This is a genomic window from Parabacteroides sp. CAG:2 (assembly GCF_000436315.1).
GTDB classification, from domain to species: domain Bacteria; phylum Bacteroidota; class Bacteroidia; order Bacteroidales; family Tannerellaceae; genus Parabacteroides; species Parabacteroides distasonis.
This window is the reverse complement of record NZ_FR885255.1, coordinates 1-57,671: the sequence shown is the minus strand read 5'-3', so window position 1 is coordinate 57,671 and position 57,671 is coordinate 1. Positions and strand designations below refer to the sequence as shown.

General features: G+C 48.2%; 45 protein-coding genes, 1 tRNA gene and 1 pseudogene. 22 read left to right on the top strand and 25 right to left on the bottom strand.

Annotation, left to right across the window (positions count from 1 at the left end; genetic code table 11):
• Positions 1-148 precede the first annotated feature (148 nt).
• A tRNA-Met gene (locus QVP94_RS01295) sits at positions 149-220 on the top strand.
• Positions 221-415: 195 nt separating this feature from the next.
• Here the strand turns inward: QVP94_RS01295 and QVP94_RS01290 are convergent.
• The 11 genes from QVP94_RS01290 to QVP94_RS01240 form a co-directional block, all read right to left on the bottom strand.
• Positions 416-2,275 carry a serine hydrolase domain-containing protein gene (locus tag QVP94_RS01290; RefSeq protein WP_022191793.1) on the bottom strand — a complete coding sequence of 620 codons (1,860 nt, stop codon included), beginning with the start codon at positions 2,273-2,275 and terminating at the stop codon, positions 416-418.
• A 27-nt stretch (positions 2,276-2,302) separates the two neighbouring features.
• Entirely contained in the window at positions 2,303-2,716 is a 414-nt protein-coding gene (locus tag QVP94_RS01285; RefSeq protein ID WP_005855973.1) for a PaaI family thioesterase, read from the bottom strand.
• Between the two features lie 10 nt (positions 2,717-2,726).
• A complete protein-coding gene (gene xpt, locus QVP94_RS01280; protein ID WP_005855972.1) occupies positions 2,727-3,293 on the bottom strand; it encodes a xanthine phosphoribosyltransferase in 567 nt (188 codons plus the stop codon).
• 6 nt (positions 3,294-3,299) lie between these two features.
• Positions 3,300-4,625: a nucleobase:cation symporter-2 family protein gene (locus QVP94_RS01275; protein ID WP_005855970.1), complete on the bottom strand. Its 1,326-nt coding sequence runs from the start codon at positions 4,623-4,625 to the stop codon at positions 3,300-3,302.
• Between the two features lie 8 nt (positions 4,626-4,633).
• A complete protein-coding gene (locus QVP94_RS01270) occupies positions 4,634-6,520 on the bottom strand; it encodes an endonuclease/exonuclease/phosphatase family protein (protein ID WP_022191792.1) in 1,887 nt (628 codons plus the stop codon).
• 14 nt (positions 6,521-6,534) lie between these two features.
• Complete coding sequence (locus QVP94_RS01265) at positions 6,535-7,557, bottom strand: threonine aldolase family protein (protein WP_005855967.1); 1,023 nt, start codon at positions 7,555-7,557, stop codon at positions 6,535-6,537.
• Positions 7,558-7,732: 175 nt separating this feature from the next.
• Positions 7,733-7,942, bottom strand: coding sequence for a DUF6722 family protein (locus tag QVP94_RS01260; protein ID WP_005855965.1), 210 nt, complete (start codon positions 7,940-7,942; stop codon positions 7,733-7,735).
• A 55-nt stretch (positions 7,943-7,997) separates the two neighbouring features.
• Positions 7,998-9,680, bottom strand: coding sequence for a hypothetical protein (locus QVP94_RS01255; RefSeq protein ID WP_022191791.1), 1,683 nt, complete (start codon positions 9,678-9,680; stop codon positions 7,998-8,000).
• Between the two features lie 10 nt (positions 9,681-9,690).
• Positions 9,691-10,851 (bottom strand): DUF4249 domain-containing protein, encoded by a 1,161-nt coding sequence (locus tag QVP94_RS01250; protein ID WP_008780321.1) that lies wholly within the window; start codon positions 10,849-10,851, stop codon positions 9,691-9,693.
• A 12-nt stretch (positions 10,852-10,863) separates the two neighbouring features.
• Positions 10,864-13,617: a TonB-dependent receptor gene (locus QVP94_RS01245; protein WP_022191790.1), complete on the bottom strand. Its 2,754-nt coding sequence runs from the start codon at positions 13,615-13,617 to the stop codon at positions 10,864-10,866.
• Positions 13,614-14,306, bottom strand: coding sequence for a hypothetical protein (locus QVP94_RS01240; RefSeq protein ID WP_022191789.1), 693 nt, complete (start codon positions 14,304-14,306; stop codon positions 13,614-13,616). The genes QVP94_RS01245 and QVP94_RS01240 overlap by 4 nt, the downstream gene beginning before the upstream one ends.
• 163 nt (positions 14,307-14,469) lie before the next feature.
• On the opposite strand from QVP94_RS01240, the gene QVP94_RS01235 reads away from it, so the two are divergent.
• Positions 14,470-14,814: a hypothetical protein gene (locus tag QVP94_RS01235; protein ID WP_005855952.1), complete on the top strand. Its 345-nt coding sequence runs from the start codon at positions 14,470-14,472 to the stop codon at positions 14,812-14,814.
• 119 nt (positions 14,815-14,933) lie between these two features.
• On the top strand, positions 14,934-17,090 hold the full coding sequence (locus QVP94_RS01230) for a virulence-associated E family protein (protein ID WP_022191788.1): 2,157 nt from the start codon (positions 14,934-14,936) through the stop codon (positions 17,088-17,090).
• A gap of 301 nt (positions 17,091-17,391) precedes the next feature.
• Here QVP94_RS01230 and QVP94_RS01225 read toward each other — a convergent pair whose 3' ends face one another.
• Entirely contained in the window at positions 17,392-17,613 is a 222-nt protein-coding gene (locus tag QVP94_RS01225; RefSeq protein ID WP_005868065.1) for a DUF4248 domain-containing protein, read from the bottom strand.
• 141 nt (positions 17,614-17,754) lie between these two features.
• Here QVP94_RS01225 and QVP94_RS01220 point away from each other — a divergent pair, with 141 nt between their 5' ends.
• The 7 genes from QVP94_RS01220 (at position 17,755) to QVP94_RS01190 (ending at position 25,389) form a co-directional block, all read left to right on the top strand.
• Complete coding sequence (locus QVP94_RS01220; RefSeq protein WP_022191787.1) at positions 17,755-18,213, top strand: HU family DNA-binding protein; 459 nt, start codon at positions 17,755-17,757, stop codon at positions 18,211-18,213.
• Between the two features lie 142 nt (positions 18,214-18,355).
• A complete protein-coding gene (locus tag QVP94_RS01215; RefSeq protein WP_008780297.1) occupies positions 18,356-18,895 on the top strand; it encodes an FHA domain-containing protein in 540 nt (179 codons plus the stop codon).
• A gap of 339 nt (positions 18,896-19,234) precedes the next feature.
• Entirely contained in the window at positions 19,235-20,434 is a 1,200-nt protein-coding gene (locus QVP94_RS01210; protein WP_008780298.1) for an MFS transporter, read from the top strand.
• Between the two features lie 61 nt (positions 20,435-20,495).
• Positions 20,496-21,938 (top strand): TolC family protein, encoded by a 1,443-nt coding sequence (locus tag QVP94_RS01205; RefSeq protein ID WP_005855881.1) that lies wholly within the window; start codon positions 20,496-20,498, stop codon positions 21,936-21,938.
• 34 nt (positions 21,939-21,972) lie between these two features.
• Positions 21,973-22,959: an HlyD family secretion protein gene (locus tag QVP94_RS01200; RefSeq protein WP_009276350.1), complete on the top strand. Its 987-nt coding sequence runs from the start codon at positions 21,973-21,975 to the stop codon at positions 22,957-22,959.
• A gap of 62 nt (positions 22,960-23,021) precedes the next feature.
• Positions 23,022-24,197 (top strand): ABC transporter permease, encoded by a 1,176-nt coding sequence (locus QVP94_RS01195; protein ID WP_022191786.1) that lies wholly within the window; start codon positions 23,022-23,024, stop codon positions 24,195-24,197.
• Positions 24,181-25,389, top strand: coding sequence for an ABC transporter permease (locus QVP94_RS01190; RefSeq protein WP_005855888.1), 1,209 nt, complete (start codon positions 24,181-24,183; stop codon positions 25,387-25,389). Before QVP94_RS01195 ends, QVP94_RS01190 begins: the two co-directional genes overlap by 17 nt.
• Here the strand turns inward: QVP94_RS01190 and QVP94_RS01185 are convergent.
• A complete protein-coding gene (locus QVP94_RS01185) occupies positions 25,381-26,106 on the bottom strand; it encodes an MBL fold metallo-hydrolase (RefSeq protein ID WP_022191785.1) in 726 nt (241 codons plus the stop codon). The genes QVP94_RS01190 and QVP94_RS01185 overlap by 9 nt on opposite strands.
• Positions 26,107-26,231: 125 nt before the next feature.
• On the opposite strand from QVP94_RS01185, the gene QVP94_RS01180 reads away from it, so the two are divergent.
• Complete coding sequence (locus QVP94_RS01180) at positions 26,232-27,959, top strand: tetratricopeptide repeat-containing S1 family peptidase (RefSeq protein WP_022191784.1); 1,728 nt, start codon at positions 26,232-26,234, stop codon at positions 27,957-27,959.
• Between the two features lie 187 nt (positions 27,960-28,146).
• Here the strand turns inward: QVP94_RS01180 and QVP94_RS01175 are convergent, their stop codons facing one another.
• From QVP94_RS01175 to QVP94_RS01165, 3 genes are all read right to left on the bottom strand, one after another.
• Positions 28,147-28,857, bottom strand: coding sequence for a phosphatase (locus tag QVP94_RS01175; protein WP_005868026.1), 711 nt, complete (start codon positions 28,855-28,857; stop codon positions 28,147-28,149).
• Positions 28,854-30,473, bottom strand: a complete 1,620-nt coding sequence (gene abc-f / locus QVP94_RS01170; protein WP_022191783.1) for a ribosomal protection-like ABC-F family protein — start codon at positions 30,471-30,473, stop codon at positions 28,854-28,856. Before abc-f ends, QVP94_RS01175 begins: the two co-directional genes overlap by 4 nt.
• Before the next feature lie 301 nt (positions 30,474-30,774).
• The gene (locus QVP94_RS01165; RefSeq protein WP_022191782.1) at positions 30,775-31,227 is read right to left on the bottom strand and encodes a copper resistance protein NlpE; all 453 of its coding nucleotides are present in this window, start codon (positions 31,225-31,227) and stop codon (positions 30,775-30,777) included.
• 163 nt (positions 31,228-31,390) lie between these two features.
• Between QVP94_RS01165 and QVP94_RS01160 the strand changes: the two genes are divergently transcribed.
• A complete protein-coding gene (locus QVP94_RS01160; protein ID WP_005855899.1) occupies positions 31,391-31,567 on the top strand; it encodes a DUF4250 domain-containing protein in 177 nt (58 codons plus the stop codon).
• A gap of 137 nt (positions 31,568-31,704) precedes the next feature.
• On the opposite strand, the gene QVP94_RS01155 is transcribed toward QVP94_RS01160, so the two are convergent.
• From QVP94_RS01155 to QVP94_RS01115, 9 genes are all read right to left on the bottom strand, one after another.
• Positions 31,705-32,565 (bottom strand): nitroreductase family protein, encoded by an 861-nt coding sequence (locus QVP94_RS01155; protein ID WP_022191780.1) that lies wholly within the window; start codon positions 32,563-32,565, stop codon positions 31,705-31,707.
• A 94-nt stretch (positions 32,566-32,659) separates the two neighbouring features.
• Positions 32,660-33,661: a GGGtGRT protein gene (locus QVP94_RS01150; RefSeq protein ID WP_005855903.1), complete on the bottom strand. Its 1,002-nt coding sequence runs from the start codon at positions 33,659-33,661 to the stop codon at positions 32,660-32,662.
• A gap of 9 nt (positions 33,662-33,670) precedes the next feature.
• Entirely contained in the window at positions 33,671-33,862 is a 192-nt protein-coding gene (locus QVP94_RS01145) for a hypothetical protein (RefSeq protein WP_005855905.1), read from the bottom strand.
• A complete protein-coding gene (locus QVP94_RS01140) occupies positions 33,855-34,547 on the bottom strand; it encodes an iron-sulfur cluster assembly scaffold protein (protein WP_005855907.1) in 693 nt (230 codons plus the stop codon). The genes QVP94_RS01145 and QVP94_RS01140 overlap by 8 nt, the downstream gene beginning before the upstream one ends.
• Before the next feature lie 123 nt (positions 34,548-34,670).
• Positions 34,671-35,117, bottom strand: a complete 447-nt coding sequence (locus QVP94_RS01135; RefSeq protein ID WP_008771780.1) for an OsmC family protein — start codon at positions 35,115-35,117, stop codon at positions 34,671-34,673.
• An 11-nt stretch (positions 35,118-35,128) separates the two neighbouring features.
• On the bottom strand, positions 35,129-36,253 hold the full coding sequence (locus QVP94_RS01130) for a TlpA disulfide reductase family protein (RefSeq protein ID WP_022191779.1): 1,125 nt from the start codon (positions 36,251-36,253) through the stop codon (positions 35,129-35,131).
• A 148-nt stretch (positions 36,254-36,401) separates the two neighbouring features.
• Positions 36,402-39,407, bottom strand: a complete 3,006-nt coding sequence (locus QVP94_RS01125) for a M26 family metallopeptidase (RefSeq protein WP_022191778.1) — start codon at positions 39,405-39,407, stop codon at positions 36,402-36,404.
• 14 nt (positions 39,408-39,421) lie between these two features.
• Positions 39,422-42,325 (bottom strand): autotransporter outer membrane beta-barrel domain-containing protein, encoded by a 2,904-nt coding sequence (locus QVP94_RS01120; RefSeq protein ID WP_022191777.1) that lies wholly within the window; start codon positions 42,323-42,325, stop codon positions 39,422-39,424.
• A 119-nt stretch (positions 42,326-42,444) separates the two neighbouring features.
• Positions 42,445-44,154, bottom strand: a complete 1,710-nt coding sequence (locus QVP94_RS01115; RefSeq protein ID WP_005855919.1) for an AraC family transcriptional regulator — start codon at positions 44,152-44,154, stop codon at positions 42,445-42,447.
• A gap of 550 nt (positions 44,155-44,704) precedes the next feature.
• Between QVP94_RS01115 and QVP94_RS01110 the strand changes: the two genes are divergently transcribed.
• The 10 genes and pseudogenes from QVP94_RS01110 to QVP94_RS01070 all read left to right on the top strand — a co-directional run bounded on the left by QVP94_RS01110 (position 44,705) and on the right by QVP94_RS01070 (position 57,497).
• On the top strand, positions 44,705-46,348 hold the full coding sequence (locus QVP94_RS01110) for a diphosphate--fructose-6-phosphate 1-phosphotransferase (RefSeq protein WP_005855923.1): 1,644 nt from the start codon (positions 44,705-44,707) through the stop codon (positions 46,346-46,348).
• Between the two features lie 129 nt (positions 46,349-46,477).
• Positions 46,478-48,355 (top strand): annotated as a pseudogene (locus QVP94_RS01105) (glycoside hydrolase family 35 protein); the annotation flags it as partial.
• 12 nt (positions 48,356-48,367) lie between these two features.
• Positions 48,368-48,775 (top strand): DUF302 domain-containing protein, encoded by a 408-nt coding sequence (locus QVP94_RS19395; protein WP_497198246.1) that lies wholly within the window; start codon positions 48,368-48,370, stop codon positions 48,773-48,775.
• Positions 48,776-49,156: 381 nt separating this feature from the next.
• Positions 49,157-52,456, top strand: coding sequence for a SusC/RagA family TonB-linked outer membrane protein (locus QVP94_RS01100; RefSeq protein WP_022191775.1), 3,300 nt, complete (start codon positions 49,157-49,159; stop codon positions 52,454-52,456).
• 35 nt (positions 52,457-52,491) lie between these two features.
• Positions 52,492-54,255 carry a RagB/SusD family nutrient uptake outer membrane protein gene (locus tag QVP94_RS01095; RefSeq protein WP_022191774.1) on the top strand — a complete coding sequence of 588 codons (1,764 nt, stop codon included), beginning with the start codon at positions 52,492-52,494 and terminating at the stop codon, positions 54,253-54,255.
• Positions 54,256-54,365: 110 nt separating this feature from the next.
• A complete protein-coding gene (locus QVP94_RS01090) occupies positions 54,366-54,755 on the top strand; it encodes a hypothetical protein (RefSeq protein WP_005868054.1) in 390 nt (129 codons plus the stop codon).
• Between the two features lie 179 nt (positions 54,756-54,934).
• A complete protein-coding gene (locus tag QVP94_RS01085) occupies positions 54,935-56,056 on the top strand; it encodes a DUF4249 domain-containing protein (RefSeq protein ID WP_005868056.1) in 1,122 nt (373 codons plus the stop codon).
• Positions 56,057-56,187: 131 nt separating this feature from the next.
• Positions 56,188-56,415: a DUF3791 domain-containing protein gene (locus QVP94_RS01080; protein WP_005868058.1), complete on the top strand. Its 228-nt coding sequence runs from the start codon at positions 56,188-56,190 to the stop codon at positions 56,413-56,415.
• A gap of 16 nt (positions 56,416-56,431) precedes the next feature.
• Positions 56,432-56,800 carry a DUF1016 N-terminal domain-containing protein gene (locus QVP94_RS01075; RefSeq protein WP_022191773.1) on the top strand — a complete coding sequence of 123 codons (369 nt, stop codon included), beginning with the start codon at positions 56,432-56,434 and terminating at the stop codon, positions 56,798-56,800.
• Positions 56,784-57,497: a PDDEXK nuclease domain-containing protein gene (locus QVP94_RS01070; RefSeq protein WP_353884499.1), complete on the top strand. Its 714-nt coding sequence runs from the start codon at positions 56,784-56,786 to the stop codon at positions 57,495-57,497. Before QVP94_RS01075 ends, QVP94_RS01070 begins: the two co-directional genes overlap by 17 nt.
• Positions 57,498-57,671 lie beyond the last annotated feature (174 nt).

Genomic DNA, 57,671 nt, shown 5'->3' with positions numbered 1-57,671 from the left:
TATTGCACATTTTGATTAAAACTGTGCGCAAAGTACTTAAAAAAGATCGTATCTACCAAGTATATTAAAAAAAACTTGCAATAAATTTGTTTTGTAAGAAAATATCCCTACCTTTGCACTCGCAATCAAGAAATGATAGCAACTATATCGCGGAGTGGAGCAGTGGTAGCTCGTTGGGCTCATAACCCAAAGGTCGTAAGTTCGAGTCTTGCCTCCGCAACTAAGAAAAGCCTTCCGGTCTGTGACCAGAAGGCTTTTCTTTTTTCGTAACCCAATGGTTTACGGGGTGGGAATCATTGAGTTTTTCCCGTAATCCATTGACTTACGTACCGTAAACCATTCGCTTAAGCCCAACAAGTCATAGGCTTACGTCCGGGGGCTCTTATTGGTTTCCCGGACGTAGGTCCTACAGTTCCTATCTCAAGGCAGGCAAGATATATTTCCATATCAAGTTGATCTCGGCCTGCATATCGCCGATATTCGCGGTCATGGCGATTACCGCATCTTGCTCGGGCAATATAATAATGTATTGTCCATTGGCTCCATCGGCACGAACGGCGTTATGGCGGCAACGCCACATCTGGTAACCGTAGCCTTGCAACCAGTCGCTATCTTTCGGCTTCATCTTCAAGTTCTCCGGTCTCATACCGGCGGGCAAAGAGGCTATCTTGGAGGTGGTGGCTTCCTCTATCCAGCTTTCGGGAAGCAATTGCTTATCGTTCCATTTTCCCTTTTGCAGGAAAAACTGACCCATTTTCGCTAGATCCTCGGTCTTGAGATACAAACCCCAACCGCCGCAATTGATGCCTTGGGGACTCTCTTCCCAAGTAGCGCCGACGATACCCAGCGGACGGAACAGGCGTGGATAGAGATAATTGATCACCTTCTCCCCCGTCACCTTCTGGATGATAGCGGAAAGCATATACGTGCCGAGGCTGTTGTATACGAAATAGGTTCCCGGTTTATGTACCAACGGCGCCGAGAGGAAGAGCTTTGCCCAATCGGCCTTCTCGTTCCCCTTCTGCCGTACTAAAGCGGTGGGATCGACATCATGGCCGGAGGACATGGTCAATAGGTGACGTATCTCCAGCTCTTTCAAGTAAGGGCTTACCTCGGCCGGTAATTGGTCGGGGAAGAAGGAGATCACCTTGTCCGTGACCTTCAATTTACCCTCCGCGACGGCAAAACCGATAGCCGTAGCCGTAAAGGTCTTGCTAACGGAGTTCAAGACGTGCGGCGTATGGCGGTCGCCCTCACCCAGCCATTGCTCCTTTACGACCTTTCCATGCTGGAGGATCATGATACTATGCAAGTCTTGATCCGCCTTTTTCACCGCCCGCAGATAATTGCCGAACGCCTTATCCAAGGCTTTCGAGGCTTCCGCACGAGGGAGTTCCTTGGTCAGGTCGTTATAACTGATCAGGTCTATGTTCTTATCCTTCAAGGCTTGCTTCACCCTCGGGCTGGTAAAAAGATCGGTCACGCCTTGACGGTCCATCGCCACGTTCTCGTAGCCGATATGCCCGACGGTTTTCATCTCCTCGTTATCCAAGGCCGGGTGATCCAAGAACATATAGCGTTTGCCGGGTTCCAACTTATCCAGCATCTGGATGAAACTGGCCTCCTTCTCGGCCGGGGTCTTGGAGGCTCCATCATACCCGGAATAGGTGAAATCGTATTCCTGCATCGCCTCTACCCGATCCACGACCGGCAGATGATATTCCTCGGACAAGCGGCGCATCAGCTTCACCACCTCCGGATCGAAACCGGTCGATCCCATATGGCCGGAGATATGGCTGATCTGGGGAATGTTCTTCAAGGCCATCTCTATCTGGGCCCGAGCCTCCTGCTCGATCTCGGCCAAGCTCCATGTATTCTCCAGAATGGCCAGACCCGGGTAGGCGGAATTCGGAGACATCATCGGCAAGAAATAGCCATTGCTATCGGTCAAGCTGGGACAATGCGTCAGCGGACGCCATTTCACGTTATCCCATTCGCTGGTAAACGTCAGGTGAAGCCCGACATCTATCCCCGGGTTCTCCCTCAACAGCCGGGCGGCCTCGGGGAACCACGAGGTGACAACCATAACCTCTATACAGGTCTCCACCCCATTCTTATACCCTTCCATACACGCTATATTGGCGGAACGGAACGACCCCATGTCATCCGCACGGATGATCAGGCGGGGATTCGTGGCAGGCTGGCTGAATGCCGGCCACGTAGCGGCGAACAACAGGCAGCCGCAAAGGATTCTTTTTACATTTGAAGTCTTCATGATATTGATAAATAAGTAACATCTTTTCTATACTTGGGGATGGACCACACAGAAGGTGCCGGAAGATTTGCTCACCAACTTATCGTCGCAATAAATCTCGCACTCACAAAAATGTATATTCCGTCCCGCCTTGATCACGGTACCCTTGGCGATCAGCTCATTGCCCCAAGCGGCCCGTAAGAAAGACATTTTCAATTCTGCCGTCAGCACGTCTTTCTCCAGCGGAGTCATCGTATAGGCGGCGAAACCGGCGATCGTATCCGCCAAAGCAGCCAAGACACCCCCATGCGTCACGCCGCTATATTGTCTCTGCTCGTCATGCAAGGGCATATGCGCCTCCACACGACCTTCCTCGATAACCGTGAAGTCGATCCCCAGAAAATTCACATAAGGATTCGTCTTCGCACGGTTAATCAACTTTTCTTTTATTCTCTCATCCATATCTTTTCCTTTAACGAACCGTTATCTTACAATCATCCAGATTATCGATAATGGCGAGGCTCTCCACACGTATGCCCTTTTCACGTAGCAGGTTCCCGCCATCTTGAAACGCCTTCTCTATAATAAAACCCATACCCTCGATCACGGCTCCCGATTGCTCCGCCAACTCGACCATTCCCATGGCGGCGTTTCCGTAAGCCAAGAAATCATCGATAAACAGGATATGATCCTCCGGAGTCAGGAAATTATTGCTGATACATACCGTATAGTCACGATCCTTCGTGAAGGAATGGACCACGGTAGAGAGCATGTTCTCCATCGTCTTCGGTTTCTTCTTCTTTACGAAGACCACCGGCAGTTGCATGATATAACCCACCATAATGGCCGGGGCGATACCGCTCGCCTCGATGGTCACGATCTTGTTAATCTTACGATCTTGAAAGCGACGGATAAATTCCTCGGCGATCTTATACATCAACATCGGGTCCATTTGATGGTTGATAAAACTATCCACTTTAAGGATACCGCCGGGATAACAGCGGCCGTCTTGCAAGATGCGTTGCTTCAATAATTCCATAATTTGTTATTCTGTTTGATCTTCTTTTACACGTATAAATAAATTTGCCAGAATGGCCGTCAAGCCACCCGTCGTTATGCCGGATGAGAAAATGCCACGGATCACTTGAGGAGCGGCCCCTAAAATATCCGGCATCAGCTCCACCCCCAACCCCAAGGACAAACTAACCGCCAACACCAACGTAGCCTTCCGGTTGATATCTTGGGCGGCGATAATACGGATACCTGCCGCCGCCACCGTACCGAACATCAGCAGGGTAGCCCCTCCCAGCACCGGATCGGGCATCAAGGAGAAAATAACGCCGACAACCGGGAATAAACCCAACAGGATCAGCATACCCGCTATATAATACCCTACGTACCGGCTGGCGACTCCCGTCAGCTGGATAATCCCGTTATTCTGGGCGAAGATAGAATTCGGGAAAGAGTTGAAAATTCCGGAGATAAATGAGTTCACCCCATCCGCCAGCACCCCGCCGGAGACTCGCTTCAGGTACCCTTCTCCCTCGATCGATTTTCCCGATATCATCGAGTTGGCGGTAATATCCCCCGTAGCCTCGATCGCCGTGATCAGATAGATCAATGCGATCGCCACGAATGAAGAGATATTAAAATCCAATCCATATTTGAAGGGAACCGGGATATTAAACCCTCTCAGGTTTTGCGAGGAGACAGCCTCCATATCCACCATCCCCATGGCGAAAGCGATCGCGTAACCGATACACAACCCCAGTACGATGGAACTCATCCGCAAGTACTTGTTCTTACAACGATTGAAGAACAAGACACTCAACAAGACGCACACAGCTACCCCAATATTACGCAAACTACCGAACGTACCGTTATCCATAGCCGTATACCCCCCGCCGCAAGCGACCACTCCTACCTTGATCAAGCTCAAGCCGATGAGCAACACCACGATACCCGATACCAAGGGAGTAATCACCGAGCGCAGATACTTAAAAGTACGGCTCACGATCATCTCTACCGGAGAGGCGGCGATACAAACGCCGAAAATAAGGGGAAGCCCTCCCGCCAGGCCAGCCGTGATAATCGGGCCGATAAACGAGAAGCTAGTTCCTTGGATACATAGCAGCCCCGCCCCGACCGGTCCTAATTTACGACATTGAACGAATGTGGATACCCCGGAGGCGAACAGAGCCATGGAAACCAAGAAACCGGTCGTCTCCAGATCCAGTTTCAGCGCCCCGGCGATAATCAAGGGAGGTGTTATGATCGCCACGAAAATAGCCAGTAGATGCTGGATGGCGGCAAAAAGCGTCTCTTTCAAAGGCGGACGGTCATCGATCCCGTAAATCAAATCCGTATCCATACTGTCTCTTATAATTTCAAGTCTAATAAGGTCTCTCCTCTTGCGTTCAACACCCGTACACTCATCTCGTTTCCTTTCTTCCGCAATACCATCACCGTAGCCGAATCGAGCTTATACCCCCCGCCTACGATCACCGGGAAGTTGTTTCCCAACGAGCCTTTCGGGTGGAAGGCGTATTGATGCGTATGGGCGGATATATTCACGTTGAAAGGGGCTTTCGCCAACAGGCTTCCCCAAAGCTCCGGACAAGGCTCATAGGCATCCCCGTTTCCGTAGATAGGGATATGGTTCAATAAAACCCGCTTCGAGGCTTGCTTAAACTCCTTGCCGCTCAATTCTTTCGAGAGGAAACTCACTTGATCTTTCCGGAGACCGGTGAAATCGTTCAGGCCATAATACACCCATGTGCTATCCGGTTTATCCTCGCCGCAATCCAGCATGACGAAACGGGTATCTCCCCAGCTGAACGCCCCATATGTCTTATCGCCCACATAGTCAAACAAGGCACGCAGGCCGATCGAATAAGCGTTTCGGATCTCGTGGTTGCCTCTTAGGAAGAAAGCGGAGACATGACTGGCGCCCACCTTCCCGCATAAATAAGCCAAATGATACAAAGCTTCTTTCTCATTGGCGGGATCGTCTATACAATCCCCGTTAAATACCACGAAATCATAAGGGATATCACGCACTTGCCCGTATAAGGCGTCTAGGGTCGGGATCTGCTTATGCAGGTCGTTAAAGATCAAGGCCGTGAAATCCTTTTGGGATGCGGAAGGGACCTTGAAAGTGTAGAACGGGGATACCGCCGTCTCGCCAAACTCTTTCTTATAGGCTTGGTAAAGCATGATTTCCTGCGAGCATACCCGGTAGTAATAGGTTTGCCCCGGTCGTAGGTCCGTCAGCCGAATCTTATTATGCAAGCCGTTGCATATCACTTGACCGTCCACGATGGTGCGAGCCTTTTTCAGGTTCAGCGTGTCCGTACCGTATTCTACCCAACTATACGTAGGGACATGGGTCTGCCACATCACCGTTATGCCGCCCTCCGTAGGATTTTGGAGATAGGGCGCCGCATAAAAGATCTCTTCCGGCTTGGCCTTCAGGCGAACCTCCGTTACGACCGGGCGATGATCCGATGCCACCGCCTCTTCGGGAACCCATGCGGACAAACGGGTAAAGGGCTGTCCATTCTTTACATAACCCGCTATATAGTCCAAACAGCTATCCGGCGTGAAAGCCGGGAATGTAGCCTGTTTAGGATTGCTCAACAGTAGAAAATCCTTGCTGATTTCCGTGATAAAGGGGGAATGCGCCGTAGCGTTCCAATCCCCGGCGATAAACAGGGGCTTATGCGCGAAAGCGGCTTCCCGCCGAAGGATCGGCAAGGAAAGCATCCGGTCTTCCGGCGTCAAGGAAAGGTGCGTGCAGCAGAAGATATATCTCTCAAACTCGACCCATAGCAAGACCCGTTCCTCCTCCCGTCCGGGAAGGGCGATATAGCGGTAGCTCACCGGCTTCTCCTTGCTCAGCATACCTACTCCGTATTTACCGCCATCAAAGTCGATGGCCGGGGCGTAGGTAGGGAACATCAGGGTGCGTTCTCCCAGTGTCCGGAGCACGTCGATCCCGCCGCTTCTTCCGGTCACGCTATCTACCTCCTGTACGGCGACTACATCGGGGGCTACCTTACGTATAGCCTCCGCTATACGCTCGAGGTCCGTCACCTCATCCATGCCCCTTCCGTTGCGGATATTATAGCTCATGATACGCAACGTATTCCGCTCGGCATCGCCGCTTTGCTGTGCCAATGCCTTATTTATGGGCAAGCATCCGATCAGGACGATCGCCCAAATAAACCATTTCCTCATAGGATTCGATCTAATGTTTATATTCATTTTATATCTATACCTTAACCGAATATCTCTTTCAATGACTGCTCGAACTCAGCGATATCCTCGCCGGAAGTATCCCAAGAGGTAACGAGACGGGCCTCGTTGATCTCCTCGTTCCACATATAGAAGAAATATTTATCTTGCAACTTCCTCAACGCCTCGGCAGGGATCGTGAAGAAAAGCTGGTTGGACTCGATCTTCTGCGTAAAATGAATTTCCGGGTATTGTCGTAGCACGTCCGCTAGCTTGGCGGCGCTGATATTCGCTTTCATAGCGTTCTCCAACCAGAGGTTATTTTCCAGATAAGGGATGAACTGGGCGGAGAGATAACGTAGCTTCGAGGCTAGCTGGGCGGATTGCTTCCGGTAAAATCGCAGGTTCTCCGTGATCTCCGGGCGGAACGAGACCACGGCCTCTCCCATCATCATACCGTTTTTCGTGCCTCCGAAGCTCAAGATATCCACGCCTGCGTCTATGGTCACTTGGCGCATCGTGCAATTCAGGTAAGCGCAGGCGTTCGCCAAGCGGGCTCCGTCCATATGCAGATACATATCGTACGAATGTAAGAGATCGGCGATCGCTCTCACTTCCTCTATCGTATAGATCGTACCTAATTCCGATACTTGGGAGATATAAACGGCCTTGGGTTGCGAATGGTGGCAAACCCCGAAGTTCTTCAGATGGGGACGGATCAATTCCGGTGTCAGCTTACCGTCCGTCGTAGGAATCGTGACGATGGCGCAACCGGTCATCCGTGCGGGAGCACCACATTCGTCTACGTTGATATGGGCGGTCTCGGCGCACAGGATGCTATTAAACGGACGGGTTACGGCTTGCAGGGCCACGGAGTTCGCCCCCGTCCCGTTAAACACGAAAAAAGGAGAAGCATCCTTGCCGAACACTTCTTGTATCTTACTCGTAGCGGCCTCTGTCCAAGGATCATCACCATATCCAACCGCATGATTATCATTTGCCTTGATGATCGCATCCATTACCCGGGGATGCACGCCGGAATTGTTGTCACTAGCGAAACTTCTCATCTTTAAATCTGATTTTTCGCCAAAAGTACGGATTTAAGATGAGAATGAGGATATCCAAGTAACTATTTATCGCTATCCATTATGTTATTCTTATTTGTATGCGTATATGAATATATCAGATAAACGACACAAGGAATAACCACTATACTACAAAAGAATAAATAAGGTCCCATAACTATTTCCTCCTTTTTTTACTGTTTTCAGCCCTTTCTCCTTCCTTAAAATAGCGGGTACCCGCCCAAAAAGTAATTATAGCAACAATTGCCGCATTTATATAAATAATCCAACTCTGCTGTTGATAATTACTGATGAATGTGCTAATGATTCCGCCAGTCACTACATACTTAGCGATATCCATCAACCATTTTCCGATTTCTTTTTTCATAGTAAGATATTTTGTTTGTCAAGGCAAAGATAAATAGAATAATCCATATCGCACGCTATTTTACCTGAAATTGTTCCGTCGCGTAGAGGGCCTCGCCGGTTTGGGTCAGGCCCTCGATGGTGATGGTGAAATCACCGGTCAGGTCGGAGGTGGTAAAGGGGATGGATATAGAGGACTCGCCGTTTGTCCGGATATCGGGTCGCCAAAGTAAGGTATGGCGGAAATCCGGAACGGGAGATCGCTTCTCGGCCTCTGTCCGGTAAGCGGGCATATAGAAGATGCGCTGGGCTTGCGTGCCCTCATAATCAAAGAACTGGGTGGAGTTATCGACTACCAGACCCGGGTAATTATGCTCATAAGAGGAGAAGGAGGCGATACCGTCGAATATCTGCCCTCCGAATACGTACTTACCTTTATACACATCGATCTTCCGGATTTTTAGGGGATCGTACTTAAAAATGATCTCGTGATCGGTGATAGGGATACCATCCAATAAAACCAATGAGTTACCGATCGTATACCCGATCCGCTCCTCGGTCAGGACCGCCAACCGGCGAACCCCATCCATCTTACGGAAGCGGAGGCCGGGGATAAACTCGATCACGACTTCCTCCATCGTCGTGAAACGGGTGTACTCATCCAAAAGATAACTCCAATCCGGTTGCCACTGGAACCAAGGCTTCTCCGCTTTTTCCCGAACCAAGGAATCAGACCGGTAAGCATGCAACACCTGTAGCCCCACGCTCCGCTTCACCAACTCATCTTGCCAAGCGGGATTCAATCTCAAGGCAGGAAGCTCCTTCTCCGGATGCGTAGCGTAAGGAGATTCGATGTCCACCCGGTAGCGAGAGGAGGAAGGGGATAAAGCCACCGTCACGATCTCGTGCGTCCCAGATATATGTTTCGTAAAGAAAGTCACCTCCCCGGCAGCGCCCAGTTGCCCCCCGAAAAGGCGGATCTCCCCCCCGGAAAAGCCCAATAAAGGCCTCACCGCCTCTTTAGACGAAGGTTCGCCCGTGGACAGATCGATCACTTTCCCCGTCAGGATCGGCCCCTCGTATTCCGCCAAGAATTTATGATCGGCAGGCGATGACCCCGTAGTAGGCATGCTTTGTTTCCAATCAACGATACCGCTCCGGGCGGAAGGTTTATACAAGTCGATCCCGGCGATAGAGACCGATAGAGTCTGTAGATCCGGGGGCAGGCCGTTTATCCGGATCTCCCCCCCTGAACGGGTATCATAGGTCATACGGTCCGGTGATACGGAAACTGGGCCCTCTCGCCTCGTAAAAGAGTAAGCGGGCAATAAAGTATCCGTCAGCAGGGTCTCGTTCGTCACGAAGGTGTTCACCACCGTCAGCGGCTTCTCAAAGAAGACCTCCTCCCCCTCGTTCCGCATATAACGGGTATAGGCCACCAGCCGATAGTTTCCGGTCGGCAAGGTAGACGGCAATTGCAGGCAACCATTCCCTACCCCCTTCTCCAGCACGAGTCGGGCTTGCACGACCGCCGAGGCGCTATCCAGAAGCTCCACATATCCCACCTTGCTCACGTCGGACAACCGTTGGTCCAAATCCGTGGCAATGAATTTCATCCATACAAGCTCGCCCGACAGATAAAATTGCTTATCCGTTTGCAGATAAACCCGCTCTCGCAATTCCCCTGCGAGAACCGTTTGCCCCGCCCATAAGAGGCAGAGGAGCGACAAGATCCATTGTTTTATCATAGACTTCTCCATAGCAACTAAATTATAAATGACTGGTAGGCCACCAAGAGGGCTTCTGTTTCGAACCAAAACGGCCGCAATCCATACAACGTTTCAGCGCATACGTATTACTCGCCGCATTCATCGGATTATAGGAAACATATCCGTAATCCGGATTATTATCATATTCCGATCCCTGTACGATCGTGCTTGCGCAGCCCGTAACCTCGGCCTCATATACCTTCTCTATCTCCGGAAAGAAACGCTTGAGGCGAGTCACTGTCGCTACTTCCACGAAACCGATCACCGGAACCTCCGGGTCCGTCACGCAGCGGATATTCCCTTTCATCTCGGAAGGAATAGGGGCAAACAAGCTACCAGACTCCTCTATGTTCTTCTGCAAATTAAAATAGTAGTCGTAAGCCTCCCGGTGCAACGCATATTGTTCCACCTCCGCATGATACAACATCGAGAAACGGCGATCGCTGGGATGATACGAGGCGATACTTTTGTTAGCGATCACGTTCTGCGTCAGCCTATCGGAACTGCCTAGGGAGATCACCTTCGAGCTGTCCTTCCCCCAGCAATAATACCAATTATTCGATGTAAGTAAATCATATATTACGACCGTATTACCCATTTTCTCGGCAGCCATGAAGATCTCCGCCTTCACCTCCCAATTCTCCTTATACATCCAGCGGAAATAAGAGGATCGATCCGGGGCATTATGCGTAGACACACAGAGACGGACCTCCTCTCCCGGCCCCTTCTTCAGCAAGGAGAGAGAGTCGATCGGAGGCGTTATCTCCGGTCCCAGATAGTCCGACTCATACTCCAGCCCATCCAGCGAGATATGTAGCCGGTACCGGCTACCCGGGTCCAGCTCTCCCATATCCACCTTATACTCTCCCTTCCCGGAAGAATTAGCGCAAGTGAAAACAGCTCCATCCTCACGCTCCACCACCACCTTGGCGTTATTCACGAACTCATCCTCCGTGAAATCGTCGGTCAGGCCCACGCTTCTCCGGAGCTTTATCGTAGTCTCGCCATTCGTGATGATACCATCCACGACCAACAAATCCCGTACCTGCTCCAAACCCTTCGGCTCGTAATCCGTGACACAGGCGGACAATAACAACAGCAAAGCCCCCAGCCACCAATGAAAGCCTTTTATAGAATCTTTTATCTTCGCTTCTTTCCTCATCTCAACTCCCCCCTAAAATTTAATATTATAAGAGACAAACGGGATAGGCACCCCGAATATCGCCATCTTATATCCCTTTAATTTCCCGTTCTCCGATATATAATACACCGAGTAGGCGTTCTTTCGCCCCGTCAGGTTATAGACTCCGAAAGAGATCGTGCTATGCGTGAGCAACGTCAGGTGGTGGCTCGGCTCGATGTTGAACGAGGCGTCCATCCGGAAAAAGTCCGGGATACGGTATTGATTACGGTCCGAATAGTAGACAAACTCCCCGCCCCCGTAATGATATTTGGAGACCGGCAAGGTGATCGGCCGTCCCGTGCTATAGTCGCAATTCAGCGAGAAGCTGAAACGATGCGTGAACTTATAGTTACCCACGAACTTCAAGTCGTGCGGCTTATCGAAATCGGCGGCGTACCAATCCCCATTGTTCACGGGATTCACGATCATCGGATCGTTCTGCCGCAGTTGCGTGCGAGAGTAGGTATAGCTTACCCAGCCGTTCAACTTCCCTTGCGTTTTCTTCACCATCAGCTCCACGCCATAGGCACGCCCCTCGGTCCTCAGCACGTCCGTCTCGATGTGGTGGTTCATCAGCAGCTCGGCGCCGTTCCGGTAATCTAGGTAATCCTTCATCGTCTTGTAATATCCCTCCAAGGAGACCTCGATCGTATTGTTCAAGAAATTCCGGTATAGCCCGGCGGCCACTTGCATACCCGTCTGCGGCTTGATGTTAGCGTCGCTCAACTTCCACGTATCCGTGGGCGACATGATCGTCGTATTGGATAGCTTATGGATATTCTGGCGCATCGTATTAAAGCCGGCCTTCACGGAGAAGTCCTCGGTAAAGGCATAACGGGCGGACACCCGGAACTCCGGCCCGTGGTAAGTCTTGAACGCCCCGGTCTTATCCACCGTACCCGTCACGGTAGCCAAGGAAGGCAGTTGGTCGTCGGCATAGAGATTATAGGTACGGGGCCCCAATACGTTAAACATGGAATAACGGACCCCCACGTTCAAGGAGAGTTGGGAGGTGATATCCCAACGATCGCCCACATAGATAGCGGACTCCACCGCTTTCTCCTTCTCCATCCGGTCCTCCTTCACCAACGACTCCCCTCCATAGGGAAGGTATTTCCCCGGCTCCAAGTCGTAAAACAGCGAGCTGGCACCGAAATCCAGCGTATGCTTATCGCTTAGGTAATGCGTGAAGTCCATCTTCCCGTACATCTGGTCGATACGGAAAGCGAGGGAATAAGCGTTCACCGGGTTATCCGTATTACGGGTATTGTAGCCATAATGGTCGTAGCCAGCGGTGAGGACTCCCGTGAAACGATCCGAGAAGATATGCCTCCATTTCACCGAGGCGTTGGCGTTCTCGTAGGCATACCGCTCATCCACGTTAAAGCGGAAACGGTCGTGGCTGTAGTAGCCATTCAGATAGAGGTTGTTCCGCTCGTCGAACTTATGGTTAATCGTGGCGTTCAGGTCGTAAAAACCGGCGTTGCCATCCTTATAGCCGCTCTTCTCGGGGAGTTTCTTCAAGATCCAGTCCGAGTAAGTGGTACGTCCGCCCACGATAAAGGAGGTCTTCTCGGAGAAGAGAGGCCCCTCCAAGGTAAGGCGGCTGGTTAGCAAGCCGATGCTCGCCGATCCCTTGAACTCCTTTTTGTTACCCTCCCGGCTGTTGATGTCGAGTACCGAGGAGATACGTCCGCCATACTTGGCGGGGATGCTGCTCTTGTACAGCTCCATGTCCTTCACCACGTCGGGGTTGAAGACGGAGAAGAAGCCGAACAGGTGGGTCGGGTTATAGACCGTGCCGTCGTTGAAGAGAATCAAGTTCTGGTCCGTCGCCCCGCCCCTCACGTTAAAGCCGCTAGAGGCCTCGCCCACCGCCTTCACGCCGGGGAGCGACATGACTACCTTCATGATATCCACCTCCCCGAACGCCATCGGGATATTCTTTATATCCTTCACCTTCAGGCGTTCCACGCCCATCGTCGTATTCCGCACGTTGGCGATCTTCTCGGAGGAGATCGTGACCTCCTTCAAGGTGTAGACCTGTTCCTCCAGCTCTATATCCAGCTTGCCGTCGGAATGGAGCATGATCTGCCGCCGGGTGTCCTTCATGCCCATGCCTTGTATGTACAGCTCGTGTCGTCCGGGAGGGAGGCGCAGCGTATAATAGCCGTAAGCGTCGGTAGTAGCCCCGATCATCGGGTCCTTCACGAATACGGCCACGCCCACCATCGGCTCACCGGTCTTGAAATCGCTGATATTACCGGTCACCGTGACCCGGTCCGCCGCCTTGCCCGAGGCGTCGCCAATCTCGTAGACCTTGTTCTCGGAGGTAGCCTTCTGCTGCTTCCGGCCCGCCATCAGGGAGATACCGGAGCCTTCCTCGTCGCCATCGCCCTCTCTCCGCTTCTCCCGCAGGAAGAAGTTCTCGGGCAGGGAGGTCATCAAGGTGTTATCTCTCAATACAAAGAAGGCACCGCCATACGAGGATACTTGGAAGGGAGTCCCCTCCAACGCACGCCGCAACGCCACCAAGGGCTCTTCCTTCTCACTGTGTACGCTAACGACCATGGAGTCCGTCTCCAAGGGTTGCCGATAGACAGGCTGGCCGGTCTGCCGCTCGATAGCGTCGAACACGACATTCAAGGTTACTTGCCGGAAATCCAGATCGACCGTCCGCTGCGCCCTCACCGTCCAGCCGGACAGCAGGCACATTACCATACCGATATATAGGCTCTTTCTCATGGGATCTCGTTTAACTGTTCATACTGTCTCACCACGGCTACGATGGCTTCCTCGGGAGCGTGCTTGAAATCCAGCTTTCGCCGCTTGATATACCGGGCCAGCTCTTTTTTCTTGGACTTGAGGACCTTCAACACGGAGCCTTTGCTCCTCACGGTATAGTAAACACCCTCCTTCCGGATATAATATTTTACGGACTGATCGAAGGATTCATCGACCTGCATATCTTTTATCGTCTTAGATAATATACAAGACCATTTCCCCAGCACGGTACACTTCCCTTCATGCAACCGTAGGTAATAGCCTTCCGGCAGGTTACCCGACCGCTCGTCCGGATACCTGTAGAAGATATCGTACCCATGAAACTCAGCGTAGTCTACCCGATCGCTCGGCAAGACGATATTATAGCGATTGTCCGGAGAGAGCAGTAATAACTCATTCTTGTACAGGTCTAAGCGCATTTTCACGCCCTTGTAGAGAATGCCTTCGAAGCTAAGATTCCCGGGTACGTATTTCTCGCTCTTCAAATAGGGGTGATTTCTTATCGAAGTGGGATATTTTAATTGCTCCTTCCCATGGTAGATCACGGATTGGCCGGCGGCGGAAGAGACATAGTCATCCACCGCATCTTGTGCCCTAGCCGTAACAATAGCCAACGCACATACGCATAAAAACCCCAGAAGCTTTCTCATAAGATCCAGATTTAAAGTTTCATGCCAAATGTAAGCATATATATCCGACAAACCAACAACTTCCGAGGAATTATCACGCGGATAATGTACCTTTGCGATGTTTTTAACTTTAACAATTAATCATATATGAAAAAAAATCAGTTTCCGGGAAGCGGAAACAAGCGTGAGAAAGCTGCTGGATAGTCTGGAAAATGCCCAAAAGGCATGGGTGGACTTGAAAAAAGACGCAAAGGGGGCGCATAAGTTGTTTAAAGACTACCAGCCGGAGGAGGATCTGGTTAAACGGGAGAAGATCATCTACACGGGCTCCGTGAAAGACTTCGTGCGGCTGACGCTGCCCATCCTCGATGACCAACGTTTCCGGGTGAACGGGCAGACGAACCGGGAAGCCATGATACGGGCGCTGGACGAGGTGTTCGAGATACACCCCAACGGCTGCCCGGAGCCAAGGAGCTTCCGGAGCATCCTCTCGACGGCGCAGGAGGAATACGGGAAAGCGCATGAATAACAAGCTTCCCGTTTTTCACAACAAAAGTTAAAACTTGGGAGGCGTCCCAAAGCGCCTCCCTACCTTAGCGGCATCAAGCCAGAGACACTGGCTCTTTTTTTATCACTTAAAAATATAGTATGATAAACACGTCATTATTCGCCCTTTTCGGACGATACAAGGGAGACGCCTCGCTAGCGGGCGTACTGGAAAACATCCAAAGAGGAACGTACAAGCAGTTCATCGACGAGACGCGGGAGGCGCTAGCGTCGGGCGATAAGGAACTGGCCGCCAAACTAAAGAAAAAACTGCCCGCTTTCACCCCACAGGCCACCTACTCCGGGAAACGCCTCGACCCTCACATCACCCGCTATAACCAATTGGTGATACTCGACATCGACCACGTAGGGGAACGGGAGCTGGAGCGTATCACCCCGCTCGCCACGGAAGCTCCCTACACCGTGGCGTATTTCCGCAGTCCCAGCGGCGACGGGGCGAAACTCATCGCCTACGCCGCCACGGACGAGACCGCCACGCCGGGTAATCACCGGAGGGTCTACGAGGCCATGAGCCGTTGGTACGCCGCCCGGCTCGGCGTGGAGCTGGATACCTCGGGCAGCGACATCGGGCGGCTTTGCTTCGTATCGGACGATCCCGCCCTATACCTCTCGCCTGCCTACCGCCCTTGGCTGGAGGGTACCGGCGAGCTACCGGAGGGCCTCGCCCCGCTACCCCTTACTTGGAAGGAGGAGGTTAGCGAGACGGCTCCCGGGGCGAAGGAAAGGAAGGTGGCCTCGCCACTGGAGAAGGCACGCCGGACCGCCGAGCGGAAAGGCCTCTACGCCGAGGGCAACCGCAATAACTTCATCTTCGTCATGGCCGCACGGGCGAACCGGCTGGGCGTGAAGCGGGCCGAGATGGAGGCTTACGCCGCTACCGCCTTCGCCGACTTGCCGGCGGAGGAACGCCTCGCCGCCATCGAGAGCGCCTACAGCCACGTGGAGGAGCACGCCGCCGAGACGAGCGCCGCCACCTCCCGGAAAAAGGGCGGGGGCCCGCTGGACGTGGTCGCCGTGGAGGCCTATATATCCGAGCGTTTCCTCACCCGCAAGAACGGCGTGAGGGGGTACGTAGAGGTGGCCACGAAGAAAAAGCGGAACGGTCAAAAGCCGGTCTTCAAGCCGGTGACCGACTACTGGGTGAACTCGCTCTGGCGGAGTCTCCTGAAGGACGGCCACTACTGCTCGCATAACGACATCCGGGCCATACTGATGTCGGACTTCAGCGAGACGTTCCACCCTTTCCGCACGTATTTCGAGGGGCTGGCCCCATGGGACGGGGTGACGGACTGGATCGGGCAGCTGGCCGATACCGTGGACACCACCCGGCCCGCCTTCTGGCGGGGTTGCCTCAAGCGCTGGCTTATCGCGCAAGTGGCCGGCTCCATGGAGCTAGGCGTGGAAAACCATACCATCCTGCTGCTGGCCGGCGGGCAGGGGCTGGGCAAGACCTCGTGGCTGCGGAACCTCGTGCCGCCCGAGTTGCGGGACTATCTTTTCACGGGCAATGTCAATCCGTATAGCAAGGGTTTCCCGCAGATGATGGTGGACTGCCTCTTGATCGTCATCGACGAGATGTCCGGCCAGAGCTACGCCGATCTGAACCGCCTCAAGGCGCTCACCTCCACAGGGGTCATCTACCTGCGCCGCCCGTACGGACACTATGCCGAGACGCAGATACGCCACGCCTCCTTCGCCGCCACGGTGAACGACTTGCAATCGCTGCCGGACGATAACGAGTCTCGCCGCTTCCTCTGCTTCGAGGCCACACGGATCGATTACCAGTCGCCCGTGCGACACGCCGACATCTACGCCCAAGCCCTCGCCCTCTTCCGCCGGGGCGAGAAATACTGGTTCTCCGGCGAAGACATCCGAAAGATCAACGAGAACAACGAGACCTTCCGCCAGCGAAGCCCCGAGGAGGAATTGTTCTTCACCTATTTCCGCAAACCGGAGCGTTTCGACACGCCACAGTATCTTACGGCGAGCGATATTATGACGAAACTAAGTGTATTTACACGTATCACGCCGACACGTTCCAATATAGTTACGTTGAGCAAGGTGCTGAAAAAACACGGTTTTAAGCTCACGAAAACTAGAGGAAAACTACTGTTTGAGGTCGCCGAGATCACCTCGGAACAGGTAAAAGCCAATTTTTTGCGCCCTAGGCAAGAGGAAGAGGATAGAGCCCAAAAGGAGAATGATATCTTTAAGGGTCAAGAAGATAAGCCGGAATAAAAACTGACTTTCTAAAATGAGCAGGGCGCAAAAGGCGCAAAAAACAGTGTCTGGAAAAACATTTTACAAAAAAATAAATATATATCACACTATAGCAGTGTGATGAAAAAATATATTTACAAGAAAAGTTTTATATAGGCACGTAAAGATGCGCCTTTTGCGCCCTAACCCCGGCACCGATATTCGTCGGGATTAAGAAACATGACCGGAAAACCAATGAGATACGGTCGCTAAGTCAATGGAATCCGTCTTGCGTTCCATTGACTTAGCGCCCCTATTCCACCCGGATACCATCCGGCTCTCACGGCTCGCCGAGCGACTCGATGATGGCCCGCACCATGGCGGGCGAATAGACCCGCTCGCCCTCGTGATAACCCAGCGAGAGGAGGCGACCGGGCAGGCCGGGATAGATCGTTATCCAATGTTGCAGCTTGCGGTGGGCCGAGCGGGGATGCAGGTCGGGCAGGTAGACCTCGGCCAGCTCCATCCGCCCGTACGCTCGTATCTTGAATGTCGTTTCCATATCCTAAAGATAGTGAATCTCCGGCATATATCCATCATTTCCCGGAGAAATAATTCACCCGAAATCACCCTAAGTCACCCAAAGCGACAAAGCCCTCACGCCCTGCCGTATCTTTGTATCAACATTAAAAAACAACACATTATGATCCGCTACAAGAAGTATCAAAACAAGAACGAGAAGAACGTGACAACCTTCAACAAGTGGTACGCCCGTGCCGTATGCGAGGAGACGGTAGACATCGCCGCCTTGGCCGAGCACATGTCCACCCACAACACCCCCTTCTCCACCGGCGCCATCCACGGCATGCTGAAGGACATGGTGAATTGTATCAAGGAGCTGCTGATGGACGGCAAGAACGTGAAGATAGACGACCTCGGCATCTTCAGCGTGGGCATCCGCTCGAAGGGGGCCGTCACGCCGGAGGATTTCTCCACGCAAGGCAATATCACCGGCGTACGCCTCCGTGCCCGTGCCACGGGCAACCTCTCCAGCGCCTCGCTCAAGCTGACGGCCAAGCTCCGTGAGTACACCGAGTACTCGAACGGAGAGGTGACCCCGGGAGGTGGCGGGGGCGATTCCGAGAGCCCGGACGAGATTTAGGTTAACAATTGAGATTGGCTGTCCGTGATGGATAGCCTTTTTTGTTTCAAAAAATCATAACCATGAGATTTTAGGAGTGTAGCTGAAGGTTTTTTCGTAAATTTGCGCTCCGTTTGTAATACTAGATCCTGTATTTAAGTGTATGAAAAGAGTTTTCTGTCCAAAATGTGATAATCAGTTGTCTTTTGATGAGACCAAATATCCGGAAGGGAAGGTATTAGCCTTCGTCTGTCCGCAGTGTGGAGCGCAATTTAAGATTAAATTGGGCCGAAAGGTGGTGAAGACGGCTACCGGTGAGGAAAAAGAGGTGAAGGAACCGGATTTCTCTTGTGGTTATATTACCATTATCGAGAATGGTTTTGCTTTTAAGCAAGATCTACCATTAGTGATGGGAGATAATGTGATTGGTCGCCGTAATAAGGATACGGAAGGTGTAGATGTCCCTATTATCACGAGCGATCCAAGTATGGGGCGTAAGCATTGTGTGATTAATGTAAAGAAAGACGCTAATGGCAAGTTCGTTTATATGGTGCGTGACTTTCCTAGCTTGACCGGGACTTTTGTGAAAAATGTATTGGTTGGTAAAAAAGAACAAGTACGTATCGGGGAAGGTACGATCGTAACGATTGGCGCTACTACTTTTATCTTACATTCGGCGAACGAGGGAGAAGAAGAGGAATAAATATAAAAAACTTCAGAGGCTGTTCCCGTTAATGATCTCGATCTTTAACTTCGGGTCGGAATGATGGCAGATAAGGGATTTTGGCGTTTGTTTTGGGAGTGAGTTATAAGATATATGCTCATTCCGGGATACAGCTCTGAAGTATCACTGAGAAAACAAGGCTCATAGGTATTAAGATTAAGCCGATTAACATAAAGAAATGAAAAGAACCGAAAGAATAGTTGTATTAACTATAGTTAAAATAGGCTCTTAGGGTTTGTTTTTCTAGAAATTAGCTAACTTTTTGTGCGGTTTTTGAAATGTTAATGAGCACGAGGTGAAATAGAAATATAGATAGTTATGGAGCAGGTTTCTAAACAACAGCCGGTAAATAAAACAGCATTCCGGGTATTGGTGGCGTTAAGCGTTACGCATTGTTTGAATGATTCGTTGCAATCCGTTATCTCGGCGGTTTATCCACTTTTCAAGGATGATTTAGCGTTGAGCTTCGCCCAAATCGGGTTGATTACGCTTGTTTATCAATTATCCGCTTCTGTTTTCCAGCCTATAACCGGTTTGATTTTTGATAAGCGTCCCGTGGCTTGGTCGTTACCTATTGGTATGAGTTTTACGTTGGTCGGCTTGTTGAATCTCGCTTTTTCCTCTACGCTCCATTGGGTCTTGATCTCCGTATTCTTGATAGGTATCGGGTCTTCGGTTTTGCATCCGGAAGCGTCCCGGATCACCTCGCTAGCGTCGGGAGGGCGTAGGGGATTGGCGCAATCGCTTTTTCAAGTGGGTGGTAATTTGGGCGGATCGTTAGGTCCGCTACTGGTTGCTCTATTGGTGGCGCCTTATGGACGGACTCATATCGCTTTGTTTTCTATACTAGCATTCGTCGCTATTTTGGTGATGATTCCTATCTGCCGTTGGTATAAGGCGTATTTGAGTCGGGTGAAATGGCAGAAGAAGTCGGGTGAGACGCATGTGGAGATGCCTCTTTCTTTGGGAAAAACAGTCTTTTCGATCTCGATATTGCTGACCTTGATTTTCTCTAAATATATCTATATGGCTAGTTTGAATAGCTACTATACCTTTTACTTGATCCATAAATTCGGGGTGAGTGTACAGACTTCGCAGATCTGTTTGTTCGTCTTCCTGATCGCTACGGCCATAGGAACCTTAGCGGGTGGTCCTATCGGTGATAAGATAGGACGGAAATATGTGATTTGGGGATCGATTCTAGGGGCAGCCCCATTTAGCTTGTTGATGCCGCATGTGGGATTCGTTTGGACGATCGTGCTTAGTTTTTGCGTGGGTTTGGTCTTATCATCGGCGTTCCCGGCTATTTTGTTGTATGCGCAAGAGTTGCTTCCTTATAAATTAGGTCTTATCTCGGGACTTTTCTTTGGATTTGCTTTCGGTGTGGCGGGTATAGCCTCGGCCGTATTAGGAAATATGGCGGATCATTATGGAATAGAGGCTGTCTACAACGTATGTGGCTTCATGCCTCTTTTAGGACTGGTTACTTGGTTCCTTCCCAACTTGAAAAAGAAGTAAAAACAATCCTCCCTTTTTCGCTGTTATTACTCCAACTGAACGTCAATTACTAAATGAGTTTATGGTGAGTAATATAGTATCTTACAGTATTCTTTTGCTGTATCTTCTTCCATGCGCTTCATGGAGCCAAGGGAACGATGTGGATTTAAGCTTGGAACAATCTCTCGACCTGCTTCATAAGGAAAATAAAAGCTTGAAAATAGCAGGGAAAGAAGTGGAATGGGCTCGGAATGAGCATCAAAAGCTAAACGCTTTTTGGTATCCGTCGGTGAACGCCGCGGGTGCTTTCGTACATATGTCGAATCCGATAGAGGTACGGCAGTCGCTGAGTAAATATACGGAACCGGCGAAAGAGTTTGTCCATAATTATATCCCGGATAATGAGCTGATCATGTCGGTATTGGATAAGATCGGGCAAGGTACTTTCTCGCTTCCGCTGATCTCCCAAAACATCACTTCTATAGACGCTACGGTGACGTGGCCTGTTTTCACGGGAGGAAAACGTATCTATGCGAACAAGATCGGAAAGACGATGGTCTCTATAGCGGAGGTGAATAGGAATCAAGTGGATGCCAACCAACAATCCTTATTGATCGAGGCTTATTTCGGGCTTCGTCTGGGACAAAGTGTGGTGGACGTAAAAACGGAAGTGTACAATTCTTTGAAAACCCATTATGACCAAGCCCTTAAATTAGAGCAAAACGGGATGATCAATCGGGCCGAGCGTCTGTTCGCTCAGGTAAGTATGGACGAGGCGAAACGAGAACTGGAATCGGCCCGTAAGGATTTAGCGGTCGCTCAACAGGCGTTTAAAAGCTTGATTAATATGGAGGAGGGGAGTGACGTACGTACCACGACTCCTTTATTCATTAATGAGGCGCTTCCTCCGGCTCAATACTTCAAGGATCTGGTTCCGATGAATAATTATATAGTCAATCAATTGAAATTGCAGCAGGTTGTAGCCGATAATCAACTAAAGATCGGCCGGTCCGCTTATGTCCCGAATATCGCTTTATTCGGCAAACAGACTTTGTACGCTGATGGACTGGATAAATATTTGTTGCCTCGTACGATGGTGGGAGTTGGTTTTACGTGGAATATTTTTGATGGCTTGAACCGGGAGAAAACCATCCGGCAGGCAAAGATCGCTAGTCAGTCGCTTCGTTTGGGTAAGGAGAAGGCGATTACGGATCTGGAGGTCGGTATCGATAAATTCTACAGCCAGCTACAAAATGCCTTGGATAACGTAAAGGCTTTGGATACGACGATCGAGATGAGCCGGGAACTGGTCCGGGTGCGGAAGAAATCCTTCCAAGAGGGAATGGCTACTTCTACGGAGGTAGTCGATGCCGAGGTTATGCTGGCGAAGGTGAAGACCGCTTTTCTTTTGGCTTATTATCAGTATGATGTAGCCTTGATTAATCTGCTGTCTGTCTGCGGTACGCCGGAGCAGTTCCACCAATACAAGATGGAGGGAAAGACCGAGGAGCTTTTGGGGAATTGAAAATTGAGAATTGAAAATTGAAAATTTAGGAGTTATGGATAAAACTAAGAGATATTTGAGTGTGGCCTTCGTCGCAGTCTTGGCGATTGTTATAGTTGTCTCGTTGATCGGGATGATCTTGTTGAAAAAGAAGCCGGTGATCTTGCAAGGGCAGATCGAGGCAACGGAAATACGTATCTCCGGCAAGTTACCGGGGCGTATCGATACCTTTCTGGTAAAAGAGGGACAGAATGTACGCCAAGGCGATACCTTGGTAGTCATCAATAGTCCGGAGGCATTGGCTAAATATCAACAGGTGAACGCCATGGAGAACATAGCGAAGTATCAGCACCAGAAAGTGGATGAGGGTACACGAAAGCAAATCATCGCTTCCTTGCAACAATTGTGGAATAAATCCAAATCGGATTTACAATTGGCGAAGATTACCTATGATCGGGTCAATGCCTTGTATAAAGATAGCGTGGTAACCTCACAGCGTAAAGATGAGGTGGAGGCCATGTATAAAGCGGCTGAGGCCGCCGAACGTGCCGCTTATAGCCAATATCAAATGGCGGTAGACGGGGCGCAGATACAAGATAAGGAGAGCGCCCGCTCGTTGGTGACGGCGGCGCAAGGAACCGTGGAGGAGGTGGCGGCTCTCTTACAGGACGCTCGGTTGACGGCTCCGGAATCCGGACAAATCTCAGCTATTTTCCCGAAACGGGGAGAGTTGGTTGGGGCCGGGATGCCAATCATGAACTTAGTCGTATTAGATGACGTGCATGTGGTATTGAACGTACGTGAGGATCGTTTGCCTTTATTTAAGATGGGAGGAACGTTTGTCGCCGATGTACCGGCGATCGATCAGAAGGATATTGAGTTCAAGATCAATTATATCAGTCCGTTGGGCAGTTTCGCTACTTGGAAGTCTACCAAGCAGACAGGTAGCTATGACTTGCGGACCTTCGAGATACATGCCTTACCGGTGGAGAAGGTGGAGGGATTGCGTCCCGGTATGTCCGTACTCTATCAACTCCCTTGATACTATCCAGTTGTAGAGACGGAGCGTGCCCCGTCTCTACAACTAAATAATTTATTGTCGCTATGCTAAAGAAGAGTCCTTTCTATATGGTTTTACGTCGGGAACTGGATCGCATGGTTTCCCGGAGGTTATACTTCGGGGTGTGTATCGTGCTGCCTCTGTTCTGTATATTCTTCATGTCTACGATTTTCGGAAGCGGGCAGATGGAGAATATACCGATAGCGGTAGTAGACCAAGACAACACCTCCATGTCCCGGGAGATCGTCCGGCAGGTAGAGGCGGTACCGACTTTCCGGGTAACCCGGCATTATACGGATCAAGAAACCGCTCGCCGTGCTACCCAAGCAAAAGAAATCTACGGTTATCTAGTGATCCCCAATCAGTTTGAGGCGGATGCCACGGCGGGGCGTGACGCTACTTTATCGTATTATTACCACTATGCCTTGTTGAGTGTGGGCGGTGAGGTACGTGGGGCCTTCGAGACCCTGCTGCGTACGCTTTCGCTCGCCCCGGTGGTTGTGCAAGCTACGGCGATGGGGCTGGGGGAGAATCAGATAACCACCTTCCTATTACCGGTACGATCCAGTAGCCACCCGCTGTTCAACCCGGATCTGGATTATTCCGTTTATCTGAGCAATCCTTTTTTCTTTGTCTTTTTCCAAGTGATCATTTTGCTGGTTACGGTGTACGCTATCGGTAGCGAGATCAAGTTCCGGACAGGCGATGAGTGGCTGGAGGCGGCACGGATGAATATGTTCGTGGCGGTGGTGGGCAAGCTGCTCCCTTATACGATTATCTTTTGTATCATGAGCGTCTTCGCTAACTATATCATGTTCGGGGTCATGCATATTCCTTTCGCTTGCGGTTTCTGGCCATTGAACTTGACGGCGATCTTGTTCGTGGTCGCTACGCAAGCGTTGGCGGTATTCCTGTTCTCGTTGTTTCCCGCTATAGCGATCGTGATTAGCGTGGTGTCTATGGTCGGTTCGCTGGGGGCTACTTTATGCGGCGTTACTTTCCCGGTCGATTCCATGTACGCTCCCGTACATTACGCCTCGTACCTGTTTCCGGTACGGCATTTCGTGGAGATCAACCAGAACTTATTGTATGGCGATTACGGATTTCCTTATACATGGGTAAACGTAAGTTCGTTGTTTGCGTTTATGTTATTGGCATTGGTGCTGTTGCCACATTTGAAAACCGCTATTTTAAGTCATAAATATGAGAACATCCGATAATATGAAAGGAACCTTGGCGGATATCGCTTCCTTGGTCAAGGACGAGTTTAAGACGATCTCCACGAGCTACGCTATCTTGCTCGTCTTGGTAGGAGGTATATTTCTCTATGGCCTGCTGTATAATTATATGTATGCCCCGGATCTGGTGCGTAACGCCCCGGTGGTAGTCGTCGATGACTCAAAGACCGACTTGAGCCGGGAGTACATCCGTTTACTGAACGCCACTCCGCAAGTCTCGGTAATCGCCGATGGTTTGGATTACGCTGAGGCGCAGGAGTGGATGAAGGAGGGGGATGCCGTAGGAATCTTGTATCTTCCCTCTGATTTCGAGACCCGGGTGGCACGAGGGAATGAGTCCCTGTTTATCATGTACCAGACGACAAGCGCCTTCCTCTATTATATGGCGATGCAGGAGGCTTCTAGCGGTGCCATGTTGGCGTTGAACGATCGGTATCGTCCGGAGATGTTGGTGTTCTTGCCCCAGCAAGACGCTTCCAAGATCGTTTCGGCGCAACCCATATCAGTGGTCGGGACGGCGTTGTATAATTTTACGGAAGGATATGGAACCTATTTGATCCCGGCGGTATTGATCGTCATTATGTTCCAGACCTTGTTGATGGTGATCGGTATGATAAGCGGGGAAGAGCGGGATTCGGGTACCATCGTTCGTTTCGCCTCCGAGGGATTATCCTTTGGCCGGATCGCTAGGGTGATAATCAGCAAGACCTTTGTGTATTGCGTATTGTATACGATTTTCGCTTTGTTCTTGTTGGGCTTGATACCGCTATTGTTTGGCCTGCCGGATATCGGTAATTATCTGAACACCTTGATCCTGCTGATACCTTTCTTGCTGGCTACCAGCTTCTTTGGGCTGGCCGCCTCTTATTTCTTTACGGACTCGGAGGCTCCGTTATTGATGATCGCTTTCTTCTCGGTAGGCTTGATCTTCCTTTCCGGAGTCTCTTATCCCTTGGAATTGATGCCTTGGTATTGGCAAATGGCCCATTATATCATTCCGGCGGCTCCCGCTACGCTGGCCTATGTACAGCTCAACTCGATGGGAGCGTCGATTGAGCAAGTCGGTGTGGAGTACGTGACGTTGTGGGTGCAATGTGTCGTTTATTTCCTCTTGGCTTGCTGGGTGTACCGGCGGAATATCTTAAAGGCGAGCCGTGCCTTGTCGTCATTGTAGCTCCCGTATCCTCACGTCGATACCGCTACCTTTCAAGGCATCTTTCAACTCGCCGATCTTCGTATCCCCGTAATGGTAAGGGTATAGGATTTTAGGCGAGAACATCTTGGCCGCTTTCGCCGCTTGCGGGACGGTCATGGTATAAGGCTGGTTGACGGGAAGGAAAGCGATATCGATGTCTTTCAGGTCTTTCATCTCCGGGATGTCTTCCGTATCACCGGCTATATAGACTCTTAGTCCGTCGAACGTGAGGATATAGCCATTATCCCGGTGGCGGGGATGATATTTATCCCGGCCGGGCGTGGTGTTATAGGCGGGGACGGCCTCTATCTTCATATAGCTGATGGAGGTATCCGTATCGCCGTTTTTTAGGACCTTCCCTTTTCCCAGCTTCTTTTGGCTGTTCTCGTTGGCGATGATTTCCGTACCGCTTTTCTCGACGGCTTGTATCGCTTTCGGGTCCAGATGGTCGCCATGCTCGTGGGTGATCAAGATGATATCGGCTTTCGGGAAAGTCGTATAATCGGCGTATTCGGAGACAGGATCTACCTGTATCGAATGATTGTCGTACGTAAGCATCAAGCTGCCGTGCTTGATGAACGTGATGATCAGTTCTTTTCCGCTCTTGGTCTTGAAAGAATCCGAGGCGAAGTTACTAGCGGAGGCTAAGCTCGCCATGAATAAACTACACATAAGCATACATGATTTTAGTCTCATAATCTCGCGGTTTTTTATAAGTGTTTCCGCGAATATACTCATAATAGATTAATTCCCTAATTTGTTCGCCTATCCGGTATAAATATTTACATTTGCGACGTATATTCTGATAACATGAAAACGAAATGAGAAGAATTGTTCTGTTGATTACGATTTGTTGCCAAGTATTTTGGGTGGCGGCGCAAAAGAAAGCGCCCAAATGGATGGATAAGCAACGAAAGGCGGTGGTTACCGTCACTACTTATGGAAAAGATAACCAGAAGAAAGCGTCTGGTACGGGATTTTTCATTACCGAGACCGGTGAGGCGTTGTCCGGCTATTCCTTGTTTAAGGACGCGGCGAGGGCGACCGTGACCGACGCCGACGGTAAAGAATATCCGGTAAGCCGCATCTTGGGGGCTGATGAATTATATGACGTGATCAAGTTCAAGGTAGAGGTTCCGAAGAAAGCTGTGTTCTTGCCGATCGCCCGTGAGCCGATCTCGCAAGGAGTTATCGCTTATCTGATGCCTTACTCGACCGGTAAGATCACGAAGTTCGGGGAAGGACCGGTCTCGGAGGTCAGTAAGTTGAAGGAGCCGTTCAGCTATTATAAATTGTCGATGGCGCTGGAGAGCGGGCAGGTAAACGCTCCTGTATTGACGGCGGACGGCGAGGTGTTCGGCTTGGCGCAGGAAGACGCGTCGGGGAAGAAGGAAGATTCCTACGCGGTCTCGGCGGGATACGCGAATAGCTTGACGATTCAGTCGGCGGACGCTTTTAATTCCACCTATAGCCGGATTGGTATCCGGAAGGCGTGGCCGTCGGACGCAAGCCAAGCGCAGGTCTCCTTATACTTGATGGCAAACTCGCAAGACCCGAAGACGTATCTGGCTACCTTGAATGATTTTATCGCCACTTTCCCGGATTCTCCCGACGGGTATTTGAACCGTGCCAATCATTACGCTTACCACCGTGCGGATCTGGCTCCTACGGAGGCCGAGCAGGGGGCTTATCTGGATAAGGCGTTGGAAGATATAAACACGGCTTCCCGCTTCAGCGAGCGGAAAGGGGATATCTGGTTCAACCGAGCCAAGCTGATCTACGGCGTGGCCGCCGCGGATACGACCTTGAATAAGGAGCAGTGGACCGTCGATGCCGCTACCGAGGCGATACAAAAAGCGATCGGGGAGGAGGACTTGCCGGTCTATCGCCAATTGGAAGGGGACATCCATTTTTATAAAGGAGATTTCGAGCAGGCGTTCGATGATTATATGAAGGTGAACGATAGCGATATGGCATCTTCTACCTCTTGGTATTGGGCGGCGAAGGCGAAGGCGAATATCCGTGGCGCTAACTTCGGGGATATCATCGCCTTGCTGGATAGCGCCATCGCCAAATGCGGGAACCCGCCAACGAACGAGGCCGCTCCCTATATCTTGGAACGGGTGGATCTCCGCTTGAAACTGATGCAATACAAGGAGGCCGTGGACGATTATGATTTATACTACGATCTCTTGAAAGGACAGGTCGGCGACCGCTTCTTCTATTACCGCGAGCAAGCGAAGTTCCGCATGAGCGATTTCCCCGGCGCCTTGGCCGATATCCAATCTGCGATCCGCTTGAATCCGGGCGACCCGACTTATCCGGCGGAGGAAGCGTCCGTATATATCCGTATGGAAAACTATGATCAGGCGTTGAGGAGCTTGGAGAATGCCTTGCGGATCGCTCCGGATTTCGCCTCTTGCTATCGTTTGCGAGGCATCTGCTACGTCCGTCAGGGTAAGAAGGCGGAAGCGTGCGAGGCTTTCAACAAGGCGAAGGAGTTGGGTGATCCTGTCGTGGACAAATTAATAAAGGAACATTGTAAGTAAAGATGCACCCGGGCGGGTACGCACGTCCGTATCTACCCGGGTGCACGTCCGTATCTGTCCGGTTGCAGATACGTATCTACACGGCTGCAGGTGCGTATCTGCACGGCTGCACGTCCGTATCTACCCCGCTGCGGGAATGTATCTGCGCGGTTGCAGGAATGTATCTGCCCCGGATGTAAGGCACCGCTTATCTCCCTATGAACTTCTTGAACGCCTCTACCTTGTCGTTCAATATCAATTCCTCCGGAAATCGTGTCTCTTGCAATAACTCGTAGATATGATCGTACCGGGCTATATCGAAAGATATATGCGCGTCGCTACCTAAAATCACAGGAACCTCGTATTTCTTGCATAGGCGCAAGATCGTGAGGTTATTATCCCGGGCGGTGAGTTTCTTGCGGACCGGGTTGAGAGAGCTGTTGTTGATCTCCAGCAACGTGTGATGCTCTTTGGACGCTAATACGATAGGCTCGAAATCCACCTCGGCCGTGCCGTCTCCCGGGTGGCTGATGATGTGGACATGCGGGTTGCGGATCGCCCCGATCATCGCCTCCGTGTTCTGCTCGACCGTTCCCGGTTTGTAGCAAAGCGAGTGGATGCCCGCTATCCGGATATCCAGCATCGGGAAGTACTCCTCGCCCAGATCGATCGTGCCCTTATAGTCGATGATGTTCAATTCCGCCCCGAGCAATAACTCGACACCGTATATCCGGCGGGGAACCACGTGCAGGTTGCGGAAGTAAATCGGGGAGCACGTCCCCGGTATGCCGGGGGCATGCTCTGTTATACCTAGTAACTTCAATCCTTTCTCGGAGGCGGCCGCTGCCATTTCTTGCAGGGTGCTAAAGGCATGCCCACTGGCTACCGTATGGGTATGCACGTCAAGTAACGTCTTCATAAATTCGTCTTTAACCTACCCGCGAAGGTAGTTATTATTTGGTGGATACCCAATTCCCGGATAAAATAAGCGTCGTGCGAGATCAGCAAGATCGTGCCCCTGTACGCACGGATCATGGAGGTGATAATTTCGATGCTTTGGATGTCGAGATTATTGGTCGGCTCATCTAGGATAAATAGGTCCGGAGTCTGGTTACTGATCATCAAGCAACAGAATGCCAACCTCATTTTCTCGCCTCCGCTCAGCTTCCCGCAGCTCTTCTTCCACGTGTCGTGCGGGAAGAGGAAACGGTTTAGCAATGTCTTGATCTCGTGCTCTTGGAAATGACGCTCGTTGAAGGCTTGCGCTTGCTCGTACACCGTCCGGTCGTTCCGGACGATCGAGTATTCTTGGTCGATATAGATAGAGGAGAAATCCGCACGGATCAAGGAACCGCTACGAGGCGGTAACTGGCCGGTAATCAACTTCAGCAAAGTCGTCTTGCCTGAACCGTTATCGCCTTGTATCAGCCACCGTTCCCCACTCTTGATCTGGAAGCTCATCGGGGAGGGCCATAGATCGCCGGCCTCGGCGTAACCGAAATTGATCTCCTTGGCGGTAACCAATATCTTGCCTTCGTGTAAGCCGGATGCGCTGAAATCCAGTTTCATGCCTTGAAGGTCGGGTAGGGAGGAGCGCATTTGCTTTAGCTCGTTGGCAAGGTTCTCCATCTTGTCCTCGTGAACCTCTTTTAGTTTGGAGGCGCTTTTCTCGGCGTTCTCCTTCAAGGCACCCATCATGATCTTGGGGATTCCTTTCTGGATGCTTTGTTTCTTTCCCCGGGATTCATGCTTTTGTTTTCGCTCGGCTACCTCACGGGCGGTTTTCCTGACCCTGCGAAGCTCTTTCTCCTTCGCTTCCAGTTTCTCTTGCATGGAAGCCTGTTCCTGTTCTTTTTGTTCCTTGTAGAAATCATAATTACCCCCGTAAAGGGTAATTTCCCCGACGGATAATTCCGCTATGGAAGATAATAGGTTCAATAAGGTACGATCGTGGCTGACGACCAACAAGGTGATACGGCAAGACGTGATGAAATCGTATAACTTCTCCCGGCTACGCCTATCCAGATGGTTGGTCGGCTCATCTAATAGCAGGATCGAGGGTTGGTGGATCTCGATTCCGGAGAGGAAAACCTTGGTTTTCTCGCCGCCGCTTAATGTGCGCATCGGTTGGGAGAGGAGGATATGCTCCAAACCCCAAGCGTGCAGGGCGGCGAGGCTCCGTTCCTCGATCGTCCAGTCATCCGCCAGCGTATTGAAATTGGAGAGGGAGGCGTCGCCCTCGGTAATCGCCCGCAAGGCTTCTAGTTTCCCGTCGATACGTAGGGCCTGGGCCACCGTCTGGTTATCATATTGCCCGAAATGCTGGGGTACGTAATAGGGTGGGGCCGGATAGATAATCTCCCCTTCCTGCGCTTGCAAGGTTCCGGCCAAGATACGGAGGAAGGTAGATTTTCCCGATCCGTTGTTCCCGACTAAGGCTACCTTTTGCCCCTTGTTGATCGTTAAGTCGATCCCCTTGAATAAGACTTGATTGTCCGGATGTATATACGTGATTTTTTGCGCTACGATACTCATAGTGTGAACTGATTTAAAATGTGAGATACTAAAATGGATAAGAAATACCGATGATGATCGGTTTCGCGATAGCCTCGAGTATGTCGCCACGAAATCGGCCCTGTACGAAGTAGAGGGCTTTCCGGATGGAAAGAACGACATCTTGAGATAAATTAAGCGGCTATTCTCATTGGAGTAATTATATAGTTATATAGGGACGCAAAGGTAGGAATAGTTTTGGGTTTAGGCAAATGAGTATATACTTTCATGTACAAAAGGGTATGCTTTTGCCCTTGAAAGTATATACTTATGGGGATAAAGCCTAGAATTTCTTTGTTTGCTTAAGGATATAGAACTTGGCTAAGTCGCCCGTGATGGGTTGCTTCTGCTGGTCCAGCATTTTCAGTTGGCCTTCCTCTACCTTATAATACGTGATGTCTCCCCCTTCTTGTTTCGTTGTCAAGACGTTACCATCCAGCGTGTAAGTTCCCTTATCATTAAAAATACCGTCTTTCTCGTCAATATATTCGGAGCGGAGGGTAAAGGTTTTATCCTTGTTCAATGTCAAGGTCGTTTTAATACCCGGCGAGCTGGCGGCTGGTAATGTCCCTTCGTAAACGCCCCAGTAATCCAAGGAGGTCTCTGCGTTGTGCATATCCGGTACTTGGGCGGTTTCCTGCTTGTTCTTGTCTGTTTGCGTGGCGTCTGCCTTTGGGTTGCCGCTACAGCTGAATAGGACTGCGGCTACCGCTACTACTAATACATATTTTTTCATGTCATTCAATTGAATTATAAGTTCTCGTTATTTAAAACCAGTTTGTGGATTGTTTTGTTGCGAACCGATATTCAAATAATAAGGATCGTGCCTGGGTTCCATCTGGCGAAAAAGCATTATCTTTGTGTTGTAAAACATAGATAACATTTTTATTCGTAAGATTATGTCATTACCAAACGATCCGATGATGCTATTCAGCTTCATCAATATGAAACTTCGTGACAATTATTCTTCCCTCGACGATTTATGCGAGGATTTGCAAGTGAACAAGAAATCCCTTCTTACAAAGCTTAAAGACGCTGGTTTTGAATACAGCCCGGAGCATAATAAGTTCTGGTGATCGGGAGTGATCCTAGCCCGGTAAACCTATGAGATCCGAACCATAAGTCAATGACTTACGTATCGTAATCCATTGACTTACGATGCGTAATCCAATGGATCGCACACCCCGGTCGACAAGGTTGTCTCCATCAAGTCTCACTCGATATAGTTCTTGACGATCTCTTTCCGGTCCGTATACTTCGGGTATTTGAAAGCCGGTATGCCGAGCGCCATGATCGCTTGTATCTTGCCGTCGATCCCTAGCGTCTTGGCGAGCGTATCTTTTCCTTCCTGCCGGATGGCGGTGAGCACAAAGCCCATATAGATCTGGCTTACCCCAAGCGATTGCGCCATCAAGGAGGCGTTCTGATAAGCGAGGTTAGCGTCCTCACTTCCGAATCGGTTGGACTTCGGTGTATGGATCAGTAGCAGGGCGGTGGCTTTCCGGAGAATCGGGTCTTTACCCGCCTTGTGTTCCTCTTTCAACCGATTGAATACCGGTACGTATTTATAGACATCCTTCATAAACGGCTTGACCACACATTTCACGACGGGATTCAATAATAGCTTCGCCAAGGAGTCGAACACACCTATCGTATAATCGCTCACCTGCCGTAGCTTTTGCGGATCGGTGACGACGGTAAACGAAAGGCTTTGGGAGTTTGTAGCCGTCGGCGCAGAATGAGCGGCCTCCACGATCTTGTCCAGCATCTCCTTGGGTACGGGCCTCGAGGTCAATGTCCGGTTGGAACGGCGTGACTTGATCAGCAACATCACCTGCTCCGGCGTAGGCATCTGGCTGTAATCGATCGTATGCGTTTTCTCCGGCGGGAATTCGCTGTGCGACACGGAACCCGTCGGACATACGTCCACGCAATGCCCGCAAACGATGCAGCTTTCCACACGTACCAGCCCGATCGTCTCTCCGGCCCTTTCTTGCGTGAATATATCCGAAGGGCATACCCTTACGCATTTCCCGCATTTGATACAACTCTCTTGGTCTATGTTTAGTGTCATCCTTTTCCTCCTTTTGATAAGTAAAATAAAAACTCCTGCAACCATCAAGATTACAGGAGTCTATATATAAACAATTATTTTATTGTTTAGTTGATTACTTCTTCATAGCTTCCTCGATAGCAACCGCTACGGCAACCGTAGCACCTACCATCGGGTTGTTACCCATACCCAAGAATCCCATCATTTCTACGTGAGCAGGAACGGATGAAGAACCAGCGAACTGAGCGTCACCGTGCATACGGCCCATTGTGTCCGTCATACCATAAGAAGCAGGACCAGCGGCCATGTTGTCCGGGTGCAAAGTACGGCCCGTACCACCACCAGAAGCAACAGAGAAATACGGGTGACCGTTCTCCATACATTCTTTCTTATAAGTACCGGCTACCGGGTGTTGGAAACGAGTCGGGTTTGTAGAGTTACCCGTGATAGATACGTCAACACCTTCCTTACGCATGATAGCTACACCCTCACGAACGTCGTCAGCGCCGTAGCACTTAACTTTCGCACGAAGACCGTTAGAGTAAGCTTTCTCCTCGATAACGTTCACCTCACCTGTCATGTAGTCGAACTGAGTCTGTACATACGTGAAACCGTTGATACGAGAGATGATCTTAGCGGCATCCTTACCTAAACCGTTCAAGATAACACGCAACGGCTCTTTACGAACCTTGTTTGCCATCTCGGCGATCTTGATAGCGCCCTCAGCTGCGGCGAAAGACTCGTGGCCAGCCAAGAAAGCGAAACACTTAGTCTCCTCGCGAAGCAAACGGGCAGCCAAGTTACCGTGGCCGATACCCACCTTACGGTCATCCGCAACAGAACCAGCGATACAGAATGCTTGCAAACCGATACCGATAGCCTCGGCAGCCTCGGCAGCGTTCGTACAACCTTTCTTGATAGCGATAGCGGCACCTACTACGTAAGCCCAGCAAGCGTTCTCGAAACAGATCGGTTGAGTTTCCTTACACATTGTATAAGGGTCGATACCCTTAGCATCGCAGATAGCCTTTGCGTCTTCGATACCGTTGATACCATATTCGTTTAATACCGCGTTGATATGATCAATACGACGGTCATAACTTTCAAATAAAGCCATATTATTTTTTTACTTTTTAAAATTCTTATTTACTAGGAATAAAGATATCAGAAAGTTGAAAACCAATACACCGCCACAACAAGCCACGTAAAACGCCAACCACGGTTTCTCCGGCTTCATCACGAAATACGTGATAAGCGTAGCCACAGCCGTGATAACACTCAGCCCGATGAGGACACGTGTAAATGTTTTCTTATTCATTACGAGGATCGATATATTTTACAGCTTCTTTGAAACGACCGTAAGAGCCTTTCGCCTTTTCCAGTGCCTCGTTAGCGTCCATACCCTTCTTAACCATATCCATGAATTTACCCAAGTGGATGAATTCATAACCGATTACTTCGTCATCAGCGTCTAATGCCATGCGCGTGCAATATCCCTCGGCCATCTCCAAGTAGCGGGGACCTTTAGCCAATGTACCGAACATCGTACCCACTTGGCTACGCAAACCTTTACCAAGGTCTTCCAAGCCAGCGCCTACAGGCAGACCTCCCTCTGAGAAAGCGGACTGTGTACGACCGTAGACGATCTGCAAGAACAACTCGCGCATAGCGGTGTTGATAGCGTCACAAACAAGGTCTGTGTTCAATGCTTCCAAAAGAGTTTTACCCGGAAGGATCTCAGAAGCCATAGCCGCTGAGTGAGTCATACCGGAACAACCGATTGTCTCTACAAGAGCCTCTTGGATGATTCCTTCTTTAACGTTTAATGTCAGCTTACATCCACCTTGTTTCGGCGCGCACCAACCGATACCGTGAGTCAAACCAGAGATATCAGTGATCTGAGTTGCTCTAACCCACTTTCCTTCTTCAGGAATCGGAGCGCACTGGTGGTTAGCTCCCTTCTTTACAACACACATGTGTTGAACTTCATGTGAATAAATCATAATCGCTAATTTATTATATTAAAGTGTAATAAAACCTTATGCTAATTTTATAGTAATATCGCTTTCTCTAAAGATCGCACAAAGATAGATTTTTTAATCCAGCCATGCAAGAGGCGGGATTTGTTATTTGTCGTTAGGGTATGGTTTTAACGGTTCCCCATTTAACAGGATCTCGTACGTGATAGGGGCGATCTTTTTCATCATAAGGCCTACTCCGCAATATTTTTCTTGCGACAAGCGGATCGCCTTGTCTATCTTGGCTGCGTCTTCCTTGTTCCCTTGGATATGGTAGGTCATGTGGAATGCGGTGTATACCATGGGGATGGTGTCGGAGCTCTCGGCCTTCACGTCAATGGATACTTTCTCGAAACGTACCCTCATCTTGTTGAACAAAGGGATTACGTCCATGGCGCTGCATCCGGCTAAGGCTACGAGCATTAGGGCTTTGGGACGGGGGCCCTCGTCGTTGCCCCCGTTCTCCATATCCCTGTCTATTGTCACCTTATGCCCGTCTAGCAAGGTCTCGAATGTCAAGTCCTTTTCCCAGTTTAGAGTGATTTGAGCGGACATGTTATTCTTGTTTATTTTAGTATTTCTTGAAGTTTAGCGTCGATCTCCTCGCCATGTAGGTTCTTGGCGATGATCGTTCCGTCCTTATCCACCAATACGGTGTGAGGGATGCTGTTTACCCCGTATAGTTGAGCACCGGAGTTTTTCCAGCCTTGCAAGTCGGAGAGTTGGGTCCATGTGATATTCAGGTCCTTTACGCCTTTCGCCCATGCGTCAGCCTTGCTATCCAAGGAGATGCCAACTATCTCGAAACCTTTGTTCTTGTATTTCTTGTAAGCGGCTACCAAATTCGGCATATCCCGGCGGCAAGGAGGACACCAGCTTGCCCAAAAATCGATCAACACGATGTTCTTGCCATTGCCTACGAACTCGGATAACTTGTGCGTCTTACCGTTCGGGTAGGCCATCTCGAAGTCCACGAACTTCTTGCCTACGGCTACGGTTTTCAGTACATCTAGGTGAGCCATGAGCTTATCGATGTTCGGAACGGCCTTGAAAGCGGAGTCCGCCTTGGCGATAATCTCGTTCTGGACCGCCTCGTCCAAGCTGTAACGGAAATCGTATAATAACTTGGCGGCGGATTGCTTGGTCGTATTATTCAATATGTAAGTCTTGACGGCATCGGTTACCTTTTGGTCGATCTCGTCATATTTCTTCTCGGCGGCGCTTACGACTTCCTTATCCTCTGATTTCATGTCGGCGGAAAGCTTCTCCAGATCCGCACGCAAAGTCTTCATTTGTGCTTGCAGGGCTTTCAGGCCGTCATTCTCCGGTGTTCCGGAAACGGCGGAAGCGGCCTCGTCAAGAACAGCCTGTAATTTACCGTTCTCCAGTACGAATACGCTTGTAAAAGGAGCGTTCTCGCCGGAAGCGGCACGTTTGGGTTCCACGACATCCTCGGCGAAGGCGAGTTTGCGTAGGGCAGGGGCGTTCTGTGTTCCTTTGAACGTGAACGTGCCGTTCTGCACCAATGCGCTATCCATTGGGGCGGCGTCTTGTACGCCATATTCATACAGGTAAACGTATTTTCCGTTTAGATCGGTGTTCGCTACGGTACCGTTGATCTCGTAACCCGGTTTTTCGCTGCATGCGGCTAGGAGCAGAGCTGATGCGGCAAGAGTAAGATACTTTTTCATTTTGTATTTGTGTTATGTAAGTAATGTATTAAAATATGGAATATTGACTTCGCGAATATACGAAGTCTTTTGTGAAAACCGGACGCAAACCGATGAATAGTTCGCGCCCGGTATGGATATATATAGAGTGTATTAAAGAGGGTGTATTTTATGGGGCATATTTTGCGAATTGGAAATAACATTTTCCTGAATGCAAGTAGGGTAGCATTTTATTCTCCGAGCTATATGTGCCACCCAGAACCCAAACCGGTTGCCGGTTGGGATCATGATCTCCCGTGAAGTCGAATCCTTGGTAGATATTTTTATCTTCTCTGGTTGGTTGGGGGATATACGTTGCTCCAAAGTCTTTGCCTGTACCGGGCAAGATATAGATATGTGTCAGATTCTTCTTGTTGCCATTTCCGACACCTGCGTTTCCAAAGCGGACATAGCCCCCGTTCACGGCCCGGTAACATCTCCCGTGGCTTCCGAGGTTTCCTACGATCCCTCCCCGGTAGTCGGAACCAAGCGTGCCGGTCGCTTTTTGCTGTCCGTTGATTTCTCCCATATTGTAGCAATCCAGTACGTAACTGTCGTCGTTATCACTCGCCTTTTCTATGCTCCCCACGATGCCTCCAATGCCATGGCTGTCTTCTTTATCTTTCGGATAGTCTATATTTGCCCGGTTACAGCAGTAACGGATGTGTGCTCCACCTTGTTTTACATACCCCAAGATACCTCCTGCGCCATAATACTTGGCGTTCCTGTTTATGGTGATATTTCCGTGGTTAACGGATTTATAAATTGTAATGGCATCCTCAGAGGCACCGGCTATACCGCCCACTCCGTATTCTTTATCTCCTGCGATACCTTGGATCGTACCGAAATTAGCTGCGTCATAAACCTCAATGCCTTTTCCAGCGTTTTTTCCAATGATACCGCCTATGTTATTTGTGGCTGATAGCTTACCCAAATTCACGACTTTATTGATCTTTACGGTAGTTCTTGCTACCATACTCCCGAAAATGCCTCCGATATAATTGGATCCTGAGGAGATATCACTGTAATTTACTAGATTGGAAAACTCACAGTGGGATGAGCACGATGCTTGTCCGATAATTCCCCCTACCATAATGGCGCTATTATTCCCATTATTAAATGTTTCTGTTTTCACGCCGCAATCTGATATTTGAGTATCGCTCGCATATCCGATGATTCCTCCGACTGTACTTCTGCCGTAAATGGAAGGTTGCGTGAAGAGTCTTCTGAGGGTAGATTTATCTGCATATCCGACAATTCCTCCAACATAAGCGGCATTTTCGCGATAGGGTTTTTCCGAATTTATGTTACCCGGGAAAATCGGTCGTGGAATCTTGCTCACGATTACGTTTGCGGCATTGAATTCTGGCTTATAGGTCCCAGTCAACGTCCCATTATATAACGCTCCGATGATTCCTCCTGTGTTATTTCCTCCCTTTATTTTGATGTTGGGATTAATCACCAATATTTCCGGATCCAAAAGAATTTCTTTCCCCGGTTCTTGGTAAGATAAGGCTCCGGCTAAAGTGCCACAAATCCCTGAAGAAGCTTCAAGGGATTCATTATCCATATACAATCGTGAGGCCGGGGTTATTTGTATTTGGGTATCATCTAAAGAACCGAAAATACCTCCTATAGCAGACTGCCCGGTTATCGAGGCATGAAACAAGGATTCCCCTTTAAGCTCTATCGTAAATGCGTTAGCGTGTGTTTTGTGGGAATATCCGATCATTCCACCCACATAACTACCCCCTTGGATTTGAGACCGATTTGCCGGATTGGACAACTGGAAGTTCTCGATGGCGATGAGGATATTGGTAGGGGCTTCCGACCGGATCTGACCGATCAATCCGCCGACATAGGAGCTACCTTTGATCGGCATGTCGATGGTTATGTCTTTGAAACTGGATGCCGCCTGTAAGAATGCCTCACCGATCAATCCGCCTACGTTCTGGTTTCCGGATATCGGGAAATCGTTTAAGGTGGTATGTTGCAGCTTAATTTTTCTGGCATCGATTTGACCATATAATTTCCCGATCAGACCGGCCACATGATTATTCCCTCTCAAGTTTTTGAAAATCCCGTCGCTACTGATATCCTCCACTTGAATGGAAGCGTTCTCGGCCCAGCCGATCAACGCTCCGATATAAGAGCTGCCGGATTCCGAGAATGAGACGCCCAATCGCACATTCCGGATACTGATTTGTGCCAACGACTGGGCGTTGCCCTCGATATAGCCTATTAAACCGCCAACTTTATCCTTCGTGGACTTGATATTACCGTTTAAGGTTATATTCTCGATTCGTATATTCCCGTTAGCTACTCCCGCAAGCAATCCGCAGCAATTCCCCGGATACTCTATATCCGCTCCTTCTATATCAAGATTCCGGATCACTGCCCCGTCGTGTAAAATGGAGAAAAGCCCGATTGCGTCGCTTTGCTCTCCACCGTTCGTCCCGAGATAGGTTAGGTTTAGTATCTTATGGGAATCGCCGTCGTAGTTCCCCGCGAACGGGGCGCTTTTATAAGCGTTACCTTGATACAGGCAATTGGGGATAGGAGCTTTGATGTCGGCTATTTGCTTGAAGAATTGCCCGTATCCGTAATTACTGTCGTACGTGGCTAATTGAGACACGAGATAGGCGAAATCGTTGGTGGAAGTAATCAGATAAGGATTCTCTTCTGTACCTTCGCCATTCAGCATCTCGTAAATATATTTAGTATCACGTACCATACTGACCATCTTGTCACGGAATGTCAGATGATAGCTTAGTGGATAGACGCTGCCTTCTTCATCGAATTTTAACCAAAGTATATAGTCTCCATCTTCTAATACCAGATTATTGGGGATAAACATTTCACAGGAAAGAATCCCCGCGTTTTTCCGGATCTTACCTTCCATGAGCTGTATGGAGTTATCGCTCAGCGATCTCAACTGGAAAAAGATCTGTTCTCTCGTATCTTGTATGGGAGTTTTGCCTTCCGGCAAGGAGAACGTGCTTATTAGATGAGATTCTGTCTCTTGCAAGGTCGATCCGCAGTCGTTTCGTATGATGTCATCGTCTGCGCATCCGCCGAGCAAGATGATAAGCATGCATGCGCATATATTCCATATTGTTTTAGTGTATATTTTCATGTTTGTTCGTTTATTTATAAATTAGGTTTATCAAATTGCATCTCGGATTTCTTCGGGATCGGAAAGCTACCTGTTTCGTTGGATGGTATTTCCCATTTTACATCAAAGTCCCATCCAGTAAAGGTCTTTTCCGACTTTAAGTCTTGTAAGCTGAATATGTTCATAATCACAGGATTCGGTTGCTCTACAGTGCCCAGCATGCAGTAATTCCCAAAATAAGAAACGGATGCGGGAGGTGCGAAAAGATACCAATTCTCCCCGACATTCAAGTTCCTGCCTACCCTTACGTTTGGATTGACAACTCCAATTAGGGCATTGGCTCTTTTATTTGAGCGTCCCATATTTATACAATCGGAGATAAGGCAGCTTTGCTGAAGTTGGCCTACCAAGCCTCCGCTGCTATATTGGCCAATCTCTCCGGCGTTCAAGCATTGTGTGATAACGACGGAGTTTTCCACGAAATCATCAAGAGTGGCCGAAACCGAATTGCCGAAACTGACTAACGCTAGCGCACCTCCCATCAAGGCTACAGCGGGAACACCTTCGGGGAAAGTGATAACTGTAACAAAAAGCAAGGCTGAATTGACCGCGCAACAAACACCACTGACAACCGTATGTAGAACTTCTTCGTTTTTTTTGCTTTTAAGGATCTGTTTGGAGAGCAACCCTCTCTTATAATTCATCGCATCACTATAAATCTGGTGGTTTGTCCCACTTTCGAACCATTCTGTTAATGTCTTTCGATTAGACATGAACCTATTTGTCATATCTTTGCTCCTCAGTTTGATACTTGCGAACGATAGGTTGTCTGTTTTATTGGCCAGTTTCGTGTCCATATCTGATTCCAACATGGCGATATCATGGGTAATGACACCTTTCAGCCTCTCTGTTTCTATAATCTCCGGATGACCGTGTGAAATAAGCCCGAATACGCTAAAACCTTCTGATAAAATATCGATATCATTTAAGACGAGGCTAAGTACTGTAAGGGCGCAGTTAACAAGGATTTCTCCGCTTTCTCCCACGATTTTAGCGAAAGGGACAAATCCGACAAGAGTAGACGCTAGTTCGAATGTGGCAAACCCCAAGGATACGCCGTCCATGATCGTCCATTTCCTTGCGTCGCCTACCTCGCCGATCATACCACCGAGGTATGAGGAACCTGATATCGATGCGAAATTGGAACAATAGTTCATGGCAAGCGTATTCCCTGCCCTTCCTATCATACCACCGGCATATTCATGGTAGGAGGCTACTTCCCCCAGATTCGTGTTAATACCCAACGAGCCGGCAAGGATGGAACCGGCTATTCCTCCGCTATAAGAGGAGGCGATTACTTTATTGAAATTCGCCGTGTTGGTGATGGAGGCCAAGGGAGCGAATCCTAAAATTCCACCAGCGAAGGATGAATTAGCCTTGATCATACCCTCATTATACGATTTATAAGCGCCAAGTTGCGCCTCACCGCATAATCCTCCTATATAACTGTCGCCGTTTATATTCCCCGAGTTCGAGCAAAAACCGATAAACGTGTTATTATAATAAGTTTTCGGCTGGGTAGTTACCAGTGTGCTTCCGATAATTCCCCCTACGCCCCTGCTTCCTTGCACCGTCCCGCTGTTTCGGCTGGAAATGATGGTGCTCAATCCACTTCCTCCGGCGATCCCGCCCGCTCCTACATTATATATAGAATTGGCAGGAAGGTTTCCGGGAGGAGCGGTTGTGGATGCGGCACCTTTGATAGAGCCATTATTGCTGCATGAATATACATAGAGCGTATCGGCGTACCCAACGATTCCTCCGGCACAATTGTAAGATGCAGTTACCTTGGTATTCCGGTTGTGGGAGTTCGTGATTTGTGTCATTGAGTACACTGTTCCTCCGCCAAGGATTCCTCCTACGGCAATCGCCCCGTTTATAGTGCAATCCTCTACCGAGCAGGAATCTATCCAGAGATTTACGTTTGGGTCTACCATGCCGGCGATCCCGCCTATGGCCATGCCGTCCGTGACTACGCCATCGCTACGGCTTTCGATGGTGGATTTTTTTACTATGCACCCTTTTATGAATGTCTTATTGATGCTTCCCCCCTTGGTGGTAACGGCTCCTACGATAGCCGATAGCGCCCCATAGCCGGTTATGGTGGCTTTCTCGATGGTGAGATTCGAGATGATGGCTTGATTTACGAAGCCGAACAAACTAGCGCCCACGGCGTTTTTATCTAACATTTTCAGATCCCGGATCGTATAGCCGTTGCCGTCATAATAGCCCGTGAAAGGATAACTGGCTGATAATCCGATTTGATACCAGTTACCCTCCCAGCCGCATTGGTCATTATAGTTGGCCATGCTAATGTCATTTTGTTGCTTGAAGCAGGTGGAGGAATTAACAAGGTTACCATTGTTGTGGAAGTTGAGGATCGCTTCTTGTATCTTCGCCAAATCATCGGCAGAGGTTATCCGGTACGGATCTTCCGGCGTACCGTTCCCATACAGGCCGATTCGCTCGTCACGGTTGGTTTCGGTGGAGATCCCATTCTCGCTGACGGTAATGTAGCACCCCATGCCGAACTCCCCATTTCGCCCGTCAATGTCCGGGCAATCCGATTGGATGGTATATTCCATATATAGTAGCTGGTATTTACCCTCCTTCAGCCCTTTTTCCATGGTGAATAGGGAAGTCCCGGATAATCGCCGGTGCTTGGCTTTCCGTTGGATAATGTTCCCGCGGGGAGTCTTGATGTAGAAAGTCAGGTCTCCATACGTGAAATCTTCGGTTTCTTTCGTGAAACTGATCAGATCGTGTACTCCTTCATAGGTGTCCTCTGTGGAGGCCGGGATATCCGGAATGTTTTTGTCATCCGAACATCCCATCAGAATCAAAAGAAAGAAAAGGAGAAAAAAATAATTTGTCTTCATATATAGTTTGTTTTTAGGATTAACAGATATCGCTTCAATATCCGAATAGTAATCCTAAAAGCTGTCCGTGTGGCGCAAAACATTTGTCCGTGTGGCGCAAGTTTTTGAAATATAGTATTTTAATTTTCTTTTTCTTTCTCCGCAAGTTTTCGATATTCGTTAGGAGACAGGCCATAGCTCTGTCGGAAAAGGCGGTAAAATACCGAGCGGGAAGCGAATCCGGAGTCATAGCATATTTGATCGATCGAGAGGGCGGAGGGAGAGGAGAGCAGTTCGGCGGCATGCTTTAGACGAAAGTCATAAATATATTCGCGGACGGTCATATTCCCGCCGTAAGTACGTACGGCTTCCATCAAGTAGGTACGGTTGGTCCCCAAACGTTGTGCCAGATCATCCCGGTTCAAGGTGGGATCGGTGTATAGCTTTTCTTTTTCCAATAACTCGTTCAAGTTTATGAATAAACGTAATTCCCGGGAAAGATCGTTCTCGGGTATTTGCTTAATGGTTTCCACCGCCTTATTTTCCTGCCGGATCTGTTCCTGTATGCGTCTGTAGAGTACTTGGTTCTTCGCTTTTAGGCGTTGGGAATAGATAATATATCCCGCTAGCAAAAGGAAAAGGAGCAAGCAACCGGTAAAGGCGGCGAACATCCAGTTCCTTGCGTATTGCCTCTCTTGGTTGAGCCGGTCTACCTCGTAAATAGTCCGTAGTTGATCCATCCGAGAGGCGATATCCAACCGGTTTACCGAGTCTTTCACCTGTATATACGTATGATAGAGCGATATACAGGACCGGGGATCTCCGGAATGAGCCAGAAGTTCCGCTTTCTTCAACAAATCGTCCATATAGAAAGATAGGTCGCCCTCGTGGGCCGCCAACAGGATATCCATATCCTTGATAGCCCCTTGGTAATCTCCTGTCATTTTCCGTAATTCTCGACGAGCCTCGTAAAAATGCTCATAAGCGTTGGCCGGGATCTGGGGATGAATAAACCGGGCTGCCTCATCCAGCAATCGTCTCGCCTCTTTTATTTGCCCTTTTTTCAGGAAAGACAAGGCTTGGAGAGAGCGGGAGGTGACGGGATAATGTCCGGTCGGGTCCACTTTCCCATGCTCGTCTCTCCATTTGACGAGGGCGGCGTAGCTGTCGGCGTAACGGGATATGCGTTCTGTGTCGTTCACCTTCAGGGCGGTCATGAAGAGCCATTCGTAAAGAACGGCCGAGATGTAGAGTACTTGGTTCTCACCATTCTCGTAAGTGGGACATATAGCGATCCCTTTTTCCAGCGAGGTGAGGGCTTGGTCGTACAAGCCGAGTTTATAATACATGCTGCCTTGTACCTGCAAGGCCATCGTCATGCCTACCGGTTGTTTAACCTGTTGCGCCGTCTCGAACATGGTTGTGGCTTCCTCACGGGCCTCGTCGAACCGTCTTTGCTTGAACAATCCGGATATAAAAGTATTATAGGTGGAGAAGTAGAAACTGTATTGCTTGGCATTCAATATAAAAGGAAGGCTCTCTCGTGCCTCGATGATAGCCGAATCCACGGAGTAGAAATTAAAGAGGCATTGTATGCGATTCAGCCTTGATCGGCAGATGGCCGGGGTGTCGCACCGGTCGATAGCGTCGTTGAGCGTAGCGTCCCAGTCGGCGATATCGTTGGTGGACATGGCTATACGCATCAGTAGATCATGCTTTTCCTTACCCACGCTCGCTGCGGCCCGTTGTCGCAATGAATCTGTCGGGGGATGTCCTTGCGCTTGTATCTCGTTATGAGACGAGATCAGGCAGATAAGCGATAATAGGAGTGCAAGAGGGCTTTTTCGCATCGAATTTTGTGATTAACTAACGTTAATAGAAGGTGTAAATATACGAAGTCTTTTGTGATAATTAGGTGCAAGTTGATGAATAGTTTACTCTATTGTGCCATTGAAGTAGCCAACAGAGTAAACGGATTAAAAAAATACAATAAAGCATTTGTTTGAAATGGTTTATAACTGGCTTATAATTAGATGGATATAAATTATGATGGAGATTTGAGTAAAACACGTACATGTTTTCGAAAAAACACGTACGTGTTTCTTGAAAATTACGTACGTGTTTTTGGAAAAACACGACCGGGTAAAAAATAGTCAAGTAAAATATACAGTAAGCTACCTATTTTCTCGTGTTCACTTCATGGTGACACATCCTCTTCTTGTTGAAGGTTGATCGGTTATAATGATGAGGGCAAGTTTACCAGTGATTTCCCGGAAGTTTTTTTCGATGCTATTTTGAATGAACATATCCCCCTTCTCTTTTATTAATACGGATTTTTTCCTTATATTTGCGTCACTTTTGAACACGTATCAAATAATTTCTAAATAAATCAATTAAGAAATGACAAAGAGTGCATTACAAATCGCAAGAGCAGCTTACCAACCGAAGGTACCCGCTGCGTTGAAAGGTGCAGTGAAAGCCGTTGACGGCGAGTATACTCAATCAGTAGCCGATCAGGAAGAAATCAAGAAATTGTTCCCGAACACTTACGGAATGCCGATCGTTACATTCGAGAAGAGTAACGAAGAGAAGGCTATGCCTGTCATGAACGTTGGTGTGATCCTTTCCGGTGGTCAGGCTCCCGGTGGTCACAACGTGATCGCTGGTTTGTTCGACGGTATCAAGGCTCACAACGCAGATTCTCGTCTGTATGGTTTCATCTTGGGCCCGGGCGGTTTGATCGATCATAAATATATGGAATTGACGGCTGATATTATCGACGAGTACCGTAACACGGGCGGTTTCGATATGATCGGTTCCGGACGTACGAAATTAGAGACGAAAGAGCAATTCGATAAAGGTCTTCAGATCTTGAAAGAGCTTGATATCAAGGCTTTGGTTATTATCGGCGGTGACGATTCTAACACGAACGCTTGCGTATTGGCCGAGTATTACAAGGCTATTGGCGCCGGCGTACAGGTAATCGGTTGCCCGAAGACGATCGACGGTGACTTGAAGAACGCCCAGATCGAGACCTCTTTCGGTTTCGACACGGCTTGTAAGGTTTACTCCGAGGTAATCGGTAACATCCAACGTGACTGTAACTCCGCCCAGAAATACTGGCACTTCATCAAATTGATGGGTCGCTCCGCTTCTCATATCGCTTTGGAGTGTGCTTTGCAGACTCAACCGAACGTTTGTATCATCTCCGAGGAGGTTGAGGAGAAGAATATGTCTTTGGACGATATCGTTACTTACGTGGCTGGTATCGTGGCTAAACGTGCCGCCGAGGGTAATAACTTCGGTACGGTATTGATCCCTGAGGGCTTGATCGAGTTCGTTCCGGCTATGAAACGCTTGATCGCCGAGTTGAACGACTTCTTGGCTAAGCACGACGCTGAGTTCAAGATGATCAAGAAGAGCGAGCAACGTGCTTATATCATCAGCAAGTTGACGAAGGAGAACTCTGATCTGTACGCTTCTCTTCCGGAGGGCGTAGCTCGTCAGTTGTCTTTGGACCGTGACCCGCACGGAAACGTACAGGTTTCTTTGATCGAGACTGAGAAGTTATTGTCTGAGATGGTTGGCAAGAAATTGGCTGAGTGGAAGGCCGAGGGCAAGTACGTAGGCAAGTTCGCCGCACAACACCACTTCTTCGGTTACGAGGGTCGTTGCGCCGCTCCTTCTAACTACGACGCGGACTACTGCTACTCTTTGGGTTACACGGCATCTTGCTTGATCGCCGCCGGTAAGACAGGTTATATGTCTTCCGTACGTAACACGACCGCTCCCGCTGATCAATGGATCGCCGGTGGTATCCCTGTTACTATGATGATGAACATGGAGAAACGTCATGGCGAGATGAAGCCGGTTATCCAGAAGGCTTTGGTTAAGCTTGACGGCGCTCCTTTCAAGGCGTTCGCCGCAAACCGTGACGAGTGGGCTTTGACTACTAGCTACGTATACCCGGGTCCGATCCAGTACTTCGGCCCGACGGAGGTTTGCGACCAGCCGACTAAGACTTTGCAGTTGGAGCAAGCTTAATACAGACTTATACATTATATAATATATAAGCTAGGGAGGATGTCATTTATTTGGCATCCTCTTTTTATTTACATACATTTGCCACGAGATCTTAAACCTAAAAATAAATCTTTATAACACATGGATTCCATGAAAAAGAAAATCGCCTATCTATTGCTCCTTTTGATGCTGATACCTGTCGGCTCGTTCGCCAAGGAGAAACGTACGTTCGAGATCAAGGACGGTCATTTTTATGTAAACGGGAAGGTAACCCCGATCCTCTCGGGTGAGATGCATTACCCTCGTATCCCCCACCAATATTGGCGGCATCGCCTTCGGATGATGCGGGCGATGGGCTTGAATACGGTCGCTACCTATGTCTTCTGGAACCTGCACGAGACGGAGCCGGGTAAATGGGATTTCGAGGGAGACAAGAATCTGGCCGAGTATATCCGGATAGCGGGAGAGGAGGGATTGATGGTGATCCTCCGTCCCGGCCCCTACGTATGCGCCGAGTGGGAGTTCGGCGGTTATCCGTGGTGGTTGCAGAATATACCGGGCATGGAGATCCGCCGGGATAACCCGGAGTTCTTGAGACGCACGAAGCTTTATATCGATAAGCTTTACGAGCAGGTCGGCGACTTGCAGGTATCGAAAGGCGGCCCTATCATCATGGTGCAGGCCGAGAACGAGTTCGGCTCTTACGTGGCGCAACGTAAGGATATCCCCTTGGAGGAGCATCGCCGCTACAACGCCAAGATCAAGCGGCAATTGGCGGACGCCGGTTTCAACGTGCCTCTGTTCACCTCGGACGGAAGCTGGTTGTTCGAGGGCGGTTCCACCCCGGGAGCGTTGCCTACGGCGAACGGGGAGAGTAACGTGGAGAACTTGAAAAAGGTGGTGAACGAGTATCACGGGGGAATAGGCCCGTATATGGTAGCCGAGTTTTATCCCGGTTGGCTGATGCACTGGGCGGAATCATTCCCCGATATAAGCGATTCCGGCATAGCGAGGCAGACGGAGACGTACCTCCAAAACGATGTCTCTTTCAATTTCTATATGGTTCATGGCGGTACGAATTTCGGTTTCACCAGTGGCGCCAATTACGACAAGAAGCATGATATCCAGCCGGACTTGACCAGCTACGACTACGACGCCCCGATCAGCGAGGCGGGTTGGGTGACCCCGAAGTTCGACTCGATCCGCAACGTGATCCGGAAATACGTCACTTATGACGTCCCCGAGGCCCCAGCCCCTATACCGCTGATCGAGATCCCGTCGATCTCCTTGACGAAGGTAGCCGATGTGTTGGCCTTGGCGAAAGAAGGGGAACCGGTAGCGTCTCCGACACCTCTCACGTTCGAGCAATTGAACCAAGGATACGGCTACGTCTTGTACTCTACCCATTTCAACCAACCCCTGAAAGGCCGTTTGGAGATACCGGGCTTGCGTGATTACGCTACGATCTACGTGGATGGCGAGCGTGTCGGCGAGTTAAACCGTTGCTTCAACCAATATGCGATGGAGATCGATATCCCGTTCAACGCTACCTTGGACATCTTGGTGGAGAACATGGGGCGTATCAATTATGGCGAGGAGATCGTCCGCAATACGAAGGGGATCATCAGCTCGGTCAAGATTAACGGCAGCGAGATATCGGACTGGAAGATGTACAAGCTCCCGATGGACCGGATGCCGGCTTTGGTCTCCGGCGAACCTTATGTCTATAAGAATGGCTCGCCCGAGGTAGCGGCGTTGGGGAATAAGCCGGTTCTCTACGAGGGAACCTTCCACCTGTCCGATACCGGCGATACGTTCATCGACATGGAGGATTGGGGAAAGGGCATTATTTTCATCAATGGCGTCAATATCGGCCGCTATTGGTATGCCGGCCCTCAGCAAACGCTTTACATACCGGGCGTATGGCTAAACAAAGGAGAGAATAAAATCGTTATTTATGAGCAGCTGAATAATGACCGGAAGTCGAGCGTACGGACGGTCAAGACTCCTGTCTTGACAAAACTGAAGAAAATTACAGCCATGGAGAAAAAGAATCGTTTGATGGATAAAGCGGTAAGCCCGTTTAGCGTGGATGAGACGATGCGGCGGATCGAAGAGATTATCAAGTCTCAAGGAGGTTCCGTGTTCGCCGTGTTCGATCATGGGCGAAACGCTAGCGAGGTAGGGATGAAGCTGCCTCCGAATAAGGTGATCGTCTTCGGCTCGCCGAAAGTCGGGACTTTATTGATGCAGCAAGATCCGTCTATCTCTTTGGAGTTGCCGCTACGTATCTCCGTTTGGGAAGATGCGGACGGCAAGGTTTGGATCGGTTCCCCGAATCTGGAGACGATCGCCTCCGAATACGGGATGGAAAACAGCGGCGTCATCGAGAAGATGCAAGAGGCCGTAACGAATATCGTGAGTAAATCGATAGCCGGCAGCCGGTAAGGCTCATGGATCTAATGCGATAAGAGCTTAGGAGGATGTCGGTAAAACGGTGTCCTCTTTTGTTTTATATGGCCCAAGAGACTCGTTTACCGTGCTGTAGATTGATAATAAGGTTTAAAAGTCTTCGGAAAAATTAGGAATAGATTGTATTTTTTTATGCGGTTTTTAACATATTGTTGATTCTTGTGAAGGTGTCTTTTTGTTAACAAGAATAAGCCTTATTGGGTCTATAATAGCTATTTGTACGAACACATATCTGCAAGTTCAAGGGAATGTGAAAAAAATATGCATACTATTGTTGTTTATTAAGAATAATAATTTATATTTGTACCCGTATCCGAAGAGTGGATATAATTATTAATGTTAACCTATTTTTGTGTTATGATGAACAAACAGTTGGCTTTTGTTAAAAGCGGGCTGGGTTTGGCACTTTGTTTCCTTATGGTCGGTGCGGGTGTAACCCCTCCAATCCACGCGTCTAACGCGAATGTGTCCATCTCCCAACAAGCTAAGAAAGTTACCGGTACGGTAACTGACGCAAAGGGTGAACCCCTTTTGGGTGTGAATGTTGTAGTAAAAGGTACTACAAACGGTACGATTACCGACCTTGACGGTAAGTATTCCTTGGAAGTTGAGCCCAACTCCATTTTAGTCGTTTCCTACATCGGTTATGTATCTCAGCAAATTCCTGCTTCGGGAGAAGTGGTAAATGTGACTTTGAAAGAAGATACGCAAAACCTTGATGAGGTAGTAGTAGTAGGTTACGGTACGCAGCAGAAGAAAGATATCACAGGCTCCGTGGCAGTAGTCGATACGAAGGACCTTTTGGCATCTTCCGGATCTTCCGCTACCCAGCAGTTGCAAGGTAAGGCGGCCGGCGTATATATCGGTCAATCAGGTTCCCCCGGTTCCCAGTCTATGGTTCGTATTCGTGGTATCAATACGGTTAATGACAATGGCCCATTGTACGTAATTGATGGCGTATCAACACGTAACCAAGATTTAAGCTCCTTGAACCCGAACGATATCGAGAGTATGCAGGTATTGAAGGATGCCTCCTCCGCCGCTATCTATGGTGCGCAGGCGGCCAATGGTGTTATTTTGATTACGACGAAGAAAGGTACCCGGTCCGGTCAACCTAAATTGACTTATGATGGATATGTCGGTGTTCAGAAAACAGGCAAGCGCTATGACGTTTTGAATTCTATGGATCGTGTAAACTTGGAATGGGACGCAAAGGCTAGTAACTATGCATTGTTAGGTTCCAATGAACTTCCTTCACACGTGCAATTCGGAACAGGTGAACGTCCTTCTATTCCTAATTATTTGACGCAAGCTGGTGCGGGTGGTCGTACGGATATTAATCCCGGCGATTATAATTACCCGGGTACGACTTATGCGCCGTTCTCTGATACAAATTGGTGGGATGAGATAGACCGTGCGGCTATGATTCAAAACCATCAAGTTGGCTTATCTGGTGGTACTGAAAAGGGACAATATAATTTAAGTGCGAATTACTTCAAGCAAGATGGTACGGTTATTGATTCTTACTACCAGAGATATCAAGTACGTGCTAACACCTCTTTCAATGTTCGTGATTGGTTACGGGTAGGAGAGAATTTAACTTATGCGTTTACGAAAGATAATGGCTTGAACTCTAGCGGCGCTGAGAGTAATCCATATTCTTGGACATATCGTGCTTCTCCTTATGTACCGGTATATGATATCGCAGGCAATTTTGCCGGTTCAAAATTCGCTGGAACGGGTAACTTCCAGAATCCGGTTGCCAATCAAAAGAGAAATAAGGATAATTACTATACACATAACCGCGTATTTGGTAACCTATGGGCAGAGGCCGATATTATCAAGGGATTAACTTTTAGAACGAATTTCGGTTTGGACTATACGAATGGTTATTATTATCGTATGGAAAAGAAGAACCCTGAGTTTTCTGAGTCAATGGGCCAAAACAATTTTGAAGAGCAATCTGATTTTAATTATCGTTGGGTTTGGACTAATACTTTGACTTACGACAAGACATTCAATGAGGTTCATAAATTGACTGTCTTGCTTGGTACCGAGGCTATTCGTGATGGTTTGGGACGTACGCTGAAAGGTCGTCGTTACAATTATTTGTACGAGGATAATACGAATACTTGGGAGTTGAATATGGGTGAGAATAACGCACAACGTATCGCAGAATCAAAATATAAAGGTGAATTTGCCTTGTTTGGTCTGTTTGGGCGTGTAGATTACGCTTATAATAATAAGTATCTGTTGACAGGTATTATCCGTCGTGATGGTGTCTCTCGTTTCTCGGAGAATAATCGTTACGGTGTATTCCCTTCTATCTCTGCTGGTTGGCGTATCTCTGAAGAGGCTTTTATGGAGAAAACAAAAGACTGGTTAGATGACTTGAAGCTTCGTTTTGGCTTTGGTGTTACCGGTAACTCAGAAGTGCCTCGTATTACGAACTTCGCCTACGAATATAGAACATTGCCAAAGAAAACAAACTATGACTTTACGGGTTCTAATACCTCTACCTCTTTAGGTTATCGTTTGGATAAATTTGGTAACGAGGATACGAAATGGGAGACCACCCAAATGTTTAATGTCGGTTTGGATGGAACATTCTTGAACGGCAAATTCGGTGCCGGATTGGAGTGGTACTATAAGAAAACGACAGATATGTTGATTGCGGCTCAATATTCCGCTTTGGCTGGTGAATCTTCAAAACCGTACATCAACTTTGGTGATATGAAGAATACGGGTGTTGACTTCAACTTCAACTATCGAGACAGTAAGGGCGATTGGTCATGGGATTTCTCTTTGAACCTATCTCATTATAAGAATGAGGTTGTTAAGATCTCTGAGGCTGATGATGCTTCTATGTGGGGAGGCGGTACACGTATCTCTGGTAATGTAACTCGTACGACAAAGGGACATGCTATCTCTGAGTTCTATGGATATAAGGTGAATGGATTCTATGAGAACGTAGATGAAGTACTTGCGTTACCTCCTTTGGGACAAGAAGTGAAAAGTGCGGAAGACGCTAAGGCTTGGGTCGGTAAGTTTAAATTTGCTGATACAGATGGAAATGGTAAGTTAGATGGAAATGACCGTACCTTTATCGGTTCTCCTCATCCTGACTTGATCGCCGGTTTGAACGCTACTGTAACGTGGAAAAACTGGGATTTGACGGCATTCTTCTATTCAACGATCGGTAATGATTTGTTCAACAATACGAAGTACTTTACTGATTTCTGGTTATTCGAGGGTAATAAATCTTCTCGCATGAGAGATTTGTCTTGGAAACCGGGTGCTGACAATAGCAAAGCTGTCTTACCTATTTTGGATTATGGTGATACCTATTCAGGAACGAACTCTAGCTCATACTATGTAGAGAATGCCTCTTTCGTGAGATTGAAGAATTTGGTCCTCGGTTATACATTCCCGAAGGAGTTGATGAAGAAGGCTACAATCTCTAATCTGCGTATTTACGTGCAAGCTGAGAACCTATTTACCATTACAGGATATGATGGTTTAGATCCCGAGTATACAAATGCGGAAATGAAAGATGTGGATGACAACGGTGTCGGTGCTGACTTGAAGAGAGGTATTGATATGGGCGGTTGGCCTTCAACAAGACGTTTCTTGTTTGGTGTAAACTTTGCGTTCTAAGGTGTGTATGTTTTAATTTAATTTAAAGAATCGTTATGAAAAGTAAATATATTTTGGCGATAGGCTATCTTGCTGCGCTTTCATTTAGTTCTTGCGGCGATGACTTCTTGGGGAAAGAACCTCAGGGAGCATTGACACCGGACGCTCTAGCCAATCCAACGGGTGTGGAATTGTTAACTGTTAGTGCCTATGCAGGCTTGGCTGTTCCGGTGGATGGTTATGATCCTTATCAAGCATCTCCATTTAACTGGGTATGGGGTGGTATTTATGGTGGTGACGCCAATAAAGGTTCCGACCCGGGTGACCAATCCGTGGTGAATGAGATAGAGATGTATAATACTCTGTCTACTAATGGCTATATAGCGCAGAAGTGGGCGTGGGTTTATGTAATGGCTAAACGTGTGAACTTAGCTCTTCAAGCTTGGCAAGGCGCTGAAGGTATGCCGGGTATGAGCGATACCGATCGTAAAAGCCGCTATGGTGAGTTGAAGTTCTTGCGTGCATTGGCTTATTTTGAGGGAATTCGTGTGTTTGGTCCATTTATTCCTTGGGTTGATGAGACCTATACGGAGAATGATCCTAAAGTACATAATGATATTAATATTTATGATAATGTACTGAAGGATATTGACGATGCGATCGCTAATCTTCCGGAAACTCAGACTGAAGTTGGTCGTGCGAATGTTTGGGCTGCGAAAGCATTAAAAGGTAAAATCTTAATGCATAAAGGAGACATCGCTGCCGCGAAAACTGTTTTAGCCGATGTCGTGAATAATGGTACAACCAGTAGTGGGGCAGCTTATGGATTGGAGGACGATTTGGATAACAACTTCAATGCGCTGACTGAGAATGGTAAAGAGGCTATTTTCTCTGTTCAATATTCTGCTGCTGACGAAAACACTGGTGGTGCTCCTTTCTGTTTGAATTATCCGCATAACTCAGGTCCCGGTGGATGCTGTGGTTTCTATCAACCTTCTTTCGAATTAGTGAACTCTTTCCAAGTGGACGCACAAGGTTTACCTTATTTGAATGGTGAATATAGAAATAAAGCGACTGTTTCAAGAAAAGGTACGGGAACAAATGAGCCATTTGTCGTAACAGATAATAGTATTGCGGTAGACCCTCGTTTGGATTTTGCTGTAGGTCGTTATGGAATCCCTTACAAAGATTGGGGTATGCCTAAGGATGACTGGGTTCGTAATCCTGTAAATGGTGGTATCTTTATGCCGAAGAAACACGTGTTTAGTAAGGCGGAAGAGGCCGCTGGCATGAAGAACTTATTTAATGGTTGGGCACCGGGTTCTGCTATGAATATGCAATATCTTAGTGTGCGTGACATTAAATTGTTGTACGCTGAAGCTTTAGCTGACGCTGGTCAATTGTCTGAGGCGATGGCACAAGTTAACGATGTTCGTAGACGTGCAGCTTTGGATGTGAATATTATTAAGTTAGAAAACGGTCAAGCGGCCGCAAACTATAAGGTCGCTGAATATCCTACGTCTCATGCGGCTTTCACAAGCAAAGATGTTTGTATCAAGGCGATCCGTATGGAGCGTAAGCTTGAGTTGGCGATGGAAGGTGAACGTTGGTTCGACTTGGTTCGTTGGGGTGGTGATGTCATGTCTTCAGAATTGAAGGCTTATATCGATTATGAAAAGCAATATATTCCGAAGTTTGCGGCAGCCTCTGTGCTTCCTGCGGCAAAGACTATGCTTCCTGTTCCTGATGACCAAGTATTGACCATGGGTAACGACGAGAACGGCAAACCTTATTTGGTTCAGCCGGATGCTTGGAAATAAAATATTTATTTCGAATTGAGAATAGGATACTTGATTTGCAAGTATCCTATTTCTTGCTTGAAGTAAGTTTGTAGTTGTATATGTATTTATTAATTTAAATTTTTAGAGCCATGAAGAAAGTTCTGTTTATTATGCTTGCATTATTATCAATGCAGTTTATGTATGCTCAGCAAACTAATATTGACGTGGACAAAGAAAATATAGAAGAGTCTATATTACAAGCTAATGCGGCAAATGGGATAGTTGCTACTATATCAGGCCCTATTAACGTAACACTAAATGGGGGTTATGCCCAAGAAGAGTATCATCTGGAATATAGCCCTTTAATACCGGGTGCTAGATTGGAATGGAGTATACGAGCACCGCAAGCTTATATAACACCTTGGACAAATCATTGTTCGGTTAGTTTTTATGCAGTTGGTAGCGCTCGTTTAGTATGCGATATTTATGATGGTAATACGTGGGTTGGCGCTGGGACAACTTATATAAATATAAGGTAATGGTATATTAAAATATCTGAAATTAAGAGGGGCGATTAAGATTTCTGATAAAAACTTAATTGTCCCTTTATAATTTAAAAGGATGATTTTAGAACTTAAAGTTTTGTTGTTATAAGCCTTATTGATATGATTTTTTATCAATAGATTAATGAATTTTCCCAACCAAAGAAAGTGTATATATGAAAAGATTATATATGTACATAACAGGGTTACTAACACTCATGGGTTGTATCTCCGATTATGAGCCTGATATTGTGAACCAAATAGGTGGTTTGCTGGTAGTGGATGGTTTTATAACTAATGATACGACTCGGATACGATTGAGCCATAGCGTAAGGATGTTGGATGAGTTTGAGGAAGGGGAGTCGATAACGGATGCGAATGTTTTTGTTGAATCAGATAAAGGAGCTGTTTTTGAAACGTTGAACGTGAGTAAAGATGGAGTTTATACAATACCGATGGGAGAGTTAAATCCTGCGTATAAATATAGATTATCAATAAATTGGAATAATAAAGAATATAAATCGGAATATTTGAATCCTCTAGATACTCCGGTGATCGATAGTATATCTGTTGAAAGTTCAGCATCAGAAACTCCTGTATATATCTGCGTAACTACACATGATAACAAGGTAGAGCCAACTTATTATAAATGGACTTATCAGGAGATATGGGAATTCCATGTAGATCTATTTGCAAACGCTGGTTTTTTAGATGATAAATTCACTTTATTTCAGAAGCATACATCTAAAAATACTTATTATTGCTGGGGACGTGATAGTTCTAAGGCGATGTTATTGGAATCGACAAATAAACTGACTGTAAATCTTATCTATAAGAGAAAATTGATAGAGATCCCCCGTGATCATGATAAATTGACAATGCTTTATTATATAGACGTTAAGCAAAACCGTATACGTAAAGAAGCGTATGACTATTTTGTGAATTTACAAAGGAACATAGAACAGGCTGGGAGTATTTTCTCTCCAATTCCTTCGGAAAGAAGAGGTAATATATCTTGCGTATCAGATCCTAAAGAATGGGTGATAGGCTATGTGGATGTAACTAATACAACGATTATGAAACGCTTTATGCCGGAACTAAGAGATTTCTATGAAACTTCTTATGACTGTGCGAAAAATATCTTAACAGGAATAGCACCAGATGGTTATACCTATTACATTTATAGTGGATCACCAACCACTCCAAATATTTATGCTCCTTTTCGCTGTGTAGACTGTACCCATGATGGGCGAGGTACCAAGAATAAACCTTCTTGGTGGCCTACGGATCATTATTGATTATTGAGGTGGATATATGCTTGGGATTAGGTATAAAAGATATATATTCGATCAAAATTTACCGATGGCTTTTTAGAAGCGGGTTTATGGAAAATACCTATATTTGTAAAAACGTATAATTGAGAATCGGTATGAATAGTGATATATTGAGGGATAAGGCGGAATATCTGATGTCGCTTATCAGTCATTTTGCCGAGCGGAATGGGCTAAGTATACCACAGGTCTATCGTTATGTCAAACGATATGGTGGCATATGTTTGGTTGACGAGCATTATGACATTATGCATACGTTGAGATTCATCGATGCGTTGGAATCAATGACTATGTACATGAAACGCCAAGGAGGGGCTGTGGGATGATTAATTTATTTTTATTATGGCAGATGATATTTTGAATTTAGCCACATCGGAAGAACTATTGTATAATGATGTATGTGGCATTATAGATGGAGTACGTGCTAAAGTAGCTACCTATTTGAATACTGAGATATGTATGACGAATTGGTATGTAGGCAAACGTATTAAGGAAGATATACTATACAATCAGCGTGCCGAATATGGTAAACAAGTCATCAAAAAATTGGCTACCCGGCTAACTGTAAAATATGGAAGCGGATGGGGATATGGTAAACTCAAACATTGTGTACGCAGTGCGTATCTTTTTTCAGAAGACGAGATTGGATATGCGGTGCGTAGCCCAATTGACTTGGACTCATCTTCGTTCGCTTATGGGAGTAAAAGATGAGCTAGCTCGCTCGTTCTATGTGGAAATGTGCAGAATGGAGCATTGGGATACTCGCACACTTGATGAAAAAATAGATTGTCAACTTTATGAGCGTACAGCCATTAGCCGTAAACCCGAAGATATGATACGCAAAGAGCTGAACGAGATAAAGGAAAACAACCAGCTATTGCCCGACCTTATATTTCGCAGCAGTTACTTTCTTGATATGCTTGGGCTTCCTGATATATTCTCGGAGAAAGATCTCGAAATGGCAATTCTTTCCCAAATACAGCTTTTCATTAAGGAAATGGGGACAGATTTTGCTTTCCTTGACCGTCAAAAGCGGATTACCGTAGATGCGGTTGATTACTATATTGATTTGCTGTTCTTCCATCGTGGCTTAAAGCGTCTGATAGCGATCGATCTCAAATTGGGGAAGTTCAAGCCCGAATACGAAGGGCAAATGTTACTATATCTTCGCTATTTGAACAAGAACGAGCGAAAAGAAGGTGAAGAATCTCCAATCGGGTTAATTCTTTGTTCGGAAGGCAATACAGAGCATATCGAATATCTAATGCTTGACGAAGATAGTCCGATAAAGGTAGCGCAATATTACACAAAACTACCCGATAAGAAAGTGCTTTCCGAAAAATTGAGGCGAGCGATATCAATCGCAAGGGAACATTATTCCGAATTACGACAAACGAAAGATATATGACACTATTTTACCGGGTACGTAACTCGTGCCCGGTAAAAGAACTTAATCTTTGATATTCCCATTTCCCCTAATATCCCCAGTACTTCAAGAGGCACCCCGCGCACCCCGCTATGAGGAGGGTGTAGCCGGAGATACCCAGCCAGTCCGCCCCGGGGGGCGGTGGGGCGGAGGGGG

Coding starts and splice junctions, on each gene's coding strand:
- QVP94_RS01095 (WP_022191774.1), top strand. CDS start 52,492: ATGAAAAGTAAATATATTTTGGCGATAGGCTATCTTGCTGCGCTTTCA.
- QVP94_RS01200 (WP_009276350.1), top strand. CDS start 21,973: ATGGATAAAACTAAGAGATATTTGAGTGTGGCCTTCGTCGCAGTCTTG.
- QVP94_RS01175 (WP_005868026.1), bottom strand. CDS start 28,857: ATGAAGACGTTACTTGACGTGCATACCCATACGGTAGCCAGTGGGCAT.
- abc-f (WP_022191783.1), bottom strand. CDS start 30,473: ATGAGTATCGTAGCGCAAAAAATCACGTATATACATCCGGACAATCAA.
- QVP94_RS01165 (WP_022191782.1), bottom strand. CDS start 31,227: ATGAAAAAATATGTATTAGTAGTAGCGGTAGCCGCAGTCCTATTCAGC.
- QVP94_RS01290 (WP_022191793.1), bottom strand. CDS start 2,275: ATGAAGACTTCAAATGTAAAAAGAATCCTTTGCGGCTGCCTGTTGTTC.
- QVP94_RS01240 (WP_022191789.1), bottom strand. CDS start 14,306: ATGAGAAAGCTTCTGGGGTTTTTATGCGTATGTGCGTTGGCTATTGTT.
- QVP94_RS01120 (WP_022191777.1), bottom strand. CDS start 42,325: ATGAAGACAAATTATTTTTTTCTCCTTTTCTTTCTTTTGATTCTGATG.
- QVP94_RS01085 (WP_005868056.1), top strand. CDS start 54,935: ATGAAAAGATTATATATGTACATAACAGGGTTACTAACACTCATGGGT.
- QVP94_RS01140 (WP_005855907.1), bottom strand. CDS start 34,547: ATGATTTATTCACATGAAGTTCAACACATGTGTGTTGTAAAGAAGGGA.
- QVP94_RS01210 (WP_008780298.1), top strand. CDS start 19,235: ATGGAGCAGGTTTCTAAACAACAGCCGGTAAATAAAACAGCATTCCGG.
- xpt (WP_005855972.1), bottom strand. CDS start 3,293: ATGGAATTATTGAAGCAACGCATCTTGCAAGACGGCCGCTGTTATCCC.
- QVP94_RS01215 (WP_008780297.1), top strand. CDS start 18,356: ATGAAAAGAGTTTTCTGTCCAAAATGTGATAATCAGTTGTCTTTTGAT.
- QVP94_RS01115 (WP_005855919.1), bottom strand. CDS start 44,154: ATGCGAAAAAGCCCTCTTGCACTCCTATTATCGCTTATCTGCCTGATC.
- QVP94_RS01230 (WP_022191788.1), top strand. CDS start 14,934: ATGATAAACACGTCATTATTCGCCCTTTTCGGACGATACAAGGGAGAC.
- QVP94_RS01180 (WP_022191784.1), top strand. CDS start 26,232: ATGAGAAGAATTGTTCTGTTGATTACGATTTGTTGCCAAGTATTTTGG.
- QVP94_RS01135 (WP_008771780.1), bottom strand. CDS start 35,117: ATGTCCGCTCAAATCACTCTAAACTGGGAAAAGGACTTGACATTCGAG.
- QVP94_RS01195 (WP_022191786.1), top strand. CDS start 23,022: ATGCTAAAGAAGAGTCCTTTCTATATGGTTTTACGTCGGGAACTGGAT.
- QVP94_RS01190 (WP_005855888.1), top strand. CDS start 24,181: ATGAGAACATCCGATAATATGAAAGGAACCTTGGCGGATATCGCTTCC.
- QVP94_RS01245 (WP_022191790.1), bottom strand. CDS start 13,617: ATGAGAAAGAGCCTATATATCGGTATGGTAATGTGCCTGCTGTCCGGC.
- QVP94_RS01225 (WP_005868065.1), bottom strand. CDS start 17,613: ATGGAAACGACATTCAAGATACGAGCGTACGGGCGGATGGAGCTGGCC.
- QVP94_RS01185 (WP_022191785.1), bottom strand. CDS start 26,106: ATGAGACTAAAATCATGTATGCTTATGTGTAGTTTATTCATGGCGAGC.
- QVP94_RS01255 (WP_022191791.1), bottom strand. CDS start 9,680: ATGGAGAAGTCTATGATAAAACAATGGATCTTGTCGCTCCTCTGCCTC.
- QVP94_RS01080 (WP_005868058.1), top strand. CDS start 56,188: ATGAATAGTGATATATTGAGGGATAAGGCGGAATATCTGATGTCGCTT.
- QVP94_RS01270 (WP_022191792.1), bottom strand. CDS start 6,520: ATGAATATAAACATTAGATCGAATCCTATGAGGAAATGGTTTATTTGG.
- QVP94_RS01125 (WP_022191778.1), bottom strand. CDS start 39,407: ATGAAAATATACACTAAAACAATATGGAATATATGCGCATGCATGCTT.
- QVP94_RS01090 (WP_005868054.1), top strand. CDS start 54,366: ATGAAGAAAGTTCTGTTTATTATGCTTGCATTATTATCAATGCAGTTT.
- QVP94_RS01250 (WP_008780321.1), bottom strand. CDS start 10,851: ATGAGGAAAGAAGCGAAGATAAAAGATTCTATAAAAGGCTTTCATTGG.
- QVP94_RS01150 (WP_005855903.1), bottom strand. CDS start 33,661: ATGGCTTTATTTGAAAGTTATGACCGTCGTATTGATCATATCAACGCG.
- QVP94_RS19395 (WP_497198246.1), top strand. CDS start 48,368: ATGGAGAAAAAGAATCGTTTGATGGATAAAGCGGTAAGCCCGTTTAGC.
- QVP94_RS01220 (WP_022191787.1), top strand. CDS start 17,755: ATGATCCGCTACAAGAAGTATCAAAACAAGAACGAGAAGAACGTGACA.
- QVP94_RS01155 (WP_022191780.1), bottom strand. CDS start 32,565: ATGACACTAAACATAGACCAAGAGAGTTGTATCAAATGCGGGAAATGC.
- QVP94_RS01285 (WP_005855973.1), bottom strand. CDS start 2,716: ATGGATGAGAGAATAAAAGAAAAGTTGATTAACCGTGCGAAGACGAAT.
- QVP94_RS01070 (WP_353884499.1), top strand. CDS start 56,784: ATGGGAGTAAAAGATGAGCTAGCTCGCTCGTTCTATGTGGAAATGTGC.
- QVP94_RS01160 (WP_005855899.1), top strand. CDS start 31,391: ATGTCATTACCAAACGATCCGATGATGCTATTCAGCTTCATCAATATG.
- QVP94_RS01265 (WP_005855967.1), bottom strand. CDS start 7,557: ATGAGAAGTTTCGCTAGTGACAACAATTCCGGCGTGCATCCCCGGGTA.
- QVP94_RS01075 (WP_022191773.1), top strand. CDS start 56,432: ATGGCAGATGATATTTTGAATTTAGCCACATCGGAAGAACTATTGTAT.
- QVP94_RS01110 (WP_005855923.1), top strand. CDS start 44,705: ATGACAAAGAGTGCATTACAAATCGCAAGAGCAGCTTACCAACCGAAG.
- QVP94_RS01100 (WP_022191775.1), top strand. CDS start 49,157: ATGATGAACAAACAGTTGGCTTTTGTTAAAAGCGGGCTGGGTTTGGCA.
- QVP94_RS01205 (WP_005855881.1), top strand. CDS start 20,496: ATGGTGAGTAATATAGTATCTTACAGTATTCTTTTGCTGTATCTTCTT.
- QVP94_RS01275 (WP_005855970.1), bottom strand. CDS start 4,625: ATGGATACGGATTTGATTTACGGGATCGATGACCGTCCGCCTTTGAAA.
- QVP94_RS01145 (WP_005855905.1), bottom strand. CDS start 33,862: ATGAATAAGAAAACATTTACACGTGTCCTCATCGGGCTGAGTGTTATC.
- QVP94_RS01260 (WP_005855965.1), bottom strand. CDS start 7,942: ATGAAAAAAGAAATCGGAAAATGGTTGATGGATATCGCTAAGTATGTA.
- QVP94_RS01130 (WP_022191779.1), bottom strand. CDS start 36,253: ATGAAAAAGTATCTTACTCTTGCCGCATCAGCTCTGCTCCTAGCCGCA.